This window comes from Microbacterium sp. BWT-B31 (assembly GCF_041379855.1).
In the GTDB taxonomy this organism is placed as follows: domain Bacteria; phylum Actinomycetota; class Actinomycetes; order Actinomycetales; family Microbacteriaceae; genus Microbacterium.
On sequence record NZ_JBFECU010000003.1, the window covers coordinates 226,366 to 283,352 of the forward strand.

Annotated in this window: 50 protein-coding genes (2 of these 50 only partly in view); 21 read left to right on the forward strand and 29 right to left on the reverse strand. The window is 71.6% G+C overall.

Annotation, left to right across the window (positions count from 1 at the left end):
* The 5 genes from AB1K54_RS05370 to AB1K54_RS05390 all read right to left on the reverse strand — a co-directional run.
* On the reverse strand, positions 1-858 hold the 5' portion of the coding sequence (locus AB1K54_RS05370) for an O-acetylhomoserine aminocarboxypropyltransferase/cysteine synthase family protein (RefSeq protein ID WP_371201693.1). The gene continues 450 nt to the left of window position 1, outside the view; only the first 858 of its 1,308 coding nucleotides appear in the window; it begins with the start codon at positions 856-858; its stop codon lies beyond the left edge, outside the window.
* Positions 859-994: 136 nt separating this feature from the next.
* Positions 995-1,609: an N-acetyltransferase family protein gene (locus AB1K54_RS05375; RefSeq protein WP_371201694.1), complete on the reverse strand. Its 615-nt coding sequence runs from the start codon at positions 1,607-1,609 to the stop codon at positions 995-997.
* Between the two features lie 41 nt (positions 1,610-1,650).
* Complete coding sequence (locus tag AB1K54_RS05380) at positions 1,651-2,343, reverse strand: uracil-DNA glycosylase (RefSeq protein WP_371201695.1); 693 nt, start codon at positions 2,341-2,343, stop codon at positions 1,651-1,653.
* Position 2,344: 1 nt separating this feature from the next.
* Complete coding sequence (locus tag AB1K54_RS05385; RefSeq protein ID WP_371201696.1) at positions 2,345-2,857, reverse strand: phosphoribosyltransferase; 513 nt, start codon at positions 2,855-2,857, stop codon at positions 2,345-2,347.
* Entirely contained in the window at positions 2,854-3,636 is a 783-nt protein-coding gene (locus AB1K54_RS05390; RefSeq protein ID WP_371201697.1) for an SDR family oxidoreductase, read from the reverse strand. The genes AB1K54_RS05385 and AB1K54_RS05390 overlap by 4 nt, the downstream gene beginning before the upstream one ends.
* Before the next feature lie 240 nt (positions 3,637-3,876).
* On the opposite strand from AB1K54_RS05390, the gene AB1K54_RS05395 reads away from it, so the two are divergent.
* The 3 genes from AB1K54_RS05395 (at position 3,877) to AB1K54_RS05405 (ending at position 6,903) form a co-directional block, all read left to right on the forward strand.
* Positions 3,877-5,199 (forward strand): bifunctional o-acetylhomoserine/o-acetylserine sulfhydrylase, encoded by a 1,323-nt coding sequence (locus AB1K54_RS05395; RefSeq protein ID WP_371201698.1) that lies wholly within the window; start codon positions 3,877-3,879, stop codon positions 5,197-5,199.
* Between the two features lie 111 nt (positions 5,200-5,310).
* Positions 5,311-5,541: a hypothetical protein gene (locus tag AB1K54_RS05400; RefSeq protein WP_371201699.1), complete on the forward strand. Its 231-nt coding sequence runs from the start codon at positions 5,311-5,313 to the stop codon at positions 5,539-5,541.
* Positions 5,542-5,697: 156 nt separating this feature from the next.
* Positions 5,698-6,903, forward strand: a complete 1,206-nt coding sequence (locus tag AB1K54_RS05405; RefSeq protein ID WP_371201700.1) for a homoserine O-acetyltransferase — start codon at positions 5,698-5,700, stop codon at positions 6,901-6,903.
* A 30-nt stretch (positions 6,904-6,933) separates the two neighbouring features.
* Here the strand turns inward: AB1K54_RS05405 and AB1K54_RS05410 are convergent, their stop codons facing one another.
* Together AB1K54_RS05410 and AB1K54_RS05415 are read right to left on the reverse strand one after the other, a co-directional pair.
* Entirely contained in the window at positions 6,934-7,671 is a 738-nt protein-coding gene (locus AB1K54_RS05410) for an NUDIX domain-containing protein (protein WP_371201701.1), read from the reverse strand.
* Positions 7,672-7,794: 123 nt separating this feature from the next.
* Positions 7,795-9,402 carry an FAD-dependent oxidoreductase gene (locus AB1K54_RS05415; RefSeq protein ID WP_371201794.1) on the reverse strand — a complete coding sequence of 536 codons (1,608 nt, stop codon included), beginning with the start codon at positions 9,400-9,402 and terminating at the stop codon, positions 7,795-7,797.
* Positions 9,403-9,697: 295 nt separating this feature from the next.
* Between AB1K54_RS05415 and AB1K54_RS05420 the strand changes: the two genes are divergently transcribed.
* Positions 9,698-9,973: a metal-sensitive transcriptional regulator gene (locus tag AB1K54_RS05420; protein WP_371201702.1), complete on the forward strand. Its 276-nt coding sequence runs from the start codon at positions 9,698-9,700 to the stop codon at positions 9,971-9,973.
* 103 nt (positions 9,974-10,076) lie between these two features.
* Here the strand turns inward: AB1K54_RS05420 and AB1K54_RS05425 are convergent, their stop codons facing one another.
* The 4 genes from AB1K54_RS05425 to AB1K54_RS05440 all read right to left on the reverse strand — a co-directional run bounded on the left by AB1K54_RS05425 (position 10,077) and on the right by AB1K54_RS05440 (position 13,882).
* Positions 10,077-11,294, reverse strand: a complete 1,218-nt coding sequence (locus tag AB1K54_RS05425) for an MFS transporter (protein WP_371201703.1) — start codon at positions 11,292-11,294, stop codon at positions 10,077-10,079.
* Positions 11,295-11,348: 54 nt separating this feature from the next.
* A complete protein-coding gene (locus AB1K54_RS05430; RefSeq protein WP_371201704.1) occupies positions 11,349-11,675 on the reverse strand; it encodes an MTH1187 family thiamine-binding protein in 327 nt (108 codons plus the stop codon).
* A gap of 10 nt (positions 11,676-11,685) precedes the next feature.
* Complete coding sequence (locus AB1K54_RS05435; RefSeq protein ID WP_371201705.1) at positions 11,686-12,924, reverse strand: hypothetical protein; 1,239 nt, start codon at positions 12,922-12,924, stop codon at positions 11,686-11,688.
* A gap of 103 nt (positions 12,925-13,027) precedes the next feature.
* Positions 13,028-13,882 (reverse strand): NAD(P)H-hydrate dehydratase, encoded by an 855-nt coding sequence (locus AB1K54_RS05440; protein ID WP_371201706.1) that lies wholly within the window; start codon positions 13,880-13,882, stop codon positions 13,028-13,030.
* Positions 13,883-13,912: 30 nt separating this feature from the next.
* On the opposite strand from AB1K54_RS05440, the gene AB1K54_RS05445 reads away from it, so the two are divergent.
* Positions 13,913-14,983 (forward strand): NADH:flavin oxidoreductase/NADH oxidase, encoded by a 1,071-nt coding sequence (locus tag AB1K54_RS05445; protein ID WP_371201707.1) that lies wholly within the window; start codon positions 13,913-13,915, stop codon positions 14,981-14,983.
* A gap of 48 nt (positions 14,984-15,031) precedes the next feature.
* On the opposite strand, the gene AB1K54_RS05450 is transcribed toward AB1K54_RS05445, so the two are convergent.
* Complete coding sequence (locus AB1K54_RS05450; RefSeq protein ID WP_371201708.1) at positions 15,032-16,111, reverse strand: hemolysin family protein; 1,080 nt, start codon at positions 16,109-16,111, stop codon at positions 15,032-15,034.
* Positions 16,108-17,523 (reverse strand): hemolysin family protein, encoded by a 1,416-nt coding sequence (locus AB1K54_RS05455; RefSeq protein WP_371201709.1) that lies wholly within the window; start codon positions 17,521-17,523, stop codon positions 16,108-16,110. Before AB1K54_RS05455 ends, AB1K54_RS05450 begins: the two co-directional genes overlap by 4 nt.
* 364 nt (positions 17,524-17,887) lie before the next feature.
* On the opposite strand from AB1K54_RS05455, the gene AB1K54_RS05460 reads away from it, so the two are divergent.
* Positions 17,888-18,838, forward strand: coding sequence for a hypothetical protein (locus AB1K54_RS05460; RefSeq protein ID WP_371201710.1), 951 nt, complete (start codon positions 17,888-17,890; stop codon positions 18,836-18,838).
* 165 nt (positions 18,839-19,003) lie between these two features.
* Here AB1K54_RS05460 and AB1K54_RS05465 read toward each other — a convergent pair whose 3' ends face one another.
* Positions 19,004-20,473, reverse strand: coding sequence for a GuaB1 family IMP dehydrogenase-related protein (locus AB1K54_RS05465; RefSeq protein WP_371201711.1), 1,470 nt, complete (start codon positions 20,471-20,473; stop codon positions 19,004-19,006).
* Positions 20,474-20,649: 176 nt separating this feature from the next.
* Here AB1K54_RS05465 and AB1K54_RS05470 point away from each other — a divergent pair, with 176 nt between their 5' ends.
* The gene (locus AB1K54_RS05470) at positions 20,650-24,357 is read left to right on the forward strand and encodes a multifunctional oxoglutarate decarboxylase/oxoglutarate dehydrogenase thiamine pyrophosphate-binding subunit/dihydrolipoyllysine-residue succinyltransferase subunit (RefSeq protein WP_371201712.1); all 3,708 of its coding nucleotides are present in this window, start codon (positions 20,650-20,652) and stop codon (positions 24,355-24,357) included.
* A gap of 186 nt (positions 24,358-24,543) precedes the next feature.
* Here AB1K54_RS05470 and AB1K54_RS05475 read toward each other — a convergent pair whose 3' ends face one another.
* Both AB1K54_RS05475 and AB1K54_RS05480 read right to left on the reverse strand, forming a co-directional pair.
* A complete protein-coding gene (locus AB1K54_RS05475) occupies positions 24,544-26,037 on the reverse strand; it encodes an alpha/beta hydrolase (protein ID WP_371201713.1) in 1,494 nt (497 codons plus the stop codon).
* Between the two features lie 200 nt (positions 26,038-26,237).
* On the reverse strand, positions 26,238-27,800 hold the full coding sequence (locus tag AB1K54_RS05480) for an FAD-dependent oxidoreductase (protein ID WP_371201714.1): 1,563 nt from the start codon (positions 27,798-27,800) through the stop codon (positions 26,238-26,240).
* A gap of 101 nt (positions 27,801-27,901) precedes the next feature.
* On the opposite strand from AB1K54_RS05480, the gene AB1K54_RS05485 reads away from it, so the two are divergent.
* Together AB1K54_RS05485 and AB1K54_RS05490 are read left to right on the forward strand one after the other, a co-directional pair.
* Entirely contained in the window at positions 27,902-29,539 is a 1,638-nt protein-coding gene (locus AB1K54_RS05485) for an FAD-binding oxidoreductase (protein ID WP_371201715.1), read from the forward strand.
* A 2-nt stretch (positions 29,540-29,541) separates the two neighbouring features.
* Entirely contained in the window at positions 29,542-30,450 is a 909-nt protein-coding gene (locus tag AB1K54_RS05490; protein WP_371201716.1) for a diacylglycerol kinase, read from the forward strand.
* Positions 30,451-30,471: 21 nt separating this feature from the next.
* Here the strand turns inward: AB1K54_RS05490 and AB1K54_RS05495 are convergent, their stop codons facing one another.
* Both AB1K54_RS05495 and AB1K54_RS05500 read right to left on the reverse strand, forming a co-directional pair.
* Positions 30,472-30,717 carry a zf-HC2 domain-containing protein gene (locus AB1K54_RS05495; RefSeq protein ID WP_371201717.1) on the reverse strand — a complete coding sequence of 82 codons (246 nt, stop codon included), beginning with the start codon at positions 30,715-30,717 and terminating at the stop codon, positions 30,472-30,474.
* Positions 30,714-31,376: a sigma-70 family RNA polymerase sigma factor gene (locus AB1K54_RS05500; RefSeq protein ID WP_371201718.1), complete on the reverse strand. Its 663-nt coding sequence runs from the start codon at positions 31,374-31,376 to the stop codon at positions 30,714-30,716. The genes AB1K54_RS05495 and AB1K54_RS05500 overlap by 4 nt, the downstream gene beginning before the upstream one ends.
* 122 nt (positions 31,377-31,498) lie before the next feature.
* On the opposite strand from AB1K54_RS05500, the gene aroA reads away from it, so the two are divergent.
* Genes aroA through bcp form a run of 3 tightly spaced genes read left to right on the forward strand, consistent with a single transcriptional unit; the run spans position 31,499 to position 34,477 of the window.
* Positions 31,499-32,878: a 3-phosphoshikimate 1-carboxyvinyltransferase gene (gene aroA / locus AB1K54_RS05505; protein ID WP_371201719.1), complete on the forward strand. Its 1,380-nt coding sequence runs from the start codon at positions 31,499-31,501 to the stop codon at positions 32,876-32,878.
* A gap of 32 nt (positions 32,879-32,910) precedes the next feature.
* Entirely contained in the window at positions 32,911-33,954 is a 1,044-nt protein-coding gene (gene rsgA / locus AB1K54_RS05510; RefSeq protein WP_371201720.1) for a ribosome small subunit-dependent GTPase A, read from the forward strand.
* A 52-nt stretch (positions 33,955-34,006) separates the two neighbouring features.
* Positions 34,007-34,477, forward strand: coding sequence for a thioredoxin-dependent thiol peroxidase (bcp, locus tag AB1K54_RS05515; protein ID WP_371201721.1), 471 nt, complete (start codon positions 34,007-34,009; stop codon positions 34,475-34,477).
* 55 nt (positions 34,478-34,532) lie between these two features.
* Here the strand turns inward: bcp and AB1K54_RS05520 are convergent, their stop codons facing one another.
* Positions 34,533-34,934 carry a histidine kinase gene (locus tag AB1K54_RS05520; RefSeq protein WP_371201722.1) on the reverse strand — a complete coding sequence of 134 codons (402 nt, stop codon included), beginning with the start codon at positions 34,932-34,934 and terminating at the stop codon, positions 34,533-34,535.
* Positions 34,935-35,183: 249 nt separating this feature from the next.
* Here AB1K54_RS05520 and AB1K54_RS05525 point away from each other — a divergent pair, with 249 nt between their 5' ends.
* Entirely contained in the window at positions 35,184-35,432 is a 249-nt protein-coding gene (locus tag AB1K54_RS05525; RefSeq protein WP_005048317.1) for a WhiB family transcriptional regulator, read from the forward strand.
* A gap of 125 nt (positions 35,433-35,557) precedes the next feature.
* Here AB1K54_RS05525 and AB1K54_RS05530 read toward each other — a convergent pair whose 3' ends face one another.
* From AB1K54_RS05530 to AB1K54_RS05540, 3 genes are all read right to left on the reverse strand, one after another.
* Positions 35,558-37,051 carry a sensor histidine kinase gene (locus AB1K54_RS05530; RefSeq protein ID WP_371201723.1) on the reverse strand — a complete coding sequence of 498 codons (1,494 nt, stop codon included), beginning with the start codon at positions 37,049-37,051 and terminating at the stop codon, positions 35,558-35,560.
* A gap of 73 nt (positions 37,052-37,124) precedes the next feature.
* Complete coding sequence (locus tag AB1K54_RS05535) at positions 37,125-38,588, reverse strand: CpaE family protein (RefSeq protein WP_371201724.1); 1,464 nt, start codon at positions 38,586-38,588, stop codon at positions 37,125-37,127.
* On the reverse strand, positions 38,588-39,214 hold the full coding sequence (locus AB1K54_RS05540) for an SAF domain-containing protein (protein ID WP_371201725.1): 627 nt from the start codon (positions 39,212-39,214) through the stop codon (positions 38,588-38,590). Before AB1K54_RS05540 ends, AB1K54_RS05535 begins: the two co-directional genes overlap by 1 nt.
* Before the next feature lie 100 nt (positions 39,215-39,314).
* Between AB1K54_RS05540 and AB1K54_RS05545 the strand changes: the two genes are divergently transcribed.
* Positions 39,315-39,596, forward strand: coding sequence for a helix-turn-helix domain-containing protein (locus AB1K54_RS05545; RefSeq protein WP_371201726.1), 282 nt, complete (start codon positions 39,315-39,317; stop codon positions 39,594-39,596).
* Positions 39,597-39,625: 29 nt separating this feature from the next.
* On the opposite strand, the gene AB1K54_RS05550 is transcribed toward AB1K54_RS05545, so the two are convergent.
* Complete coding sequence (locus AB1K54_RS05550; protein ID WP_371201727.1) at positions 39,626-40,234, reverse strand: hypothetical protein; 609 nt, start codon at positions 40,232-40,234, stop codon at positions 39,626-39,628.
* A 145-nt stretch (positions 40,235-40,379) separates the two neighbouring features.
* Between AB1K54_RS05550 and AB1K54_RS05555 the strand changes: the two genes are divergently transcribed.
* Positions 40,380-40,820, forward strand: a complete 441-nt coding sequence (locus tag AB1K54_RS05555; protein WP_371201728.1) for an Rv3235 family protein — start codon at positions 40,380-40,382, stop codon at positions 40,818-40,820.
* A gap of 66 nt (positions 40,821-40,886) precedes the next feature.
* On the opposite strand, the gene AB1K54_RS05560 is transcribed toward AB1K54_RS05555, so the two are convergent.
* Positions 40,887-42,110 (reverse strand): pyridoxal phosphate-dependent aminotransferase, encoded by a 1,224-nt coding sequence (locus AB1K54_RS05560; RefSeq protein ID WP_371201729.1) that lies wholly within the window; start codon positions 42,108-42,110, stop codon positions 40,887-40,889.
* Positions 42,111-42,192: 82 nt separating this feature from the next.
* Positions 42,193-45,012: a preprotein translocase subunit SecA gene (gene secA / locus AB1K54_RS05565; RefSeq protein WP_371201730.1), complete on the reverse strand. Its 2,820-nt coding sequence runs from the start codon at positions 45,010-45,012 to the stop codon at positions 42,193-42,195.
* A 262-nt stretch (positions 45,013-45,274) separates the two neighbouring features.
* Here secA and AB1K54_RS05570 point away from each other — a divergent pair, with 262 nt between their 5' ends.
* The 6 genes from AB1K54_RS05570 (at position 45,275) to AB1K54_RS05595 (ending at position 52,650) form a co-directional block, all read left to right on the forward strand.
* Positions 45,275-46,204, forward strand: a complete 930-nt coding sequence (locus tag AB1K54_RS05570) for an efflux RND transporter periplasmic adaptor subunit (protein WP_371201731.1) — start codon at positions 45,275-45,277, stop codon at positions 46,202-46,204.
* A complete protein-coding gene (locus AB1K54_RS05575; protein WP_371201795.1) occupies positions 46,201-46,947 on the forward strand; it encodes an ABC transporter ATP-binding protein in 747 nt (248 codons plus the stop codon). Before AB1K54_RS05570 ends, AB1K54_RS05575 begins: the two co-directional genes overlap by 4 nt.
* On the forward strand, positions 46,944-48,152 hold the full coding sequence (locus AB1K54_RS05580) for an ABC transporter permease (protein WP_371201732.1): 1,209 nt from the start codon (positions 46,944-46,946) through the stop codon (positions 48,150-48,152). Before AB1K54_RS05575 ends, AB1K54_RS05580 begins: the two co-directional genes overlap by 4 nt.
* 157 nt (positions 48,153-48,309) lie before the next feature.
* On the forward strand, positions 48,310-48,942 hold the full coding sequence (locus AB1K54_RS05585) for a PadR family transcriptional regulator (protein WP_371201733.1): 633 nt from the start codon (positions 48,310-48,312) through the stop codon (positions 48,940-48,942).
* 263 nt (positions 48,943-49,205) lie between these two features.
* Complete coding sequence (locus tag AB1K54_RS05590) at positions 49,206-50,993, forward strand: DEAD/DEAH box helicase (RefSeq protein WP_371201796.1); 1,788 nt, start codon at positions 49,206-49,208, stop codon at positions 50,991-50,993.
* Between the two features lie 304 nt (positions 50,994-51,297).
* Positions 51,298-52,650 (forward strand): hypothetical protein, encoded by a 1,353-nt coding sequence (locus tag AB1K54_RS05595; protein ID WP_371201734.1) that lies wholly within the window; start codon positions 51,298-51,300, stop codon positions 52,648-52,650.
* A 42-nt stretch (positions 52,651-52,692) separates the two neighbouring features.
* On the opposite strand, the gene AB1K54_RS05600 is transcribed toward AB1K54_RS05595, so the two are convergent.
* The 4 genes from AB1K54_RS05600 to AB1K54_RS05615 form a co-directional block, all read right to left on the reverse strand.
* Entirely contained in the window at positions 52,693-53,913 is a 1,221-nt protein-coding gene (locus tag AB1K54_RS05600; protein WP_371201735.1) for an MFS transporter, read from the reverse strand.
* Positions 53,914-53,921: 8 nt separating this feature from the next.
* Positions 53,922-54,575 (reverse strand): ribosome hibernation-promoting factor, HPF/YfiA family, encoded by a 654-nt coding sequence (gene hpf / locus AB1K54_RS05605; RefSeq protein ID WP_371201736.1) that lies wholly within the window; start codon positions 54,573-54,575, stop codon positions 53,922-53,924.
* A gap of 114 nt (positions 54,576-54,689) precedes the next feature.
* The gene (locus AB1K54_RS05610; protein ID WP_371201737.1) at positions 54,690-55,388 is read right to left on the reverse strand and encodes a ComF family protein; all 699 of its coding nucleotides are present in this window, start codon (positions 55,386-55,388) and stop codon (positions 54,690-54,692) included.
* Positions 55,389-55,502: 114 nt separating this feature from the next.
* Positions 55,503-56,987 carry the 3' portion of an LpqB family beta-propeller domain-containing protein gene (locus AB1K54_RS05615; RefSeq protein WP_371201738.1) on the reverse strand. 243 nt of this gene lie beyond the right edge of the window, so the window shows 1,485 of its 1,728 coding nt (coding positions 244-1,728); the start codon falls outside the window, past its right edge; its stop codon occupies positions 55,503-55,505.

Here is a 56,987-nt window from a genome sequence, read left to right on the forward strand (position 1 = left end):
CTGCAGCAGCAGGAACGCCGAGAGCGCGGGCATCGTCGGACCGTAGTTGGCGATCGTCACGGACTTCAGGTGGGCGATGAGAGCCGACGAGCCGAACCGCTCCACGAACGAGGGCGCCCCCGTCGGCGACGGGCGCGTGAGCGCGCCGAAGCTCTCGCCGTGCGCGGCCCAGTCGAACCGGCCGGCGTCGACGATGACGCCCCCGATGACGGCGCCGTGCCCCGCGAGCCACTTCGACGTGGAGTGCACGACGACGTCCGCGCCGTGCTCGATCGGCCGGCTGAGGTAGGGCGTCGCGACGGTGTTGTCGACGATGAGCGGCACGCCGGTCTCGTGCGCGAGACGCGCCAGCCGCGCGAGGTCGACGACGTCGTTCTTGGGGTTCGGGATCGTCTCGGTGTACACCGCGCGCACGTCGCCGCCCGCCAGAGCGTCGCGCCACACCTCATCGGGCGCCGACTCGGGCACATAGGTGAAGCGGATCCCCTGCGCTGCGAGCGAGTCGTCGAACAGCAGCTTGGTGCCCTGATACAGACTGGCGGATGCCACCACCCGCGACCCCGCGGGGGCGAGGCTGAACAGCACCGCCGCGATCGCCGCCTGGCCGCTGCTGGTGAGCACCGCCCCGACGCCGCCCTCGAGGTCAGCCAGGCGCTCCTCGGCCACCGCGTTCGTCGGGTTCAGGTTGCGCGAGTAGAAGTAGCCCGCCTTCGTGCCGGCGAACCGCGACTGGGCGTCGTCGAAGTCGTCGAACGCATACCCGGCGGTCTGGTAGATCGGCGTGATGCGCGCGCCGAAGTCGCTGTCGATGCGGCTGCCGGCGTGGATCTGGCGGGTCTCGAAGTCGTAGCCTGTCACATCACGGGAGTATGCAGGACGCCGCGATCCCGCGATGAACCCGGCGACACGATCGGACGCATGACGCTCCCGGGCCGGGTGCGCGAACGGTGCGGCGCGCGCAACGCGGGGCACGCGGCATCCGTCCGATTCGTCGTCAGCGGCTGAACAGCCCGCGTTTTTTCGACTTGACCGGGCTGAGCGACTTCTGCAGGTAGATCGTGCCGAGCCACCGGCCGAACTTGAACCCGACCCGGCCCATGCGCCCCACCTCGACGAAGCCCAGCTTCTCGTGCAGGGCGACGGATGCCTCGGCCCCCTTGTCGCTGATGACGGCGACCATCTCGCGGATGCCCTGCTGCTCGCACGCGGCGATGAGCGCCTCGAGCAGCGCGCGTCCGAGTCCCTTGCCGGCGGCAGCCTGCCCGAGGTAGATCGAGTTCTCGACGGTGTAGCGGTACGAGGACTTGCCCGACCACGGTGCCACCAGCGCGTACCCGAGCACCTGGCCGGACGGCGATTCGGCCACCAGGAACGGCAGGCCGAGCTTGGTGAGGTGGGCGAGCTTGTGGCGCCACTGCGCGATCGTCCGCTTCTTCTCGTCGAAGGTCACCACCGAGTTGGTGACGTAGTAGTTGTAGATCTCGCGGATGTCGGGAAGATCCGTCTCGCGCACAGGACGGATCGTGTACGAGAACGCCCGCTCGGGCTCGGCGCGCCGAAGGTGGCGCGGCAGGCTGCGCTTGGTCTTGTCGTATTCCTCCTCCAGCACGCGTGACAGCCTACGCGTGCGCGCGGCCACGGCCGAAGGTGTCACTCCGGCAGGCGCCAGTCGACCGGGGCCGCGCCCTGCGCGGCGAGCAGTTCGTTCGCGCGCGAGAACGGCCGTGAGCCGAAGAAGCCGCGCGAGGCCGACAGCGGAGACGGATGCGCCGACTCGATGATGGGCCTCTGCCCCAGCAGCGGGCGCAGGTTCGCAGCATCGCGCCCCCACAGGATCGCGACCATCGGCGCGTCGCGGCCCACGAGCGTGCGGATCGCGTGCTCGGTCACCTTCTCCCACCCCCAGCCGCGGTGCGAGGCGGGCGAACCGGGAGCGACCGTGAGCACCCGGTTCAGCAGCATGACGCCCTGGTCGCTCCATGCCGACAGGTCGCCGTGCGACGCGGGCGGGATGCCGAGGTCGGCGTCGAGCTCCTGATAGATGTTCGACAGGCTCCGCGGGAGCGGCCGCACATGCCGGTCGACGGCGAAGGACAGGCCGATCGGATGCCCCGGCGTGGGGTACGGGTCCTGGCCGACGATCAGCACCTTGACGCCCGCCAGCGGCCGCTGGAACGCGCGCAGCACGCGGTCGCCCGCGGGGAGGTACCGCCTGCCCGCCGCCGTCTCGGCGCGCAGGCGCTCGCCGAGCGCGGCGATGTCGGGGCCCACGGGTGCGAGCGCCGACGCCCACCCGGCGTCGATGAGCCCTGCGTCGGCGAGCTCGGAAAGGGCCATCGCCATGTCAGCCCGCGTCCTCCTCGAGGACCGACCCGCGCAAGGACCACGGGAAGTCGATCCACAGCGCCGTGTCGCGCCACGAGTAGTCGGGCTGCACGATCGTGGTCGGCTTCGTGTAGATCACCGCCGAGCGCACGTCGGCGCCGCGCTCGCGCAGCAGCGCCACCGCGAGGGCGAGCGTGCGCCCGCTGTCGGCGACGTCGTCGACCAGCAGCACGCGGCGCTGGGCGAGGTAGGTCATGTCGAGCTCGGGCGGCAGCACCTCGGGGGCTTCCCGCACGGTGCCGACGCCGGTGTAGAACTCGACGTTGATCGCGCCGCAGTTCTTGACCCCCAGGCCGTACGCGATGGCACCGGCCGGCAGCAGGCCGCCGCGCGCGATCGCCACGACGACCTCGGGCACGAACCCGTCGGCGACGATGTCGCGCGCGAGGTCGCGAGACGCCTCGCCGAACGCGTCCCACGTGAGTCGCTCCCGCTCGGGGTTCGCGTCCTGCGCGGACTCCACCGCGCTCATCCGGCCTCCCGCACCCGCAGCGGACCGCGCGCGAGCAGGTGCTGCGCGGACTGCGCCACCGGGCGCATCGTCACGAGGTCGAGGTTCACGTGCCCGGGGAGGTTCAGCGCGTACGCGATCACGTCGGCGACGTCGTCGGCGGTGAGCGGGGCCTCGACGCCCGCGTAGACCCGGGCTGCGGCATCCGCGTCTCCGCCCAGCCGGTTCAGGGTGAACTCGTCGGTGTGCACCATGCCGGGCGCGATCTCGATGACGCGGATCGGCTCGCCGTTGAGCTCTTGCCGCAGCACGTGCGCGACCATCGCCTCGCCCGCCTTCGCCGCGTTGTAGCCCCCGCCGCCCGGGTAGGGCGTGAAGGCGGCGGTCGAGGTGACGAAGAGCGTGTCGGCATGACCGGATGCCTCAGCCCCCGCCCTCAGCTGCGGCAGCAGCGCCGCCACCAGTCGCTTTGCCGACAGCACGTTGGCCTCGAACATCCACGTCCAGTCCGAGGCATCGCCGTGCTCGATGCGGTCCGCCCCGCGCGCGCCGCCCGCGACGTGCACGAGGGCGTGCAGCGCGCCGGAGTCGGCCAGCCACTGCGCGAGCGCGTCGACGTCGGCGGGCACCGTGAGGTCGGCGGCGAACGCCGCGGCGCCCGTCTCGGCCTCGAGGGCTGCCAGCCGCTCGGCGCGCCGTGCGACCGCCACGACGTCCCAGCCGCCGCGCCGCAGCGCCCGCACCGCCGCCGCGCCGATCCCCGAACTCGCCCCCGTCACCACAGCACGTCTTTCAGCCATGTCTCCACGCTACCGACCCCCGTGGACCCACGCGCACCGAGGCTCCGCGTGGCGCGTCAGCGGCGCGGGGAGAGGGCGCGGGGGCATCGGTCCGTGCGACCGGGGCGCGCGCAGCGGCGCGAACGGGGGCGCGCGGGAGGTTACGTCACATTTCCCGCACCTTGTCGACGGGAGCGCGCCTTTCGTAGTCTCGGACAAGCCCGCGACGCCGCTCGTCGCCCCGAACCCGCAGGAGCCGACATGTCCGCAACCGAGAACTGGCGCTTCGAAACCAAGCAGATCCACTCGGGCGCCCAGCCCGACCCGACGACGAAGTCGCGCGCCACCCCGATCTACCAGACCACCTCGTACGTCTTCGACAGCGCCGACCACGCCGCGAACCTCTTCGCGCTCGCCGAGTTCGGCAACATCTACACGCGCATCCAGAACCCCACGCAGGATGTCGTCGAGCAGCGCATCGCCGCGCTCGAGGGCGGCACCGGGGCCCTGCTCGTGGCGAGCGGCCAGGCGGCCGAGACCTTCGCGGTGCTCAACATCGCGCAGGCGGGCGACCACATCGTCTCGTCGTCGTCGATCTACGGCGGCACCTACAACCTGTTCAAGTACACGCTCGCCAAGCTCGGCATCGAGACGACGTTCGTCGAGAACCAGGACGACCTCGAGGAGTGGCGCAACGCGGTGCGCCCCAACACGAAGCTGTTCTTCGCCGAGACGATCGGCAACCCGAAGATCAACATCCTCGACATCCGCGCCGTCGCCGACGTCGCGCACGAGAACGGCCTGCCGCTGATCGTCGACAACACGATCGCGACGCCCTACCTCATCCGTCCGTTCGAGCACGGCGCCGACATCGTGCTGCACTCGGCCACGAAGTTCCTCGGCGGCCACGGCACCACGATCGGCGGCGTGATCGTCGACGGCGGCAGCTTCCCGTGGTCGCAGCACGTCGACAAGTTCCCCGGTCTCACCGAGCCCGACCCGTCGTACCACGGCGCCAGCTACACCACCGCCGTCGGCGACGGCCTGGCCTACATCATCAAGGCGCGCGTGCAGCTGCTGCGCGACCTGGGCTCTGCGATCGCCCCGATCAGCGCCTGGCTGCTGCTGCAGGGCATCGAGACGCTGTCGCTGCGCATCGAGCGTCACGTGCAGAACGCGCAAGAGATCGCCGAGTGGCTCGAGAGCCACGACGACGTCGCGACGGTCAACTATTCGGGCCTGCCCACCTCACCCTGGTACGCGACCGCCAACCGCTACGCGCCCAAGGGCGTGGGCGCGGTGCTGTCGTTCGAGCTGAAGGGCGGCGTCGAGGCGGGCCGCGAGTTCGTGAACTCGCTGACCCTGTTCAGCCACCTCGCCAACATCGGCGACGTGCGCTCGCTGGTCATCCACCCCGCCTCGACCACGCACTCGCAGCTCACGCCCGAGCAGCAGCTCACGACCGGCGTCACGCCGGGCCTGGTGCGGCTGTCGGTCGGCATCGAGAACATCGACGACCTGAAGGCCGACCTCGAGCAGGCGCTCGGCGCCGCCCGCCGCGTCGCCGAGGCCGCGCGCGCCTGACCCCAGGGTGACAAGGTGGCCGATGCCCCGCCCACGCCTCGCGACGGGTCGGGGCATCCGCCGTCTCAGCCGGTTCTCCCGTTGGCGGCCGCGACGTGAGATCATGCCGCCATGTCGAGCGTCGAACCCTTCATGCCCGCCCACGAGCCGCCCGCGCCGCGTCCGGACACCGAGCGCGACATCGACGGCGACGTCGACGTGATCCTCGAGCCGGAGGATCCCGCGCAGGCGGGCGCTGCGGCGTTCGACCCGGATGCCCCGCCGCCGCCCTTCCACCCGCCGGTGCCCGGCGAGCACCTCACCCGTGACGAGCTGGAGCACGACCTCGACGACGAGGCGTAGCCGTCGCCCGCTGCCTCCTCGTCCGGCGCGACTGCGCCAGTTCCGTGCAGGCGCGCCCCTTTTTGCGCAGCGGTCGCATGGAACTGCCGCGCGACGCGCACGACCGGCTCATGTAACGCGGACGGATCACGCCCCCTGACCGGCGAGAATAGACGAATGGACTGGCAAACCTCCGAAGACACCGTGCCCTCGGCGCCGGTGACGGAGGCCGACGCGCGCCAACTGCTGGGCAGGCCCCCGGCGACCGGCGCGTGGCGCGACGGCGATCCCGCCGGCAACCGCCGCTTCGCCGCGTTCGGCACGTTCCGCACCGAGGGCGGCGGCGAGCTTCCGGGCTATCGCATCGCGTACGAGACCTGGGGCGAGCTCAACGCGGCGCGCGACAACGCCGTGCTGGTGCTGCACGCGCTGACCGGCGACAGCCACGTGCGCGGCGACGCGGGGCCGGGGCATCCCACCGCCGGCTGGTGGGACGACATCGTCGGCCCCGGCGCACCGATCGACACCGACCGGTGGTTCGTGGTCGCGCCGAACATGCTGGGCGGATGCCAGGGCTCGACCGGTCCGGCCAGCATCGCGCCGAACGGGGTGGAGTGGGCCTGGCGGTTCCCGTACCTCACGACCCGCGACCAGGTCAACGCGCAGGTGCGCCTCGCCGACGCGCTCGGCATCGACGCGTGGGCAGGCGTGGTCGGCGGATCGATGGGCGGCATGCACGCGATGGAGTGGGCGATCGGCTTCCCCGAGCGCGTACGGCGGCTCGGGGTGCTGTCGGCGCCTCCGGTCAACACCGCCGACCAGATCGCGCTCAACTCGGTGCAGCTCGAAGCGATCCAGATCGACCCCCGGTTCCAGGGCGGCGACTACTACGACGCCGATGCCGGCGACGGCCCCCATCGCGGGCTCGCGCTCGCGCGGCGCATGGCGCTGCTGAACTACCGCTCCCCCACCGAACTCAACCAGCGCTTCCAGCGGTCGTGGCAGTCGGGCGTGAGCCCGCTCGGGCACGGCGGCCGGTTCGCCGTGGAGTCGTACCTCGACTTCCACGGGAACAAGTTCACGCGCCGCTTCGACGCGAACTCATACCTCACCCTCGTCGAGGCGATGAACTCGCACGACGTCGGCCGTGACCGCGGCGGGGTCGAAGAGGCGCTGGGCCGGGTCACCGCCACAACGCTCGTGCTGGGAATCGACAGCGACCGGCTGTTCCCCGTCGACGGGCAGCACCGCATCGCGCGCGGCATCGGCACGACTCTCGACGGCGACCGCGCGGTGGTGCTTTCCAGCGACTTCGGCCACGACGGCTTCCTCATCGAGACGACGGCGGTGGGAGCGCACCTGCGGCGCCTGTTCGACGCCTGAGCCCGCACGGCGCGCAGGCGACGAGCACCGTCAGAGCGAGCGCTCGTACGTCCAGGGCACGTCACCGGCGGTGAGGCGGTGCCGGGCCGTGCCGGCGGCCCCCGCCTCGTCGTACTCGGCGTCCTCGGCCCACAGCATCACCCGCCCGTGCGGGCCGCGCCGCGCGCGGGACTCGAACAGGCGCACGCCGCCGAGGCGCGAGAGGGCGAGCAGGTCGTCGACGGATGCCTGTCCCGCGAACTCGTGAAGGGTCACCCACGTCGGCGGGTAGAGGATGAGCTCGCCGCGGGCATGGCGCTCCAGCACGTCGGCCGGACGCGTCCACGCGGCCGACACCGCCTCGTCGGCGGCGAGCGCGAGGGTCTCGTCGGCCGGAGCCGGCGCGACGAAGAACCACGTGCGGATGCTCGGACGCGCGCCCGGTGGCGGGGTCCACACGGAGTGGGTCGCCATGCCCGTCGCGTCGACGACGAGCCCGGTCTCCTCGCGGGTCTCGCGCACCCCCGCACGACGTGCGACACGCTCCTCGGGCTCGTCCGCCGCTGCTCTATCCCCCGGATCGAGCTTGCCGCCGGGAAACACCCAGGCGCCCGCGAACGAGCCCCGATCGGGTCGTTCGATCATGAGCACCTCGGGTCCGCCCTCGGCGTCGCGCGCGAGCACGACCGTCGCGGCGATCGCAGGCGCGGCCTCGGGGCCGCCCGGGTCGACCTCGTCGACGGCGGCGGCCCGGAGGGCCCGGTAAGCGGGTGAGGTCGGCTCAGGCATCGCTCTCAGCCTATGACCCGTTGCTGTCTTCGCGGCTCGGGAGCATGCCGGGCCGGCCGCCGGGCGGCAGGTGGTGATCGCCGGACATGGCCGCCCGCGCGACCGGCGGGAGTCGACCGGACGTCACGATGCCCTCCGCGGCTCTTGACGCGCATGGGCGTCGCGCCACGTTTGGTAGCCGCCGTCGAGGTTGCGCACCGCGAAGCCGCGCTGGGCAAGGATGCGGGTGGCGAGGTGGCCGCGCAATCCGACCTGGCAGTTCACCACGAGAGGCGCACGCGGCAGTTCGTCGATGCGCTCGCGCAGCTCGTCCAGCGGCACGTTGACGGCTCCGGGAATGGCGCCCCGTGCGAACTCGTGCGCCGTGCGCACATCGATCAGGGCGGCGCCGGCGGCCAGTTCCTGGTCCAGTTCGTGCCACTGCACCGTCGGGGTCGTGCCGGTGCGGGTGTTCTCCGCGACGTAGCCGAGGAGGTTGACCGCGTCCTTGGCCGATCCGAACTGCGGAGCGTACGCGAGTTCGAGGTGGGCGAGCTCGGCAGCGGGAAGGCCCGCGTGCATGGCGGTGGCGATCACGTCGATGCGCTTGTCCACCCCGTCGCGCCCGACGATCTGGGCTCCGAGGATGCGATCGGACGCGGGGTCTGCGAGCAGCTTCATCGAGAACGCCTCGGCCCCCGGATAGTAGCCCGCGTGCGATCCCGGGTGCACGTGCACGGCGTAGAAGTCGCGACCGGCGGCGCGCAGTCGCCTCTCGCTCCATCCGACCTTCGCGGCGGCGAGGTCGAACACCTTCACGATCCCGGTGCCCAGTGCCGGCGCCGCGGCCGCCGCGCGACCCGCGATGACGTCGGCGACCATCCGGCCATGCCGATTCGCCAGGCCCGCCATGGTGACCAGCGTGGGCTCGCCGCCGACGAGGTCGCTCTTTTCGACGCCGTCGCCGACGGCGAAGATGTCGGGGTCGCTCGTGCGGCAGGTCTCATCGACCCAGATGCCTCCGGTCTCGCCGATGCGCAGTCCGGCCTCGACGGCAAGACCGATCTCGGGGACGACACCGGATGCGTCGACGATGAGCGCTGCGCAGATCGCCGTGCCGTCGCTCAGAATGACCATGCCGTCCTCGATACGGTCGATCTGCACGCCCAGGCGCACCTCGACACCGCGCTCGCGCACGGCGGCCTCGACGGGGGCCGCCATCTCGATGTCCAGCGGGGACAGCAGTTGACCGCCGCGCTGCACGAGCGTGACGCGCGCGCCCCGGGCGACGAGGTTCTCCACGGCCTCCAGGCCCGTGTAGCCGCCGCCGACGACGACGACCGGAACGCCCGCGTCGCTCACTGCGGTGCGGATCCTGTCGGCGTCATCGACGGTGCGCAGGCTGAGGGTGGGGATGCCCGAGACCGGCTCGTCGCGACGCGGGCGCGCACCGAGCGCGAGGATGAGCTTGTCGTAGGCCTCGGTGCTGGCCGCTCCGGTCTCGAGGTCCACGACGTGGACGGACCTGGTCGCCGGGTCGATGCGCACGACCTCGTGGCGCACGCGCACATCCAGGCGGAAGCGACGGTGCAGCGATGCAGGGGTCTGCAGCAGCAGCGAGGAGCGGTCGGCGATGACTCCCCCGACGTAGTACGGCAGACCGCAGTTGGCGTACGAGACCTCGGGGCCGCGCTCGAAGACGGTGATGTCGGCGGTCTCGTCGAGGCGGCGCATCCGGGTGGCCGCCGACATGCCTCCGGCCACACCGCCGACGACGATCACGCGCAGCGACGTGGTCACCGCTGGAACAGCTTCGACAGGCCGCGGCGCGGGCTCGGCTCAGGCTCGTGCCCGGAGCACCACTGCGATGCGGGCACCGTGCGGCGGACCGCCTCGATGTGCTCGCCGCACCCCGCCCAGGTTGTCTTGCCGCAAGTCCGACACTTCACCGCACGACACATCTCTCTGCTCCTTCGTTTCGATATCTCTCGTCTGCCAAAATACCCCTGGGGGTATAGTGAGTGTACTCGACGAGGCAAGGAGCGCCATGACCACGGTGGATGTCCAGACGCAGCGGAAGATCCTGAACCGGCTGCGGCGCGCCCAGGGACAGCTGACGGCCGTGATCGCGGCGGTCGAGCGTGGAAACGACTGCAGGACGGTCGTCACTCAGCTGTCAGCGGTGAGCGCCGCGCTCGACAAGGCGGGGTTCCAGATCATCGCGACCGCGATGAAGGACTGCCTGGTCGAGTCCGCAGATGAGGCCGGCGACGGCGCCGTCTCGTTGGCCGAGCTCGAGAAGCTCTTCCTTTCGCTCGCCTGAGCGGCCCCGCGGCGCGGAGCGGCCCACCAGAGCGCGGACCGGGTCACGCCACCGTCGGGCCACGGCGAGCGGGGGGCTCGAAGCTGCGCACAGCGCCGGCGTATCAGCCGACCACGCGCACCGCGTGACGCTCGGTCGCCAGGCTCACGAGGGCGATCGCCAGGCCGCACAGCGCGAGCCCGACGCCGACCCACGCCGGCGCCACGAACCCGAGCCCGGCGGCGATGACCACGCCGCCCAGGAGCGCTCCGAGGCTGTTGCCGATGTTGAGCGCCGAGTGGTTCAGGGCCGCGGCGATCGACTGGTTGTCCTGCGAGACATCCATGAGCCGCGTCTGGATCGTGGGGCTCAGCACCGACGACACGAACCCGGTGGCGAACACGAAGAACGCGAGCGCCCAGATCCCGTGCGACGTCAGCGCGAGCAGGGTCAGCACGACCGCGAGCGCGGCGAGCCCGCCGACGAGAGTGCGCGTGAGGTTCACGTCGGCGAGATGCCCGCCGACGAGGTTTCCGATGGTCATGCCCACGCCCATCAGCACCAGCACGATCGGCACCGCCCACTCGGGCGACCGGGCGATCTCGGTGACCATCGGGGCGACGTAGCTGTAGACGGCGAAGAAGCCGCCGAAGCCGACCGCGCCGATGCCCAGCGCATACCAGACCTGGCCGATGCGGAACACCTTGAGCTCATCACGGAGCGTCCGGCCGGGGTCTCCCGGATGCTCCGGCACGAACAACCCGATCAGCACCGTCGCGAGGGCGAAGATGCCCGCCACGACCAGGAACGCCGCTCGCCATCCCGCCTGCTGACCGAGGAACGTGCCCAGCGGCACGCCGACGACGTTCGCGACCGTGAGGCCCGTGAGCACGAACGACACCCCCTTCGCGCGCATGCCGGGGCCGAGCACGTCGGCGGCGACGAGCGCGCCGATGCCGAAGTACGCGCCGTGCGGAAGCCCGGCGAGAAAGCGGGATGCCGCGACCAGCTCGAACGTCGGGGCCAGGAAGGTCAGCGCGTTGAAGACCGTCAGCGCGAGCGCGAGGCCGATCAGGACGCGGTGCCGTGGAAACCTGGCGACGGAGCCTGCGATCGTGGGCGCGCCCACGACGACGCCGAGGGCATACAGGCTGATGAGCCAGCCGGCCTGGGCGATGGCGTCCTCGGGGCTTACGGCCCACATGGCAGGCAGGAGCTCCTCGGCGATGTTGGGCAGCAGACCCATCACGACGAACTCGGTCATGCCGATGCCGAAGCTGCCGACGGCGAGCGAGACGAGCGCCCAGGCTGCCGCGCTGCGGGTCTTCGTCGGAGAGTTCACCGCGTCATGCTAGCGGCGACGCGGCGAGCGTGCGATGCGAGTCGACGCCGGGCGTCACCGCTCGTCGCCGAGCGCGCGCTCGAGGCGCTCGACCTTGGCGTCGATCTCGCCGCTGTAGCCGGGACGGATGTCGGCTTTGAGCACGAGCGACACGCGTGAGCCGAAGGGCAGCACGGCCTCGGTCGCGCGGCGGACGACGTCGAAGACCTCGTCCCACTCCCCCTCGATCTCGGTGAACATCGAGGTGGTGCGGTGCGGCAGGCCCGAGTCGCGCACGACCCGCACGGCGGCGGCGACCGCGTCGTGCACGGAGCCGTCGGCGCTTGCCGTTGCCGCAGCGGGTCCGGTGCCGCTGGGTGCGACGGAGAAGGCGACGAGCATGGGGTTCCTCCTAGGGGATCGGTTCAGGCGCCGGCGCGGCCGCGACGGCGCGGCGGGCGCGGTGCGGATGGGTGCGAGTGCGCGCGAGCATCACCATCGTCCACCCGAACAGCACCACCAGCAGCACGTTGCGGGCCGTCAGCACCGCCACGGGGAAAGGCTCGGGGCTCGTGACCCCACCGTACGTCAGCGGGTACACCACCTGCGTCAGCAGCGCCGCCACGAGGGCGAGGGCCGCGGGCGGCCACCAGCGCCGGCGGTCGAGCACGAGCCCGATCGCGAGCGGCGCGATGAGCCATGACAGGTACTGCGGCGAGCCGACCTTGTTGAAGACGATCATCGCCAGCACGAGCGCGAGCGCGAGCGGCGGGAACAGCCCCGCGAAGGTCGCTGCGCGCCACGCCTTGACCGCGCCGACGGCGACCACCGCGATGAGCGCGGCCACCAGCACCGGCGTCATCACCGCGATGACGGCCTCGACGCCGGGTCCGGTCACCTGGAACGTCAGGATCTCATGGTCGTAGTAGACGAACGAGTCCGGATGCCCCGCCACCGCGCGCCACAGATAGAAGGCACTCACCGGGGCCTCGACCTGCAGCCCGCGCCCCGTCTGCTCGGTCACGAACGCCAGCGCATGCGCTCCGCCGCCGAGGACGACGATCGTCAGCAGGACGACGCCGGAGAGCGCCAGGGTCGTCCCGATCACCGCGAGGCGCCGTCGCACGGCCACCACGGCCGCGACGATCAGCGCCGCCGGCCACACCTTGATCCACATCGCGACGGTCAGCAGCGCCGACGCGATCCACGGCCGTCCGACGAGCCACAGGCACCCCGCGAGCGCGATCGGCGTCGTGACGCCCTCGAGCCGGTACATCCCGACAGGACCCAGCATCGCGATGAACACGAGCCAGAACCACGCCGTGACGAAGCGTCCGCTGGAGCGCCCACGGCCGACGAGGATCGCGAAGGCGGCGGCATCCAGCGCCGTCACCAGGAGCGCCCACGCGATCTCGTAGCCGGCGATCCACTGCAGGCCCTTGGCCAGCACCAGCGGCACCAGAGCGAGCTGGGGGTACACCCACGCGACGTCGATGCCCGCCACGCCCCGCCCGGTGAGGGCATCGGTCGACCAGGTGAGGTAGACGAGCTGCACATCGCCCATCGGCTGGTTCGGAAGCACCCACCCGAGGGCTGCGACCCCGACGTGCACGACCGCGAACGCGATCCACAGCACCGCCCGCTTCGACACGTCCCCCATCCTAGGAGGGGCTCCCTCTTGCTGCTGCGGACTCGTCTTCTGAGGGCAGCGGCGGGTTCGCACCCGCGGAAGGCGACTGCGCAACGGGGTCGAATCAGCCCGCGAGCGCCTGCGCGACGACGCCCGGGAGCGCCTCGGCGACGTCGAGCGCCGTGATCGGGCCGCCCGACGGCCCGCGCCCCGCCGCCGCCGCGGTGCCGGCGCGGCCGTGCACCCACGCCCCCGTCGCGGCGAGCGCGGCCAGCTCGTCCGTGCCCAGCGCGCGGTCATCGGCGCCCGCCCCGGATGCCGCCGCGCCCGCGACGACGGCGCCGATCACGCCCGCCAGCACGTCGCCGGTGCCCGCCGTGGCCAGCCACGGCGTGCCGCTGTCGACGATCCTCGCCCAGCCCGACGGGCTCGCCACCACCGTGCGCGCCCCCTTGAGCACGACCACCGCCTCGAGTGCGGCGGCGGTCTCAAGAGCGGATGCCTCGCGCTGGCCGTCATCGGCCGGTGCGAGCCCCAGCGCACGGCGCAGCTGCGCGTGCTCGCGATCGTGCGGGGTCACCACCCGCGGAGCCGTCGCTCGGACTGCGGCCTCCAGCGCCCCCGCGTCGACCACGACGGGCACCGCGCCGGCCAGCAGCGCGCGGAGCGCGGCATCCGTCTCGTGTTCCGCCGCCGGCGCGGGGGTGCCGGACCCGACCACCCACGCCTGCGCCCGCCCCTCGACGGTCACCGTCTCGGGGCGCCGCCGCAGCACGAGCTCGCGCGCGAACGCGGGCCCGAGGTAGCGCACCATTCCCGCGCCCGTGCGCCAGGCCGCCTCGACGCCGAGGACCGCAGCGCCGGGGTACTCGTCGGAACCGGTGCGAAACCCGACGACACCTCGGGAATACTTGTCATCGCGCGCGGTTGGCAAGCGGAGGACCCGCGCCGCGTCGTCCGCCGTCCACGTGCCGATCATGGCCACACCCTATCCCCCAGGACCTGCCCGATGAGCCTTCTGTTCTCGCCCTTGACCGTCCGCGACCTCACCCTGCGCAACCGCCTGTGGGTCGCGCCGATGTGCCAGTACAGCGCGATCGACGGCATCCCCCAGGAGTGGCACCACACCCACCTCGCGCAGTTCTCGTCCGGCGGGGCGGGGCTGGTCGTCGCCGAGGCGACCGCCGTGTCGCCCGAGGGCCGCATCTCGCCCGAAGACACCGGGATCTGGTCCGACGCGCACCGCGACGCATGGGCGCCGATCGTCACCGCGATCCGGGTGCGCGGCGCCGCCGCGGGCATCCAGCTCGCCCACGCCGGGCGCAAGGCCTCGACCTGGTCACCGCTGACCGACCGCCGCGGCTCAGTGCCGCACAACGAGGGCGGGTGGCAGACCGTCGCCCCCTCTGCGCTCGCCTTCGACGGGTACGCCGTGCCCGTCGCTCTCGACGCCGCGGGCCTGGACAAGGTCGTCGCGGACTTCGCCTCGGCCGCGCGACGCGCCGTCGAAGCGGGCTTCGAGGTGCTCGAGGTGCACGCCGCGCACGGATACCTGCTGCACGAGTTCCTGTCGCCGTTGTCGAACCGGCGCGACGACGAGTACGGCGGGTCGCTTCAGAATCGGGCGCGACTGCTGCTGCGAGTGGTCGGCGCGGTGCGGGATGCCGCACCGGCCACCGCCCTGTTCGTGCGCTTCTCTGCCAGCGACTGGGCTGCGGGCGGCTGGACGGTCGAAGAGACCGCGACCGTCGCGGGCTGGGCGAAGGACCGCGGCGCCGACTTCTTCGACATCTCCAGCGGCGGGCTCGTCGCCCACCAGCGCGTCGAAGCCGGCCCCGGGTACCAGGTCGCCTTCGCCGCCCACGTCCGCCGCACCGCAGGCGTTCCCGTCAGCGCCGTCGGCATGATCGACGACGGCGCCCTCGCCGAGTCGGTGCTCGCCGCCGGCGACGCCGACGCGATCATGGCCGGGCGCGAGTGGCTGCGCGACCCGCACTACGCCCTGCGCGCCGCGTCCGAGCTCGGCGCCGCCATCGACTACTGGCCCGCGCAGTACCTGCGCGCCCGCCGCGCGGCCTGAGCCGGCGACGAGACGGCCACTTGGGCCCTCGCGCGGCGTCGTCGCCTGTCAGCGACGGATGCCGCGGCGCGTGGCGTCCTGGATCTCGCCGATCAGCTCCTCGATGACGTCCTCGAGGAACAGCACACCGGTGGTGCGGGCCTCGTCGTCGCGAACCTGGGCGAGGTGCCTGCCCGCGCGGCGCATGAGGGCGAGCGCGTCCTCGAGGTCGGTCGACTCGAGCACCGGCACCATGCGGTGGATGCGCCGAGCCGGAAGCGGCCGGACGGCTCCGGCCGCTTCCGGCGCGGCATCCGGGTCCTGGGCCGGCTCGGCGGCCCGCAGCACGTCCTTCAGGTGCACGTATCCGATCGGCTGGCCCTCGTCGTCGACGATCACGTAGCGCGAGAAGCCGTGCTGGGCGACCGCGCGCTCGATCTGGTCGGGAGTCGTCGCCTCGGGGAGGGTCACCAGGTCGCCGAGCGGAACCGCGACGTCGACCGCCTTCTTGTCGGTGAACTCCAGCGCGGCCGCGACCGTGCCGGAGGCGTCGTCGAGCACTCCCTCGATACGCGATTGGCTCACGATCGTGGCGACCTCCTCGAGCGTGAAGGTCGAGGATGCCTCGCTCTTGGGCTCGACGCGGAACAGGCGCACCGCGTGGTTCGCGATCCAGTTCAGCACGACGATCACCGGGTGGAAGAGCTTCGAGACCCACACGATCGGCGTCGCGAGCATCAGCACCGCACGGTCGGGAACCGAGAACGCGAGGTTCTTCGGCACCATCTCGCCGAACACGACGTGCAGGTACGACACGACCACCAGTGCCACCACGAAGCCGATCACATCGACCGTGGACTCGCTCAGCCCGGTGAGTTCGAGCGGCGCCGCCAGCAGGTGGTGGATCGCCGGCTCCGACACGTTCAGGATCAGCAGCGAGCAGATCGTGATGCCCAGTTGGCTCGTGGCCAGCATGAGCGTCGCGTGCTCCATCGCGTACAGCGCCGTCTTCGCCGCACGCGATCCCTTCTCGGCCATCGGCTCGATCTGAGAGCGCCGCGCCGAGATGACGGCGAACTCCGCGCCCACGAAGAACGCGTTCGCGACCAGCAGCACGAACAGCCACGCGATTCCCGCCCAGTCGCTCATCGCCGCTCACCGCCTTCGTCGCCGCCGGGGGCCGGATCCGCGCCCGAGGCTGCGCGCGCCGCGTCGGCGTCGGCAGGAGCAGGCTCGGGGAGCGTCGCGGCCGTCCCTCCCGCCTCGTGCGGCATCGGGGTGGGCGTGAAGCGCACCCGCTCGACCCGGCGACCGTCCATGCCGACCACGTCGAGCGTGCCGTCCTCGACCTCGACCTTGTCGCCGACCACCGGAATGCGCTCGAGCCGGCTCATGAGGAACCCGCCGACCGTGTCGTAGACGTCGCCCTCGGGAATGCGGATGCCGGTGCGATCGAGCACCTCGTCGGGGCGCAGCTCGGCGGGAAAGACGACCCCGCCGTCGGTGCGGATGATCCCCGCCTGCCGGAGGTCGTGCTCGTCGAGCACCTCGCCGACGATCTCCTCCACGAGGTCCTCGAGCGTGACCACACCCGCGGTGCCGCCGTACTCGTCCACGACGACGGCCATCTGGTAGCCGCGGGCGCGCAGCTCCGACACGAGGGCGTCGAGGTGCACCGACTCGGGCATGCGCAGCGGCTCGGTCGCCAGCGCCATCGCCGGCACCTCGCCGCGCCGCTCGCGCGGCACCGAGACGGCGGCCTTGAGATGAACGATGCCGACGATGTCGTCCATCGAGTCCTCGTACACGGGGAAGCGGCTGTGCCCGGTGCGGCGGGCGAGCTGGATCACGTCGTCGACGGTGTCGGCGACAGACAGGGCGTGGATGCTGGGCCGCGGCGTCATCACGTCGGCGGCGCTCAGGCGCGCGAAGTTGAGGCTGCGGTCCAGCAGGCTCGCGGTGTCCTCCTCGAGCACGCCCGCGCTCGCCGAGCGGCGCACCAGGCTCGAGAGCTCCTCGGCCGTGCGTGCGCCGGACAGCTCCTCCTTCGGCTCGACGCCGAGGGCGCGCAGCACCCCGTTCGCGCTGCCGTTGAGCACGACGACCGCCGGGCGGAACACGGTGGTGAACGCGACCTGGAACGGCATGGCGAACTTCGCCGCCTGCCGCGGCACCGCCAGCGCCAGGTTCTTCGGAATCAGCTCTCCGAGGATCATCGACAGGATCGTGGCGATCGCGACGCCGATGATCGCCGCGAGCGGCACCACGACGCCTGCGGGCCACCGCCACGCCTCGAACACCGGCCGCAGCAGGTTCGAGATCGCCGGCTCCATCGTGTAGCCGGTCAGCAGCGTGGTGAGCGTGATGCCCAGCTGCGCGCTGGAGAGGTGCGTCGAGGTGATCTTCAGCGCGGCGATCGTCATCGACAGCCGTGTCTCGCCGCGCTCGCGGCGGGCTTCGAGGTCGGCGCGGTCGAGGTTCACGAGTGCGAACTCGCTCGCGACGAACAGCCCGGTGCCGATCGTGAGCAGGAGCCCCACGGCCAACATGATGTAGTCCATCACGCATCACCCCCGATCGTGGGGGCGGGGTCGTGGGGCGGGCGTCTGCAACTCGGCGGGTCGTCCATCTCGCGATGAGTCTACGGCAGTGCCGCCGCTTCGCGACGGGTGACGGATGCCGCGGCATCCGCCACCTGCGTGCCCCCGCCACGCCACGCCGCGACTGCGCCTGTTCGGTGCGAGTGCGGCGCATCGATCCGCCGCACTCGCACCGAACAGCAGCAGTCGCCCGGTCGAAGGCGGGCGAGGAGTGGATGCCGCGACCGCGGCATCCACTCCTCCCCAGGTTCTCTCGCGGACCGGTTCTGCACGGATCCCCGTCCGCACGGGTCGAGGCCGGCGGCGCTCCGTCCAGGCTCGACGGATGGACCTGACGACCGACCTCGACGTGATCCGCCGCCGCGAGCGCATCGACCCCATCGACAACCGTCGCCTCCGGCGCGCGCTCGACGACCGGACCTGGACGCGGGTAGCCCCGGGCGCGTTCGTCCTCACGACCCATTGGCGATCGCTCGATCCTCTCGAGCGGCATCGCCTTCGGGTCACCGAGGTCGCGCGACGGCTGCGCGGACCGGTGGTGTTCTCGCACTTCGCTGCGGCCGCTCTGTGGCGCATCGACGTCCTCGGCGCGTGGCCGGAGCTCGTCGACGTGTCGTGTCCGTCCGCGAGCGGCGGCCGCTCGAGCGGCGTCGTGCGTCGACGCACGCGGATCATGGCCGGCGTCGAGACTGTCTCGTGCGGGATGCACGCCGTGACCACGCCGGCGCAGACCGCACTCGACCTCGCCCGGAGCGAGGCCTTCGTGCGCGGGGTGTCGATCGTCGACCAGGCACTGTGGAAGGCCCGGCCGGAGGGCGCGCTCACCGACCTGTTCGAGATCGTCCGGCTCTGGGAGTCGCAGCAGGATCGCCGCGGCGTCGCACGCGCCGAGCGCGCGATCTCGTTCGCCTCTCCGCTGGCCGCGAACGTGCGCGAGTCGCAGGCCCGGGTCGTCGTCGCCGAACTCGGCTTCCCCACCCCGCGTCTTCAGGAGCGCCGCGTGCTCCCCGGTGGAAGGGTGGCGTACGCGGACCTGTGCTTTCCCGAGCAGGATCACTGGTGCGAGATCGACGGCCGTGCGAAGTACCGTGACCCCGTGTTCCTGGACGGCCGCACGCCCGAGCAGGCCGTCATCGACGAGAAGAACCGCGAGAACGAGATACGTCGCGAGGTGCACGCGTTCTCGCGGTGGGAGGCCGCGGACGCCGACCATCCGCGTCGGATCTACGACATCCTCACGCGCGACGGCCTGCCCAGCACTCGGCCCCGCCCGTGATCGAGGCCCCGCACCGCGAGTGCTGCACAAAGGTGCACATGCGGCACATCGATGCGGCGCAGTCGCACGGAAGCACAGCACTCCTGGTCGGTTCGCCGCGGAGCCGGGGCGCACGGGCCGAGCCGGGGCGCACGGGCCGAGCCGCGGCATCCGTCCCGGGAACCGCTACCAGCTGACCGGGAGCGCCTTGCCCTCCTCGTAGCCCGACGCCGACTGCAGGCCGACGCGCGCGCGATCGTGGAACTCGGGCACCGTGGCCGCACCCGCGTAGGTGAAAGAGGAGCGGATGCCGGAGGTGATCATGTCGAGCAGGTCTTCGAGTCCCGGCCGCAGCGGGTCGAGGTAGATCTTCGACGACGAGATGCCCTCGGCGAACAGCTCCTTGCGAGCAAGCTCGTACGGGTCGAGCCGCCCGAAGCGCTCGTGCACCGCCTTGGTGGATGCCATCCCCCACGATTCCTTGTACGCCCGCCCGTCGGCGTCGATCAGCAGCTCGCCGGGAGCTTCGATCGTGCCGGCGAACCACGAGCCGATCATGACGGCCGATGCCCCCGCTGCGAGGGCGAGCGCGACGTCGCGGGGGTAGCGCACGCCGCCGTCGGCCCAGACGGTCGCGCCCATCAGCCGCGCCGCCTCGGCGGTTTCGAGCACCGCCGAGAACTGCGGCCGACCGACCGCCGTCATCATCCGGGTCGTGCACATCGCACCAGGGCCCACACCCACCTTGAGGATCGACGCGCCCGAGACGACGAGGTCGTGCACGCCCTCGGCGGTGACGATGTTGCCGGCTGCCAGCGGGATGCCGAGGTCGAGGTCGGCGATCGTGCGCAGGGCCGAGAGCATGCCCTCCTGGTGCCCGTGCGCGGTGTCGACCACGAGCACGTCGACGTCGGCGGCGGCGAGCGCCCGCGCTTTGGCCGCGACATCGCCGTTGATGCCGACGGCGGCGGCCACGATGAGCCGGCCGGACGCGTCGACAGCGGGCTGGTAGATCGCCGAGCGCAGGGCGCTGCGCGCAGACAGCGTCCCGACGACCACCCCGTGGCGCAGAACGCACACGAGTTCGGCGTCGGCCGCCGTGATGAGGTCGAACGCCTGGCGACCCGTGGTGACGTCCTCCGCGTCGATCGAGGCGGCGCGCCCGCGCGCGAGATCGCCCAGCCGGGCGTCGGCGAGGGCCGTGCCCAGGCGCGTGGCCGGGACGATCCCGAGCACGTCGTCGGCGTGCAGTTCGGCGTACAGGTCGCCGGCCGGCTTGGCGGCCACCACGATGCCGTATCCGGTCGTCGCCGTCAGCAGCCGCGCGGCATCTGCCACCGTCGCCTCCGGCGGGAGCACGAGCGGCGTGTCCCACTGCACGGGCTGGGCTTTGACCCAGCGGATCGCCGCGTCGAGCTCCTGCAGCGGCATGTCCTGCGGCAGCACCCCCAGCCCGCCGCGGCGGGCCAGCGTCGCGGCCAGCCGCGCACCGGTGACCGAGTTCATGTTCGCCGAGACGATCGGGATCGTCGCGGTCGTGCCATCTCGCGGAGAGAGATCCACGTCGAGTCGACTCGCCACCGCTGAGCGTCGTGGGACGAGGAATACATCCGAATACGTCAGGTCGACGTCCGGCCGGTCTCCGTAGAACTCCATGTCCAGCAAGGTTAGCCATTCTTGCCGGTGGGGATAATGTTGCCGAATCGTCTTGGCCCCGCATCCTTCACCCGAAGAACACGGCGGCGACCTGGGTTACGCTTAAGAATCGTGCTCGCGGGCCAACGTCGGTCCCCGCACCTTCCTCTAAATCCCACGAAAGCAGGCGATCGAGCGTGTCGAGCCAAGTGACGGGCGTCGGTGTTTCGAACGAAGGCGAGTTCGGAGCCAACGAATGGCTCGTCGATGAACTCTACGAGCAGTACAAGGCCGACCGGAACTCGGTCGACAAGGCCTGGTGGCCGATCCTCGACGCGTACCACCCGGTCGACACGACCGAGGCGCCCCGAGTGCCGTCCGCCCCGACGGTCCCCGCTTCCGCGGCGGCGCCCGCGGCGGCATCCGAGCCCCGCCCGGTCACCGCGCCTATCCCCGTCATCGGCGCGCAGCCCGTCGCGCGCACGACCGCGCGTCCGGCCGCCCCGCAGCCCATCCCGGCGCAGGCGCCGGCCGTTGCCCCATCGACTGCCGAGGCCACCAGCGAGCAGGACGCCGTCACGGTGCTGCGCGGCATGCCCAAGACCCTCGCCGCGAACATGGACGAATCGCTCGCCGTCCCCACCGCCACGAGCGTGCGCACGGTCCCGGCGAAGCTCATGATCGACAACCGGATCGTGATCAACAACCACATGGCCCGCACGCGCGGCGGCAAGGTGAGCTTCACCCACCTGATCGGATGGGCGCTCATCCAGGCGCTCAAGGACTTCCCGAGCCAGAACGTGTTCTACGCCGAGATCGACGGCAAGCCGTCGGTGGTCGCCCCCGCGCATGTGAACCTCGGCATCGCGATCGACATCCCCAAGCCCGACGGCACCCGTGCCCTTCTCGTGCCGAGCATCAAGCGCGCCGACACCCTGACCTTCACCGAGTACCTCGCCTCGTACGAGGACCTCATCTCCCGCGCGCGCGGCAACAAGCTCACGGCGGCCGACTTCCAGGGCACGACGGTCTCGCTCACCAACCCCGGCGGCATCGGCACGGTCCACTCGGTGCCGCGCCTGATGAAGGGGCAGGGCTGCATCGTCGGCGCCGGCGCGCTCGAGTACCCGGCAGAGTTCCAGGGGGCCAGCGACCGCACGCTCAACGAGCTCGCCATCGGCAAGACGATCACGCTGACCAGCACCTACGACCACCGCGTCATCCAGGGCGCCGGCTCGGGCGAGTTCCTCAAGAAGGTGCATGAGCTGCTCATCGGCCAGCGCCGCTTCTACGAAGACATCTTCGCGGCGCTGCGCATCCCCTACGCGCCGATCCACTGGGCGGCCGACATCAACGTCGACCTGGCCGAGCGCGTCGACAAGCAGGCTCGCGTGCAGGAGCTCATCAACTCGTTCCGCGTGCGCGGGCACCTGATGGCCGACATCGACCCGCTCGAGTACGTGCAGCGCACCCACCCCGACCTCGAGATCGAGACCCACGGCCTCACCTTCTGGGACCTGGACCGCGAGTTCGTGACCGGCGGCTTCGGCGGCAAGCGCGTCATGAAGCTGCGCGACATCCTGGGGGTCCTGCGCGACTCGTACTGCCGCACGATCGGCATCGAGTACATGCACATCCAGGACCCCGGGCAGCGCGCGTGGTTCCAGCGCAACGTCGAGGTCAAGTATCAGAAGCCCGGGCACGACGAGCAGCTGCGCATCCTGTCGAAGCTGAACGAGGCAGAGGCCTTCGAGACGTTCCTGCAGACGAAGTACGTCGGCCAGAAGCGCTTCAGCCTCGAGGGCGGCGAGTCGCTGATCCCGCTGCTCGACGAGATCCTTCAGGAGTCCGCGCGCTCCGGTCTCGACGGAGCCGCGATCGGCATGGCCCACCGCGGCCGCCTCAACGTGCTGACCAACATCGCCGGCAAGACGTACGGCCAGGTCTTCCGCGAGTTCGAGGGGTCGGTCGCGATCGGCTCGAAGAGCGGCTCGGGCGATGTCAAGTATCACCTGGGCACCGAAGGCACGTTCGTGTCGGATGCCGGCACCGAGCTGCCGGTGTACCTCGCTGCGAACCCGTCCCACCTCGAGACCGTCGACGGCGTTCTCGAAGGCATCGTGCGCGCCAAGCAGGACCGCAAGCCCATCGGCACTTTCGCGTGGCTGCCCATCCTGGTGCACGGCGACGCGGCGTTCGCGGGCCAGGGCGTCGTCTTCGAGACGCTCCAGATGTCGCAGCTGCGCGGCTACCGCACCGGCGGCACGGTGCACGTGGTCGTCAACAACCAGGTCGGCTTCACGACGATGCCGCAGGACGGCCGCTCGTCGGTCTACGCGACCGATGTCGCCAAGACGATCCAGGCGCCGATCTTCCACGTCAACGGCGACGACCCCGAGGCCGTGGTGCGGGTGGCCGAGCTCGCGGTCCGCTATCGCGAAGAGTTCCACCGCGACGTGGTGATCGACCTCGTGTGCTACCGCCGTCGCGGGCACAACGAGGGCGACGACCCGTCGATGACGCAGCCGCTGATGACGAACCTCATCGAGGCGAAGCGCTCGGTGCGCCGTCTGTACACCGAGGCCCTCGTCGGCCGCGGCGACATCACCGAGGAGGAGTACGACCAGGCCAAGCGCGACTTCCAGGATCGCCTCGAGATCGCCTTCGCCGAGACCCACGCCGCCGAGACCGGGTCCTCTCCCGTCATCGACGCCGAGATCGTCGAGCCGGCGGCGGTGGGCGAGCCCGAGACGACGGGCGTCTCGCGCGGCGTGATCGAGCTCGTGGGCGACGCGTTCGTCAACAAGCCCGACGGCTTCACGGTGCACCCGAAGCTGCAGCAGCTGCTCGACAAGCGCCTCGACATGAGCCGCAACGGCCAGATCGACTGGGCGTTCGGAGAGCTACTGGCGTTCGGCTCGCTGCTGGTCGAGGGCACGAACGTGCGTCTCGCCGGGCAGGATGCGCGTCGCGGCACGTTCGTGCAGCGTCACGCCGTGCTGCACGACCGCGCGAACGGCCAGGAATGGCTGCCCCTGGCGAACCTGAGCGACAGCCAGGGCCGGTTCTGGGTGTACGACTCCCTGCTCAGCGAGTACGCCGCGATGGGGTTCGAGTACGGCTACTCGGTCGAGCGCGCCGACTCGCTCGTGATGTGGGAGGCCCAGTTCGGCGACTTCGCCAACGGCGCCCAGTCCGTCGTCGACGAGTACATCTCGGCCGCCGACCAGAAGTGGGGTCAGCAGTCGAGCGTCGTGCTGCTGCTGCCGCACGGGTACGAGGGCCAGGGTCCTGACCACTCCTCGGCGCGCATCGAGCGCTACCTGCAGCTGTGCGCGCAGGACAACCTGACCATCGCGCGGCCCTCCACGCCCGCGTCCTACTTCCACCTGCTGCGCCGCCAGGCCTACGCGCGCCCGCGCCGCCCGCTCGTCGTCTTCACGCCGAAGTCGATGCTGCGCCTGCGGGGCGCGACCAGCCCGGTCGACGGCTTCCTCGACGGCCGGTTCGAGCCGGTGCTGGACGACGACCGCGGCGTCGACAAGTCGGCCGTGCGGCGCGTGCTGCTGCACTCGGGCAAGATCCACTGGGATCTGCGCGTCGAGCTCGACAAGAACCCCGATCCGTCGATCGCTCTCGTGCGCGTCGAGCAGTTCTACCCCGCGCCGATCGACGAGCTGAACGCGGTCATCGACAGCTACCCGGGCGCCGAGCTGGTCTGGGTGCAGGACGAGCCCGAGAACCAGGGCGCGTGGCCGTTCATCGCGCTCGAGGTGGTCAAGCACCTGCACGGGCGCACGATCCGCGGTGTCATGCGCGCGGCGGCCGCCTCGACGGCGACCGGCTCGCCCAAGGTGCACGCGGCCGAGCAGGCCGATCTGATCGCACGGGCGCTCGCCCGCTGAGCCAGGCGGGCGAGCCCGCCGCACGACGATGCCGTCCCGCGCCCGCGCGAGGCGGCATCGCCGTGTCTGGCCGGGTGCGCGGGGGCGTCAGCGGCCGGATCCGGATGCCGCGCCGCAGCGTTGCGAGCAGGTCGACGCCCGCTCGCGCGAACGCCGCGAGAACGGCATCCGTCGACGCCCTCGTCGTCAGTCGCTCTGGCAGACCGTTCCGTCGGGCGGCAGATCGCCGTCCAGCAGGAACGCCGTCGTCGCGTCGTCGATGCACGTGGACTTGCCGGTGTACGACGCGCCGTGGCCGTGGCCTTCGAGGGTGAGGAACCGCGTGTTGCCGAGCTCCTTCGCCAGGTTCTTGCCGCTCTCGAACGGAGTGGCATGGTCGCCGGTGATGCCGATGATGAGGATCGTCGTGTTCACCGGTCCCTTGAAGGCCTCGAGGTCGTCGCCGGCGCCGGGCAGCGCGCCGCACGAGACATCGGCGAACGGCGCGATGGTCTCGTCGGTGATCTGTGGACCGCCGAGCAGCTTCGGCATGCCCCTTGAGTCGATCTCTGCGAGCAGGCCGACGATGTCCGGGTCGTCGGGCATCGAGTGGCACGTCACGATCAGGCCGCTGAGGTCGATCGCAGCGCCTCCGCCCGCCATCGCCTTGGCGATGTCGTCGATCTGCTGCTGCTCGCCGGCGAGTGCGCCGCCGATGTTCTCGAGTGCGATGACGCGGCCGGCATCCCGGCCGTACAGCGAATTCGTGGCGTAGCCGATCAGCATCTCACCGTTGACCTGCGTGCCGTCGGTCGCCACGAGCGGTGTCTCGTTCAGGCGCTGGGTCATCGACAGAATGTCGTCCTCAGTCGTGAGCGGGCAGACCTCGACCGGATACAGCGCACCGCACTCCCGAAACAGCGAGGCGAGCTGGTCCGAGATCGCGAACGCTTGGGCGAAGCTGCCCGAGGGAGACGCCCATCTGCTGTCGATCGAACTGTCCAGGACCATGCGTCCGACCCGCTCCGGGAACAGCGTGGCATACGTGGCGCCGAGGATCGTGCCGTACGAGTAGCCGAGGTAGTCGAGCCGGCGCTCGCCCTGCAAGGCGCGCAGCAGATCCATGTCGCGCGCGACCTGCGAGGTTCCCATCGTGCGTGCCAGCGGGCTGTGCTGGGCGCAGACCGCGAGCTGCACCTCGCGGATGGTCGATTCGACGTCGCAGCGAAGCGGCGCGCTTCGGCCGATGCCCCGCGGATCGAACCCGATGAGGTCGTACTGCTCCAGGATCGGGGCGAACGAAGGCGTCCCCATCATGCCCAGGACGTAGTCGATGCCGGAGGCGCCGGGTCCGCCGGGGTTGCCGAACAGCGTCCCGCGCTTCTCGGGACCCGTGGCGGGCACGTGCATCACGGCGAGTTCGATCGTCTCGCGGTTGTCCGGGCTCTCCCAGTCGAGCGGCGCCTCGATCATGGCGCACGTGATGTCGTCGAGGGAGCGGCCCTGCGCCTTGAGGTAGGCGGTGAGGTCCCCGTTCACGCCGAAGTCCTCGCCGCACTGGCCCCAGTCGACCGACTGCGTGTACAGCTGCCCGAACTCGGTGTTCGTGGGCTGCGGCGGATCATCGGGGTCAGCCGTGCACCCGCTGAGCGCCAGAAGGCCGATAGCCAGCACCGCCCCGCCGATACCGATCCGCCTCATGTCTGAACCCCCGGTCCGCGATGTGGGCAGCCCCGCAACCGGCCGCCCGGCGGTGACGCTGTCTTGATGCTAGCGCGCGTCGTGTGGCCCAACCACCCGCCCCGCGAGCACGGCAGCGGCACCACGATCGTCACCGCGGCGGCAGCGCTGCCCGGTCCGTGAGGCGATCGCCTCCGGCACGGACGAGCGCCGAGCCCGGGTCAGAGCGGATCGACGCCCGCGCGCGCGAAGGCGTCGAGCGCGGCATCCGTCGACTCGTCCCTGTCGGCGGCGACCAGCCCGAGTCTGGTGCGGCGGTCGAGCAGGTCCTCGACCGTGAGTGCCCCTTCGGCGACGATCCCCCAGCGCAGTTCCTGCGCGGTGACGCCGCGCGCCGCCGCGGGGCCATCGGCCAGCCGCGCGACGAACGGCGCCTCGGCGCCGTATCGGCGCACCAGTCGCGGCGCGGCGTGGATCGAGTCGAGCCGCTCACGCGGCCACGCGCCGACGAGCGGAAGCGTCGTCGTGCGCGACGCCGGCGCCTCGCCCGCGTCGAACCGCAGGCGCACGGCGGCGTCGATGCCGTCCTGGGCCATGCGGCGGTAGGTCGTGAGCTTGCCGCCGACGACGCTCAGGAGCCCGGTCGAGGACTCGAGGATCGCGTGCCGTCGCGACAGGTCGCTCGTCTGGTCGTGACGCTCGTCGGTGAGCAGCGGTCGCAGCCCTGCGAACGCGCCCGAGAGGTCGCTTCGGCCAAGCGGCACCGCCAGCACGGTGTTGACGACGTCCAGCAGCAGGTCCACCTCGCTGTCGGCGGGCACGGGCACGTCGGGCAGGTCGCCCTCGGCGGGGACGTCGGTGAGCCCGATGTAGGTGCGCCCGTGCGGGGCGGGAACGGTGAACACGAACCGGCTGTTCGAGCCCGGCACGGGCACCGTGAGCGACGCGCGGGAGCCGCCGAAGACGGCGGAGTCCACCACCAGGTGCGTGCCGCGACTGGGCCGCAGGTGCACGTCGGGGTCGAGCCCGCCGGCCCACACGCCGGTGGCGTTCACGACGGCGCGGGCGCGCACGTCGAACTCCTCTCCGCTGACGGCGTCGCGCAGGCGCGCGCCGTCGCCGGTCGCCGCCACGGCTTCGACGCGGGTGAGGACGGATGCCCCGTACCCGGCGGCCGTGCGCGCGACGGCGACGACCAGGCGAGCATCGTCGATGAGCTGTCCGTCCCACCCGCGCATGCCTCCGCGCAGCCCGTCGGCCCGCACGGCGGGCGCGAGGCGGAGCGTCTCGTCGCGGCCGATCGGGCCCGGCGCGTGGAGCACCGCGTCGGGAGTGCCGACCAGGCGGCGCAGACCATCGCCCAGGCCGTATCCGAGACCGACGTATGCCCCGCGCGTCATATGCCCCGGCGCATACAGCGGCACCACCTGCGCCATCGGCCTCGTGAGGTGCGGGGCGATGCGCGTCATCAGCAGGTGGCGTTCCGACGCGCTCTCGCGGGCGATGCCGAACTGGCCCGAGGCGAGGTAGCGCAGGCCGCCGTGCACGAGCTTCGAGCTCCACCGGCTGGTGCCGCTGGCCAGATCGTGGCGCTCGATCAGCACGGTGCGAAGGCCGCGGGATGCGGCATCCAGCGCGAGTCCCGCTCCGGTGATGCCGCCGCCGATCACGAGGATGTCGATGTCGGCATGGTCCGCGAGCGCCGAGAGCTCACGGGCACGGCGACGCGCGTGGAGCGCACTCGACCCGGGCGCGTGCGGCACTGGTCCGACGCCGCCCGTCACTGCGCGCCTCGGCCGCGTGCGCGCGGCCGAGCGTCTCGGCGTCGAGATCGGGCGGAAGTGGGCGCCATGCGACCACGATAGCCACTGACATACTGGTCACCATGGATGCGACGCCGCCCGAGCGCCGGCCCGTCGCTGTTCCGGCGCCGCGCGAACGTTCCGACTGGGACGCCTGGGGAACCCATGCCGCGAAGCTGCCCGCTGCCGCGCGCGCTCTCCTCACGACGCTGATCCCGGGCCGGCCCCACCCGATCCCGCGCATCCCCGGTCCCGTGCTGGTCCCCTCGCGCCTGGACGACGCCGACCTGGCCGCCCTCGCCGCGATCGTCGGCGACGACGGCGCGTCCCGCGACGATGCGGTGCGGATGCTGCACCTGGGCGGCAAGAGCACGCCCGACCTGCTCGCCAGGCGCTCGCACGCGCCGCAGTCCGCTCCGGACGCCGTGATCGCACCCGCAGGCCACGACGAGGTGCTCGCGGTGCTGCGGGTGTGCGACGAGCGCGGCATCGCGGTGGTCCCCTTCGGCGGCGGCACGAGCGTGGTGGGCGGCGTCCAGCCCGACGCGGGCTCCCACCGCGCGGTGATCTCGCTCGACCTCGCGCGCACCGCGGCCCTCCTCGGGCTGGACGAGACCTCGCTTCTGGCGACCTTCGGCGCGGGCACGACCGGCCCGCAGGCCGAGGAGCTCCTCGGCGCGCACGGATACACGCTGGGTCACTTCCCGCAGAGCTTCGAGTACGCCTCCATCGGCGGGTTCGCCGCCACGCGGTCCAGCGGCCAGGCCTCGCGCGGCTACGGCCGGTTCGACGATCTCGTGCACGCGCTGCGCGTCGCCACGCCCACCGGCGACCTCGCCCTCGGGCGCGCACCGGCCAGCGCCGCCGGGCCCGACCTGCGCGAGCTGTTCCTCGGCTCGGAGGGCGCGTTCGGCGTGCTCACCGAGGTGACCGTGCGCATCCGGCCCACCCCCGCCGCGACCGCGTATGGCGCGTGGGCGTTCCCGGACTTCGCCTCGGGCGCGGCCGCGTTCCGCGAGGCGACCCAGCGCGGCATCCGCCCCACCGTCCTGCGGCTGAGCGACGAGACCGAGACGCGCGTGAACGCGGCGCTCGGCGGCCATCTGCTGCGTCTGCGCGGGTGCCTGGCCGTCGCGACGAGCGAGGGCGAGTCCGACGCGGACGCCGCCTTCGTGCTCGACGCGCTCGGGGCGGTGTTGCGCGCACACGGCGCGAAACCGCTCGGTGAGCAGCCCTCCCGCTCGTGGGAGCGCGGGCGCTTCCACTCCCCCGCGCTGCGCGACACGCTGCTCGGGGCCGGCGTGCTCGCCGAGACGCTCGAGACGGCGACGACGTGGGCGGGGCTCCCGGCGCTGAAGCAGGCGGTCGCCGACGCGCTGCGCGACAGCCTGACCCCCGGCGGCACCAGGCCGATCGTGCTGTGCCACATCTCGCATGTGTATCCCGCCGGAGCCTCGCTGTACTTCACGGTCGTCGCCGCGCTCGGCGATGACCCTGCCCGGCAGTGGGCGGGGGCGAAGGATGCCGCCTCCCGCGCCATCAGCCGCACCGGCGCGACCATCACCCACCACCACGCGATCGGCCGCGACCACCGGCCGTACCTCGAGACCGAGATCGGGCCGCTGGGAGTGGCGGTGCTGCGCGCCGTCAAGGCGACGCTCGACCCGAACGGCATCATGAACCCCGGGGCCCTGGTGCCGCCGCCGGACGGCATCGCGTGAACGTGACGCTGCTGACCAACCCCGCCGCGCGCGCCGGAGCGCACACGGGGGCCGCCCCGCAGGCGGCGCTGCACCTGCGCGAGCACGGCATCCGCACGACGATCATCAGCGGCGGAAGCGCGGCCGAGTCCAGCGACCTCGTGCGCGAGGCGATCGCCTCGGGCACCGACGCGGTCGTGGTCGCCGGCGGCGACGGCACCGTGAACCTCGCGATCCAGCAGCTCGCCGGCACCGGCATCCCCCTCGGGATCATCCCTGCCGGAACCGGCAACGACTTCGCCGGCGGCGCCCTGGGTCTCAAGGAGCTCGACATCGCAGCCGCCGCGCAGGCCATCGCCGCGGGCGACCGGCGGACGATCGACCTCGCGCGCGTCACACGGGCGGACGGCTCGACGCAGATGTTCGGGAGCGTGCTGGCCAGCGGCTTCGACTCGCGCGTGAACGACCGCGCGAACGCGATGCGGTGGCCGCGCGGAGGCTCCCGCTACAGCATCGCGATCCTGCTGGAGTTCCTCGCGCTCGCGCGCATCCCGTTCGAGGTCGAGGTCGACCTCGAAGACGGCACGACTGAGCGGATCGCGCGCGACCTGATGATGGCCACGATCGGCAACGGCACGTCCTACGGCGGCGGCATCCCGATCTGCCCCGACGCCGACCCTGCCGACGGGCTCCTGGACGTCGTGCTGGTGCGCGCGCCCTCGCGCCTGCGGCTGCTGCGGCTGCTGCCCCGCGTGTACCAGGGCACGCACACGAGCGTTCCCGAAGTGTCGACGTATCGCGCGAAGGCGATCCGGCTTTCGGCGCCCGAGGTCACCGCCTACGCGGACGGCGACCCCATCGGGTCGCTCCCCCTGTCCGTCGAGGTGGTGCCCAAGGCGCTCACGGTGTTCGCACCGGCCGCCGCGCCCTGAGCCCGGTCGGCCGCACGTGGATCAGCCCGTGGCGACCCCCGCCGCACGAAGCTTCTCGATCACGAGCGTGCGCAACTCGTCGGGAGCCTTCTCCTGGCATGCGCGCGCCACCGCATCGGTCAGGGTGCGCGCCACGTGGGCCTCGTCTGCGCAGCCGGGGCAGTTGGCCAGGTGCTCGGCGATATCGGCGTACTCGGTCTTGCACACCTCGTCGCGCAGGAACTCCTCGAGGTTGCGCAGCGCCTTGTCACAGCCGCAATCGGTCATCTCTTGCTCCTCGTCGCAGCCGCCGGGCCGCGCTTCTCGGTCGCCGCGGCGATGCCGCGCTCTTTCGCATAGTCGGCGAGCAGGTCGCGAAGCAGCCGCCTGCCACGGTGCAGACGGCTCATGACCGTGCCGATCGGGGTCTTCATGATGTCCGCGATCTCTTGATACGCGAATCCCTCGACGTCTGCGAGATACACCGCGAGCCGGAAGTCCTCGGGGATCGACTGCAGGGCGTCCTTGACGACGGATGCCGGCATCCGGTCGATCGCCTCGGCTTCGGCCGAGCGCGTGCTCGTCGCCGTCGTCGACTCGGCCCCGCCGAGCTGCCAGTCCTCGAGGTCGTCGATCGTGCCCTGGTACGGCTCGCGCTGCTTCTTGCGGTACGTGTTGATGTACGTGTTCGTGAGGATGCGGTAGAGCCACGCCTTGAGGTTCGTTCCCTGCGTGAAGGTCTTCCACGAGGCGAACGCCTTCACGAAGGTGTCTTGCACGAGGTCGGCGGCGTCGGCCGGATTGCGGGTCATCCGCATCGCCGCCGCGTACAGCTGGTCCATGAAGGGCAGCGCCTGCTCCTCGAACTGCACGCGAGGGTCCGACGCCTCGGGCTGATCGAGGGCGGCCTCAAGGGAAGGAACCTGTGCGTCTGACGGATCGCTCATCACCGGCCAGCCTAGCCCGGGCGGCACGGAGGACGCCGGGAGCGGCATCCGCCGATCGAGCGTGGTAATCATCCGTGTCCATTCCGCGGGTTCCGAGACGGGGTTCAGTACTCTAGAACGCAATGACTGCTCATGGGTATTCCCCTCGGACGAAGCCGGTCGCCTCCAGATCGTGGAAGGCGCCGGTGGCGGCCGAGCCTCTGCGCGCCGCCCTCACTGTGCCGGGCTCCAAGTCTCTGACCAACCGAGAGCTGATCCTCGCGGCGCTCGCCGACGGACCCAGCCGCCTCACCTCACCCCTGCATTCGGACGACTCCGCGCGCATGGTCGAGGCGCTGCGCGCCCTCGGGGTGTCGATCCAGCCCGAGCGGGGCGCCGGCGAGTTCGGCGACGACCTGGTCGTCACGCCGATCTGGCCGTTCGTGGGCGGAGGCGTCGCCGACAGCGGGCAGGCCGGCACCGTGATGCGCTTCGTCGCCGCTCTCGCGGGCTTCGCTCTGGGCGACGTGACGGTCACGGCGCACGAGAGCGCACTGCACCGGCCGATGGGCACGATGATCAAGGCGCTGCGCGACGTGGGAGTCGACATTGACGACGGCGGTCGGTGGGGCCTGCCGTTCGTGGTCCGCGGCCACGGCCACGTGCGCGGCGGCGAGATCGCGATGGACGCCAGCGCCTCGAGCCAGTTCGTCTCCGGCCTGCTGCTGGCCGCTCCGCGTTTCGACGTGGGCCTGCACCTCATCCACACCGGTTCGCGGCTGCCCAGCATCCCGCACATCGACATGACCGTCGAGGCGCTCGGCCGGCGTGGCGTCCACGTGGAGCGTCCCGCCGCCGGCGAGTGGATCGTTCCCGCGGGCACGCTCCGGGGCAAAGACCTCGCGATCGAGCCGGACCTGTCGAATGCGGCGCCCTTCCTCGCGGCGGCGATGATCGCCGGGGGCTCGGTGTCGGTCAAGGGCTGGCCGGCGCACTCGACGCAGCCGGGCGCGATGCTCGGCGACATCCTGTCGATCATGGGCGCGCGCGTCGTGCGCCGCGGCGGCGCGCTCACCGTCACCGGCGGCGGCAGCATCACCGGGGTGGACCTGGACCTGTCGGCCGCCGGCGAGCTCACGCCGACCATCTTCGCCCTCGCAGCGTTCGCCGACGCACCCACGACCCTCTACGGCATCGGCCACATCCGCGGCCATGAGACGGATCGCATCGCCGCGCTCGTCGGCGAGCTGCGCCGCCTCGGCGGCGAGGCGCACGAACTCGACGACGGCATCCGCATCATCCCGCGCCCCCTGCACGGCGGCGTGTGGCGCGCGCACCACGACCACCGTATGGCGACCACCGGAGCCCTCATCGGCCTCGCAGTCCCCGGGGTCGAGGTCGACGACATCTCGACGACGAACAAGACGATGCCGCAGTTCGCGCAGCTGTGGCGGCGCATGCTCGACGGCGATCCCGACGATGTGTCGACCCGCCCGCACGGGGTGCGCAACCTCGCGTCGTGACATGAGGTGTCTTCGGTGAGGGGCTGCGCACGGTGAGCTGGCTCGGCCCGGACGATGACGACGACGAGCCCGACTTCGACGAGGCGGATGTGCGGGTGCGGCCCAACCCCAAGGCCAACCGGCCCCGCACCAAGCGCCGGCCCGCGCACGCGGACGCCCAGATCGCACGGGTGCTGGGTGTGGACCGAGGGCGCTATACGGTCCTCGTCGACGAGGACCTCCCCGAGGAGCACGCCGTGCTCGCGGTGCGCGCGCGAGAACTGCACCGCACCCCGATCGTCACCGGCGACCTCGCACGCATCGTCGGTGACACGTCCGGCGCCGAGGGCACCCTGGCCCGCATGGTGGGCATCGCGCCGCGCACGTCGCTGCTGCGCCGCTCGGCCGACGACACCGACCAGGTCGAGCGGATCGTGGTCGCCAACGCCGACCAGATGCTGGTGGTCGTCGCCGCGGCCGATCCCGAGCCGCGCGAACGGCTGGTCGACCGCTACCTCGTCGCCGCGCTGGATGCCGGCATCCGGCCCATGCTCGTTGTGACCAAGACCGATCTCGCCGACCCTGCCCGCTTTCTCTCGCACTTCGAGGGGCTCGACCTGCTGGTGTTCACCAGCGCGCGGGACGACATGCCGGTCGAGCGCATCGGCGAGGCGCTCGTGGGCTGCTCGACGGTCTTCGTGGGGCATTCCGGCGTCGGCAAGTCCACACTCGTGAACGCGCTGGTGCCCACCGCGGGGCGCGCGACCGGCCACGTGAACGTCGTCACCGGTCGCGGCCGGCACACCTCCAGTTCGACGGTGTCGCTGCGCTATCGCGGCCCGGCGGGCGCGGGGTGGGTCATCGACACCCCGGGTGTCCGCTCGTTCGGTCTCGGCCACGTCGACCCGGCCAACATCCTCAAGGGCTTCACCGATCTCGACGAGATCGCCAAGGAATGCCCGCGCGGCTGCACCCACCTGCCGGATGCCCCGGACTGCGCGATCGCCGAAGCGGTCGAGGGGGGCCTGCTCGGCCCGACCGGCGCGGCCCGTTTCGACTCGCTGCAGCGGCTGCTGGCGACGTTCGCCGAGAAGTGAACCTCCGCGCGGTCCCCGCCCGCCGATCGCGCGGGGACCGTAGCCTGGAAGGGTGACCGAACTCAGGCTCGAACCCGGCTCCCCCGCTCCCGAATTCACCCTTGTCGACCAGGATGACCGCGAGGTGGCGCTCGCGTCGCTGCGCGCGGGACGCGTGATCCTGTTCTTCTACCCGGCCGCCATGACGCCCGGATGCACGAAAGAGGCATGCGACTTCCGCGACAGCCTCGCACCGCTCCAGGCCGCCGGCTACACCGTGCTCGGAATCTCTCGCGACGACACGGCGAAGCTGCGCCAGTTCCGCGAGCGCGACGCCCTCACCTACGATCTGCTGAGCGACCCCGATCATGCCGTGCACGAGGCATATGGCGCGTGGGGCGAGAAGCTGAACTACGGCAAGCGCGTCGAGGGCGTCATCCGCTCGACCTTCGTGCTCGACGCCGAAGGGCGCATCGAGCACGCGCTGTACAACGTGCGCGCGACGGGCCATGTCGCGCGCCTGCGGTCGCTGCTCGGCGTGTGATGCGCCGGCCGCGGGCGGGTGCGCATCCGGCGGGTGCGGCCGGCGATGAACGCGGTCAGCGGTCGCCGGATGCCCCGTCGCGCGCGGCGCGCCCCGCGTCGCGGGCCGTGAGGATGAGCAGGGCGAGGGTGACGATCGCGGGAACGGCGATCGCGAGTCCTGTGAGCGGGTGCGCGTAGGCGCCCGTCGCCGCGCCGAGTGCGACGGCGAGGATGAGCGCCTGCGTGACGATCCCGCCTGAGCGACCCCACGACCGGCCGCGCCAGATCGCGACCCCGAACGCGCACACCGCGGCCGCGCCGACGGCGCTGAGCACGACGAGCGCCAGCGCGCTGTCGATCGACTCGGTGTCGCCCTGCACGACCGCGACGATCTGCCACCCGAGCAGAGCGAGAAGGGCCAGTCCCTCGAGTGCGACCAGGGCCGCCGCGACACGGGTGACGGGGTTTGTAGGCATGATTGCGGCAATCCTCACGGGGTGGGACGGCATTGTGGGATTCATCCACCGCAATGGGCGAACTCCCAGGCAATGCCACAGAACCAGGGGGGCAAACCCTTGATTCAGGTGAATGGCTATGGGACGATTGACGAAGCAAAGTGCTCCCACAGCGTCGTGGGGCGAGTTCTGCTCGCACTCACAACAGAGTATCGGAACCCGAATCCGGGCTCTGCTCTCGACCACCATTCCGCATCAAGGAGCACCCCTATGGATTGGCGCGACAAGGCCGCCTGCCTCACTGTCGACCCCGAGCTGTTCTTCCCCGTCGGCAACACGGGACCGGCTGTCGACCAGATCGAGAAGGCCAAGTCGGTGTGCGCCCGGTGCACGGTGACCGAGGTCTGCCTGCAGTACGCCCTCGAAACCGGTCAGGACTCGGGCGTGTGGGGCGGTCTGTCCGAAGACGAGCGCCGTGCGCTCAAGCGCCGCGCCGCTCGCGCCCGCCGCGCCTCTTGACGCGATTCGCAGCAATGCCGCGCAACGGCCTTGCTTCGAGGTGGGTAACGGTCGACTAGCCGGCGGAGCCGGCGTATCCAGACCCGCCCAAGCGTGTCGTGGCACCTTCCGCGGCATCCGCTCGGTCAGTTCTTGGGCCGCTCGATATAGCGCATCGGGATCTCGATCGTCACCTCGGTGCCGTTGCCGACCAGCGTGTGCCAGTCGATCGTGCCGCTCAGTTCGCCCTGGATGAGCGTGCGCACGATCTGCGTGCCCAGCCCGCGCCCGACCTGACCCTCGGGCAGGCCCACGCCGTTGTCGCGCACGCGCACCGACAGAACCTCGTCGGTGCGGTCGGCGATGATCTCGACATCGCCCTCCTGGCCGGCGAGGCCGTGCTCGACGGCGTTGGTCACCAGTTCGGTGAGCGCCAGGGCGAGCGGCGTCGCGTACTCACTCGGCAGCGTGCCGAATCGGCCGGTGGAGCGCGTCTTCGCGCGGGTGCTGGGGGCGGATGCCACTTCGGCGACGAGCTTGAGCACGCGGGCGAACACGTCGTCGAAGTCGACGCTCTGGGTCAGCCCCTCCGACAGGGTGTCGTGCACGACGGCGATCGCCGACACGCGCCGCATCGCCTGGGTGAGCGCCTCGCGGGCCTCGTCGGAGTGCGTGCGCCGCGCCTGGATGCGCAGGAGCGACGCCACGGTCTGCAGGTTGTTCTTGACCCGGTGGTGGATCTCGCGGATCGTCGCGTCCTTGGTGATGAGCTCCTGCTCCTGGTGACGCATCTCGGTGACGTCGCGGCAGAGCATGATGGCCCCGATGCGGGTGCCGTGGTCGCGCAGCGGGATCGTCCGCAGCGAGACTGTGACCCCACGGGCCTCGATGTCGGTGCGCCACGGCGCACGCCCGGTCACCACGACGGGCAGGGACTCGTCGAACTGCCGCTTCTCGGGGAGGATGCCCGTCACCACCTCGACGAGGGACTCGCCCTCGAGCTCGTCGTCGAAGCCGAGGCGGTTGAACGCTGACAACGCGTTGGGGCTCGCGAAGGTCGTGATGCCGTCGACGTCGAGCCGGATGAGTCCGTCGGACGCGCGCGGCGCGCCTCGGCGCGGACCGGTCGGGGCCGACAGATCGGGGAAGTCCCCCGCGGCCACCATGCCGAACAGGTCGTCGGCGCAGTCGTTGAACGTGATCTGCTGCCTCGACGGCGTGCGCGTCTCGCCCAGATTGGTGTGGCGGGTGAGCACGCCGATCGCGACGGGCTGCGCGCCTGCGCGCGCGGGCTCGCGCACGATCGGCACCGCGCGCACGCGGGTGGGGGTCTCTTCGAACCAGTCCGGCGACGCCGAGTCGACGATACGCACGGTCGTGAACGCCTCGCGCACCTGCGTGCGCCACTGGGGACGGACGCGATCGCCGACGATGTCGCGGTAGAACAACGTCGCCGCACTGCTCGGCCTGGTGTGGGCGACGGCGACGAACGAGTCGTCCGCCGTGGGGGCCCAGATCACGATGTCGGCGAAGGCGAGGTCCGCCAGCAGCTGACCGTCGCCCGCGAGCCTGTGCAGCCACTCGACATCGGGATCGCTGGATCGTCCTTGCGCGTAGACCAGGTCGCTGAGGGTCGACATTCCTCCAGCCTAGAGCGCTGCGCGAGCCCGCGACTCCCGGCACGACCGCGCCCATCGCGCGAGGTCGCCGCCGTCAGCGCACGGCAGCGGTCCGGTCCTGCAGCGACCCCTCGCGCGGCGCGCCTCGGCGCGGCGGACGCCGACGGGGCGGCGCTGCCAGCGGGGGCACGATCGCCTCGCCGACGAAGCGGCGCAGCGCGAGCGTGAACGGCGACCGCGGCGCGACCTCGGCGATCGGCCGCGCCGCGAGGAGGGCCGCGTCGACGCTGCGCGGGTCGGCCGGCACGAACCACACCGACTCGATGCCGCCGAAGCGGTCGAGCGTGCGGCGCACCTGACCGCGCGCGTCGATGCCGAGCGTGCCCGGGCGCAGGCGGTTGGCGAGCACGACCACGGGCGTCGCGCCGATGGTGGCCCGCAGCTCGGGGTACGCACGAAGAAACCGCGAGACGCCGACCGGGTCTGCCGCGACGGTCGCAACGACGAGGTCGGCCGCGCGCAGGGCGGCGAGCGTGGCCGCGTTGCGACGGGGTCCGCTCAGGTCGCTCACGATCTCTTCGTCCTGCTCGAGGGATGCCGCGACATCGACGACCGTGTGATCGGCCCACACCCGGCATGCCGCCAACGCCCCCGTGACACGCGAATCGCTCAGCTCGGGCCATCGCGAGGGGCGGTTGATGCCGGTGAGGACATCGACGCCGGAGGTGCCGATCGGCAGCGAGATGCGGGTCAGCTCCCGCGCGTCCAGTCCGCCGACCTCGACCTGCCGGCATGCCGCGGCGAAACCCGGACCTTCGTCGGCAAGCCCGAGGGTGAGGGCGATCGAGGGCGCGTGCGCGTCGGCGTCGACGAGCCCGACGTGTCTGCCGCCGCGCGCCAGTTCGACGGCGAGCTCGATGGCGATCGTGGATCGGCCGGGGGCCCCGGCCGTGCCCCAGACGGCGATCGTCCGGGGCCCGGCAGGCACATCGGGCGCGACCGGATGCGGCGCGGCGGCCCGCGCGGCCGGGCTGGCCTCGGCGACCGGGTCGGCGACGGCCGGGTCTGCGCGGGGCGCGCCCGGCGGCGCCTGCCGCGCGTCGGCCGCCGACGCACCGGCCGCGAGGACCGTCGGCGCCCTGAGCGTCTCGGCGAGACGCCAGGGCTCGACGTCGACCGGCAGTGCGGGCGGCAGCCCGAAGGCGGCGGCGATCCGCTCGTCGCCCGAGGCCGCGCTCAGCGGCGCGATCCGCACGCCGTGCCGGTCGCACAGGGCGACGACATCCGCCGTGAGGGTCTGTCGAGCGGCCTCCAGGACGACCACCTCGATCTGACCGAGGAGCGCGCCCATCGCCGCGGCATCGGGGAAGCCGGGGCTGTGCGGCTGCTCGGCGTCGGGAGCGGCATCCGCCTGCGCGTAGCCGTACGCGGCGGGCTCCCGCGAGACCGCTGCGAGCGAGGCTGCGGCCACGACGCCGATCACCTCGATGCCTTCGCGAGCCAGCCCGGACGCGAACCGCTCCTGCCAGGGCGCGTCGACGGCGACGAGCACCCTCATCACTGCGCCGCCGTGGTGGGAACGACCGACAGCGCCGAGTCGTCCGACATCGCCGCCAGGATCCCGGCGACGTCGGCGCGCGCAACGACGAGTTCGAGCGCGACCGAGGTGCCCGTCACCATGCCCTCGTCCCGCGTCACCGACACGACCGCCGCGTCGGCGACCAGCACGCGCGGGGTGTCGTACCTGCCGTGCTCGATGAGCGGAGCCTCCCAGACCTCGACGACGCTTCCGGTGCGCACGGAGGCTGGCACGTCGACAGCGCTGCGCACGACGACGTTCGTGGTGCTCGCCTTCGCCGCGTCGCCGATCGCGCTGCGGGGAACGAGCTCGCCCGAGCCGATCGTGCGTGTCGCTACGACGCCGGCCTCGAGGGCGGTGGGCTCGAGGTAGCTCGCGCCGACCTGACCCAGCGCGACGTCGACCACGCGCACGTCGTCGCCGGACAGCGGCTGCCCCGGCACGATGGTGTGCGCGGCCGCGAGGACCGGCACCGTCTGCCGGGCCGACGTCACGACGAACCAGACGCCCGCGATCGACGCGATCACCAGCACCACCCCGATGAGGAACCTGGCATCGGCCCAGAAGACGCGGGGGCGGGGGCGAACGGTGTCGAGTGCGGTCATGCCCTCCATCGTCACCCATCGGGTGCGACGGGCCCCGCGGTTATCCACAGCCTGGAGCCGCCCTGGCATGCGCACGCCTGCGCGCGCCATAATTGAGGTCATGCCCGTCACGCCGCAGCCGAACCTGCGCCTGCTCGCACCCGCGCAGGCCGCAGAGATCCTCGGCGTCACCGTCGACGAGGTGGTCGCGCTCGTGCAGTCCGCCCAGTTGCGCGGTGTGCGCGTCGGCGTGCCCGCGACCCTGCGCATCGCCGAGCACAGCATCACGGAGTATCTCGACGAGCAGGCCGAGCTCGAGCGTCTGAGCGCCCTGTGGAACGAGTCGAACGAGGCGAGCTTCCCCGAACTGTGGGGCACCGGCATCGTCCGTCACGCCGACTGAGCATGCGCTGCGCACCGCCCTCGGCCGGATCACACGTACGGGGTCGTCGCGGCGTCGAGTGCGATCCACGAGATCGCCGAGAACGGCACCAGGCGGTGCCCTGTCACCTCGGACGCGCGCCGGGGCGCCCCGGGCTCGTGGAGGGCGAGATCGAGATGGTCGGCGCCCGCGCGGTCGATGGTGCCCGTCAGCACCCGGCCGGCGCGAAGGTGCAGTGCGACGGCGCTGCGTCGCCGGACCAGGTCGCGCAGCACGAACCCCAGCGTGAGACGGTCCGACAGCGACGACCTCGATGTCACGGGCCGCGCCGTTCGCAGCACCTCCGCGTGAGCCAGGGCGATCGAGACGATCCCGTCGATCGGGACCAGCACCGCGCCGGCGCGCCCGCCGACCGGGTCGAGCGCGATCCAGTCCGCCCCGACACCGGTGACCTCGGCGGAGAGCACCGACCCGTCGAAGAGCTCGAACGCCGGCGGCGAGTCGATGCGCTCACGGCCCGCGAGCGCGATCAGGCGGTCGCGCAGGGGGACACGCGAGAGCCGCAGTCGCTCCGCCTCGGTGTCGAGCGCCGCGCGCTCGGCCTCCCATTCGGACGCGAACTGCGCCTCGAGATCGTCGAAGAATCCGTCCCAGCGCATCCCGCGAGAGTAGGGCACGATGCGTGTCAGAGGGCTCAGGTTATCCACAGATGACGAACCTGAGTTTTCGCTGAGGGTTCGCTCATGTTCTACTGATACCGCAACATCCAAGCCATTCCCCCCCTTGTCAAGAGAGGTCCACGCTATGGCTTCGACGCCCGGCGCCACCGCGCGCGCACTCTCGAGGTTCGAGGACGCGTACGAACTGACGCGGCTGTTCGCCCCACAGCGCACACCGAACGTCGAGCTTCCCGATCCGGCACCGCTGCTGCGGAACCTGACACTCGGCGTGCTCGAGGTCTTCGCCGGGGTACGCGACGTCGACCAGCTCGCGCGCTGGCTGAACGAGGACTCGTACCGCAAGCTCGTCACGCGTGCGAACCTCGCGGCCCGCGCTCGCAGCGCCCGCGGTGTTCCTGCGAGCCGGCCCGTGCACGCGATCCTCTCAGTGCGGCACTCCTCCCCCGTCGACGGCGTGACCGAGGGCGTCGTGATCGTCGCCGGCCCCGCCCGCACCCGCGCCGTCGCGATGCGGCTCGAGGGCACCGACGGGCGCTGGCGCGCGACCTCGCTGGCCCTCCTGTGACCTCCCCGGGCGGCGCCTGAGCCACGACGGCCGCCCCCGCGGGATGCCGCGCCCCGGCCCCGCCCCCTATTGGCGGTAGGACGACAGGAAGTTGCCCAGCCGCTCGATGGCCTCGGTGAGCACGCGCGCCTCGGGGAGGGTCACGATGCGCACGTGATCGGGCGTCGGCCAGTTGAACCCCGTGCCCTGCACGAGCAGCACATGCTCGGCGACGAGGAAGTCGTAGACGAACTTGGCGTCGTCGCGGATCTCATAGACCTCGGGGTCGAACTGGGGGAACGCGTAGAGCGCGCCCTGCGGCCGATGGCACGAGACGCCCGGGATCGACTCGAGGGTCTGCCACGCGGCATCCCGCTGCTCGTGCAGCCGACCCGTCGGCGCGATGAGCATGTCGATCGACTGCACCCCCGACAGGGCTGCCTGCACGGCGTGCTGCGCCGGCACGTTCGGACACAGTCTCGTCGAGGCCAGCAGCTGGATGCCCTCGAGGAAACCCGCCGCGTGCTTCTTCGGGCCGGTGATCACGAGCCAGCCGGAGCGATACCCGGCGACGCGGTAGGTCTTGGAGAGACCGTTGAAGGTCAGGCACAGCAGGTCGGGCGCGAGGGTCGCGAGCGGGATGTGCTGGGCGTCGTCGTACAGGATGCGGTCGTAGATCTCGTCCGACAGCAGCAGCAGCGAGTTCTCGCGCGCGATCTCGACGATGCCCTCGAGCACTTCGCGGGAGTACACCGCGCCGGTGGGGTTGTTCGGATTGATCACCACGATCGCCTTGGTGCGCGGCGACACCTTCGCGCGGATGTCGTCGAGGTCGGGCTGCCAGCCGTTCTCGCTGTCGCATCGGTAGTGCACGGGCGTGCCGTCGGCGAGGCTCGTCATCGCGGTCCACAGCGGGTAGTCCGGCGCCGGGATGAGCACCTCGTCGCCCTCGTCGAGGAGGGCCTGCATCGTCATGGTGATGAGCTCGGACACGCCGTTGCCGAGGTAGACGTCGTCCGGATCGAACTGCGGGAAGCCGGGGGTCTCTTCGTAGCGTGAGACGACCGCGCGGCGGGCGGACATGATGCCGCGGCTGTCGCTGTAGCCATGCGCCTGCGGGATCGCCTCGATCATGTCGCGCACGATCTGGAACGGCGCCTCGAAGCCGAACACCGCCGGGTTGCCGGTGTTGAGCTTGAGGATCGTGTGTCCCTCGGCCTCGAGTCGGTCGGCCTCGGCCAGTGCTGCCCCGCGGATCTCGTAGAGGACATCCTTGAGCTTGCTGGACTGATCGAGGGTTCTGAGACTCATCCCCTCAGAATATCCGCGCCCGGCGCGAGCCAATGGCCGGCCCGTGGCCCGGTCGTCCCGCCGAGGCGCCCGGGCGCGCCGCTCAGCCCTTGCGCTCGGCGGCGCGGCGCTGGGCGCGGTTCTGGGGGGCCTGGTCGGCGGCCGGTGCGGCATCCGTGCGCTGTCCGAACGCGCCGCGAGGCGCTTCGGCAGCCGGTGCGGCGGGCTGACCGGCGGCGGCTGCGGCAGCGGCCTGACGCAGCCGGGTAGTGGCCGCCTGCTGCACCTGGCCGCGGTCGTTGCGCACCTCGACCTCGCCGGCGTCGTTGGCCGCCGAGTACTGCAGACGCTGACCCTCGACCGGCGGCGCCGCGAGCCCCTTGGCCTCGACCTGCATGGCCTGCTCGCCTTCGCCGGCGCGCCGCACCTCGACCTCGAGGTTGTAGAGATAGCCGACCGACTCCTCTTTGATCTGGCCCATCATCGACTGGAACATCTGGTACCCCTCGCGCTGGTACTCGATGAGCGGATCGCGCTGGGCCATCGCACGCAGGCCGATGCCGTCCTTCAGATAGTCCATCTCGTAGAGGTGGTCGCGCCAGCGGCGATCGAGCACCTGCAGCACGACGCGACGCTCGAGCTCGCGGGTGGCGGCCTCGCCGAGGCCCCCTTCGCGCGCCTTGTAGGCGATGGCGGCGTCCGAGAGGATCTCTCGCTTGAGGCCCTCGGCGGTGATGCCGCCCTTGCGGCCCGCGGCCTCGGCGACGACCTCGTCGATGGTGACACCGACCGGGTAGAGCGTCTTCAGCTCGGTCCACAGCGCGTCGAAGTCCCAGTTCTCACTGTGACCCGACCCGGTGTGGTCGTCGATGACGGCGGTGATCGCGTCTTCGATGAAGTGGTTCACGCGGCCGGCGATGTCGTCGCCTTCGAGGATGTGACGGCGGTCGGAGTAGATCGCCTCGCGCTGGCGGTTGAGCACGTCGTCGTACTTGAGGACGTTCTTGCGGATCTCGGCGTTTCGCGCCTCGACCTGCGACTGCGCGCTCTTGATGGCGCGCGTGACCATGCCCGACTCGATCGCGACGTCGTCGGGGAAGTTGGTGCGCGCGAGGATCGCCTCGGCGGCGCCCGACTGGAACAGGCGCATGAGGTCATCGGTCAGCGACAGGTAGAACCGGCTCTCGCCGGGATCTCCCTGACGGCCCGACCGGCCGCGCAGCTGGTTGTCGATGCGGCGCGACTCGTGCCGCTCGGTGCCCAGCACGTAGAGCCCGCCGGCTGCGACGACCTTGGCCGCCTCGGCCTCGACGGTGTCTTTCGTGGCCCGGTAGACCGAATCCCACTCGGCCTCGTACTCTTCGGGCGTCTCGACCGGGTCGAGGCCCTTGGCCTTCATCTCCTGCACGGCGAGGAACTCGGCGTTTCCGCCGAGCATGATGTCGGTGCCGCGGCCGGCCATGTTGGTGGCGACGGTCACCGCGCCCAGGCGCCCGGCGCGGGCGACGATCTCAGCCTCGCGCGCATGGTTTTTCGCGTTCAGGACCTCGTGCTTGATGCCCTTCTTCGCGAGCAGGCGGGAGAGGTACTCGCTCTTCTCGACGCTCACGGTGCCCACGAGCACCGGCTGGCCGGATGCGTGGCGCTCGGCGATGTCCTCGACGACTTGGGCGAACTTGGCCCGCTCGTTCTTGTAGACGAGGTCGGACTGATCCTTGCGGATCATCGGCTTGTTCGTCGGGATCGGGACCACGCCCAGCTTGTAGGTCGACATGAACTCGGCGGCCTCGGTCTCGGCCGTGCCGGTCATGCCCGAGAGCGTCTCGTAGAGGCGGAAGTAGTTCTGCAGCGTCACGGTCGCCAGAGTCTGGTTCTCGGCCTTGACCGGGACGGCTTCCTTCGCCTCGATCGCCTGATGCACGCCCTCGTTGTAGCGTCGGCCGACCAGGATGCGGCCGGTGTGCTCGTCGACGATCATGACCTCGTCGTTCATCACGACGTAGTCGGTGTCGCGCTTGAACAGGGCCAGGGCCTTGATCGAGTTGTTCAGGAACGAGATGAGCGGGGTGTTCGCCGACTCGTAGAGGTTGTCGATGCCGAGGTAGTCCTCGACCTTCTGGATGCCGGGCTCGAGCACGCCGACGGTGCGCTTCTTCTCGTCGACCTCGTAGTCGACGCCCACCTCGAGGGTCTTGGCGATGCGCGCGAACTCGACGAACCAGCGGTTGGCCTCGCCCGAGGACGGGCCCGAGATGATGAGCGGCGTGCGGGCCTCGTCGATGAGGATCGAGTCGACCTCGTCGACGATCGCGAAGAAGTGACCGCGCTGCACGAGGTCTTCGCGGCGCCACGCCATGTTGTCGCGCAGGTAGTCGAAGCCGAACTCGTTGTTCGTGCCGTAGGTGATGTCGGCGTTGTACTGCTCGCGACGGACCTCGGGCGTCTGCCCGGCGACGATCGTGCCGGTCGTCATGCCGAGGGCGCGATAGATGCGGCCCATCAGGTCGGCCTGGTAGGACGCGAGGAAGTCGTTGACCGTGACGACGTGCACGCCCTTGCCGGCGATCGCGTTGAGATACGCCGGAAGGGTGGCCACGAGCGTCTTGCCCTCACCGGTCTTCATCTCGGCGATGTTGCCGAGGTGCAGGGCCGCACCGCCCATGATCTGCACGTCGTAGTGCCGCTGACCGAGGGTGCGCTTGGCCGCTTCCCGGACGGCGGCGAACGCCTCGGGCATGAGCTTCTCGAGAGACTCGCCCGCCTGATAACGCGCTCGCAGCTCGGCGGTCTCGCCGCGCAGCTCGTCGTCCGTGAGGTGAGCGTAGTCCTCTTCGAGGGCGTTGACGGCCGTCACGACCTGCTGAAGACGACGGAGGATGCGTCCTTCGCCGGCGCGGAGCAGTTTCTCGAGAGGATTGGCCACGGAACGTTCTCCATCTGTCGGGATGTGCGGCGACGGCCGCTCCCGCCCACGCGTCGTGCGCGCCGCGGGCATGCACGAGGCCCTGGCGGGCATATCTGCCTATGTTATCCGCCCGTGACCTTGGTGTGTGCTGGGTACGCGCCTATCATCCGGGGGATCCCGGATCCGACCCCGAATCGTCCCTGATCGTTCTCACCGCCCAGTGCCGAAGCGGTTAGGTTCGAAGGGATGCCGTGCGTCGACGCGCGGCGGAAAGGACGTCATGGTCGTCTGGCGCAGATGGATCTTCCCGATCCTCATGGTCCTGGTGTTCGGCGCGATCGCCGCCGCCCTGGTGAAGATCGCGTTCTTCCCTGATCCGGCCGAGGCCTCGGTGCAGCCGTCCGCCGGGATCGCCGACACGGTCGTGCCGGTCACGCGCGGCGAGGTGGTGAACGCGCTGAGCCTTCCGGGCACGATCGCGCGTGACGAGGCGGTCACGGTGAGGTCCGAGATCGACGGAACCGTGACGGCGGTGCATGTCGGCCAGGGTCAGCCGGTCGCCGGAGGGCAGGTGCTGTTCACCATCAAGCAGTCCTACCCGGAGAAGAACATCGACGTCGTCGCGCCGGAGGCCGGCGACATCGCGACGCTTTCGGTGGTGAAGGGCCAGGCCACGTCGATCGGCGGCGAGCTGGTGACGATCACCCCGGCCAGGTACCACGTGTTGAGCACGGTCGAGCCGGTGCAGCTCTACCGGCTCGTCGGCGCCCCGAGCGAGGCATCCGTCACCATCCAGGGCGGGCCCGCGCCCTTCACGTGCACCGGACTCAATGTTCAGGTGGCGCAGGATGCCACGACCAGCGTGCGCTGCGCGGTGCCGACCGACCAGATGGTCTTCGCCGGTCTGCAGGCCACGCTCGGCATCAGCATCGGGACGGTCTCGGATGTGCTCGTCGTGCCGACCACCGCCGTCAAGGGCGGGGCGGTCACCGGGATCGTCTGGGTCGACGCAGGCGACGGCTCGCAGCCGGAGGAGCGCACCGTCGCACTCGGTGCGAGCGACGGCAGCGTCGTCGAGGTGACCGAGGGGCTCGAGGAGGGCGAGAGCATCCGCCAGTTCGTTCCCGGCCTGGCGGCGGTGACCGAGCCGGTGTGCTACGACGACGGAATGGGCGGCCAGTTCTGCGAAGAGCCGGGGTGGAACTGGTGACCCTCGTCGCTCTCGAGGCGGTCACCAAGCACGTCACGCTCCCCGACGACTCGCGGCTGGACATCCTGCGCGGCATCGACCTCGAGATCGGCGCGGGCGACCACGTCTCGATCGTCGGCCGCAGCGGCTCGGGCAAGTCGACGCTGCTGAACATCCTCGGGATGCTGGATTCGCCGTCGAGCGGTTCCGTGTCGTTCCGCGGCGCGGCCGCGGGCAGGATGGGCCAGGCCCGGCTCGACCGGCTGCGCGGACGCAACGTCGGATTCGTCTTCCAGCAGTTCAACCTCCTCGCGGGGCGTTCGGCGCTCGAGAACGTCGCGATGCCGCTCAGCTACGCCTCGGGTCGCGCGTTCTGGACCCGCAAGCGCGTCGCCGCCGAGATGCTCGACCGCGTCGGCCTCTCGCACCGCCTCGAGTCCCCGCCGGAGCAGCTGTCCGGCGGAGAGCAGCAGCGCGTCGCGATCGCGCGCGCGCTCGTGCGGCGCCCCGCGCTGATCCTCGCCGACGAGCCGACCGGCGCACTCGACGTCGAGACCGGCGGCGCGGTCATGACGCTGCTCGACGACGTGGCGGCCGAGGCCGAGGCGGCGCTGGTCACCATCACGCACGACGTGCACGTCGCCGCCCGCGCGAGGCGCCACTACCGCCTCGAAGCCGGCGTGCTCGCCCCCGTCGAGCTCGACCTGGCGTTCCGCGAGACGGCGCTGGGCGTGGTCGCCGAGGCGCCGGCGGGCGTGTCGTGAGCAGCATCGTCGGGGCGCTCGGCGACGCGTGGTCCGAGCTTCGCCATCACCGGCTGCGGGTGCTGCTGAGCCTCATCGGGATCGCGGTGTCGGTGGGGGCGATCACCGCCGTCATCGCGCTCGGCGAGTACCAGCGCCAGCAGATGGCCGAGCAGTCCGACCGCTTCGGCGGTCGTCAGGCGACCATCTCGGTCACGGCGTTCGCGGCCGACGGGTCGCCGATGGATCCCGCCGCGTTCGACGAACGCGTCGACCGGGTGTCGGAGCGATTCGGCTTCTCGCATCGCACGCGGGTCGTGATCGGCTCCTCCGTCGAGGTGCAGACGCCCGATCAGGTGCGGACGGTGGGGCTGCGGCTGGTGGATCCCGCGTACTCGGTGATCCACCGCGCGCCGCTTCTCGAGGGCCGCTGGTTCCGCGCGGGAGACGAGCAGCTGCTCGCCCCGCCGGTCGTGGTCACCGAGTCGCTGTGGGACGCGTTCGGCCGCCCCGCCCTCGGCACGTTCGCCCTTCATCTTCAGGGCGAGGTGGACGGTTCGTATTCCGTGATCGGCGTCACCCCGCGGCAGTATCCCGGCGACGAGGAGAAGCTGCTGACCGCGCTGTTCGACGGCTACGCGTCCCGCGTCGACACGCTGCCGGTCGCCACGCAGATGACGTGGGAGATGTGGGTGACAAGCGACCAGGTCGCCGAGATCGGCCCGGCACTGGCCACCGATCTGCGCGCGGGCCTGGACGACAGTATCGAGGTGTCGGTCACCCGCAGCGACTGGGGCTCGCGACCCGAGATGGCCGCTCAGATGGCGATGTTCGAGCTGATCACCGGCGGGATCGCGGGCCTCGTGCTGCTGCTGGGCGGCCTCGGGCTCGTGAACATCCAGCTCGTCGCGATGCGTCAGCGCATCCGCGAGATCGGCGTGCGGCGCAGCTTCGGCGCCACCGGCAGCCGCGTCTTCTTCTCGGTTCTGCTCGAGAGCGTGGTCGCGACGGCGGTGGCGGGGGTGGTCGGCATCGCCCTGGCGATCGCGATCATGAAGGCGCCGTTCGTCGAACAGCTCTTCCAGGGACTGCAGGACGTGCCGCCCTTCCCCCTGCGCGCTGCTGTCATCGGCCTCGTCGCGGCCGTCGCGATCGGGGCGCTCGCGGGGTTCATCCCGGCGATCGTGGCGGTGCGGGCTCGGGTGATCGACGCGCTGCGGTTCTGAACGCGGCTGCGGCGACGGATGCCTCAGCCCGCGCTCTGCGTGGGCTGAGGCATCCGTCTTCGGTCTCTCTTTTCGCCTGTCGGGAGGAACTTGACTCGCTTCCCCGTATGCATATACTCAGTAACTAGTTACTCGGTATGCATCAACGGAGCGTGCGATGTCGGTGAGACAGAGCCTTTTGGCGATCCTCGATCAGGGGCCGTGCTACGGCTATCAGCTGCGCGCGGAGTTCGACCGCCGCACCGGGTCGACCTGGCCGCTCAACGTCGGGCAGATCTACAACACCCTCGACCGCCTCGAGCGCGACGGCCTCGTCACCAAGGGCGACACCGACCAGCAGGGGCACGTCTACTGGCACATCACGGATGCCGGCTCCGCCGAGGTCCGCGAGTGGCTGGCGTCTGCGGTGCGGCGCGGGAACGGCACGCGCGACGAACTCGCGATCAAGCTCGCCGTCGCCGCGACGCTGCCGGGAGTCGATGTGACAGAGCTCATCCAGACCCAGCGCCTGGCGTCGCTCGCACAGCTGCAGGAGCTCAACCGTGCGAAGTACGCCGGATCGTCGCCTGAGGGCGCCGAAGAGCTCGCGCGGTCGCTCGTGGTCGACTCGATGATCTTCCAGGCGGAGGCCGAGGTGCGCTGGCTCGACCACTCCGAGCAGCGCCTCGCGCGGCATCCGGATCACACGCTGACGCTCGAGCTGTCCACCCACAAGCCCCGGCGCGGGCGGCCGGCCAAGACCGCGCACCCGGCCGCTGCGGCCCTCGAAGCGCCGGAGTCCGCGCGCTGACCGGCGGTGTGCGATGAGCGCGGTGCCGGCCTCCTGAGTCTCGACGCGCATGGCTGCTCGGAGCGGACTCAGAGGCCCGAATGCGCCGAGACTTCAGGAGTTGCGCACGGGAGCCCCCCGCTGACGAGGTGAGGCTGCGCCGACATCGCCGCAGTCGCAGGGGCCGCGGCATCCTGCCCGCTCCCAGGCGCTCCCCGCTACCCTGAAGTGTGTCCCCTGACGATTCCCCGATCGAGGCCGAGGCTCCCGCAGAGCCCGCCGCGATGACGTTCGCCGACCTCGGATTGGGCGACGCCGTGCTCAAGGCGCTGCGCGAGGTGGGATACGAGACCCCCTCGGCGATCCAGGCCGCGACGATCCCGACCCTGCTGGCGGGTCGTGACGTGGTCGGAATGGCCCAGACCGGCACGGGCAAGACCGCCGCCTTCGCGCTGCCGATCATCGACCGCCTCGACGTGTCTCAGAAGACCCCGCAGGCGCTCGTGCTCGCCCCCACGCGCGAGCTCGCCCTGCAGGTGTGCGAGGCGTTCGAGAAGTACGCGGGGCACCTCAAGGGCGTGCACGTGCTTCCCGTCTACGGCGGCCAGGGCTACGGGGTGCAGCTGTCGGCGCTGCGCCGCGGCGTGCACATCGTCGTCGGCACGCCAGGCCGCATCATCGACCACCTCGAAAAGGGCACCCTCGACCTGTCGGAGCTCAAGTACCTCGTGCTCGACGAGGCCGACGAGATGCTCAAGATGGGCTTCGCCGAAGACGTCGAGACGATCCTCGCCGAAACCCCCGACACCAAGCAGGTCGCCCTGTTCTCGGCGACGATGCCGGCGACCATCCGCCGCATCTCGCAGCAGTACCTGAACGACCCCGAAGAGATCACCGTCAAAGCCAAGACGCAGACCTCGGCGAACATCTCGCAGCGCTACCTCGTGGTGCAGTGGCAGCAGAAGATGGACGCTCTCACGCGCTTCCTCGAGGTCGAGAACTTCGACGGCATGATCGTGTTCGGCCGCACCAAGTCCGTCACCGAAGAGATCGCCGAGAAGCTGCGCGCCCGCGGCTACTCCTCCGCCGCGATCAACGGCGACATCGCGCAGCCTCAGCGTGAGAAGACCGTGAACCAGCTGAAGTCGGGCAAGCTCGACATCCTGGTGGCGACGGATGTCGCCGCCCGCGGCCTCGACGTCGAGCGCATCTCGCACGTGGTGAACTTCGACATCCCCACCGACGCGGAGTCGTATGTGCACCGCATCGGCCGCACCGGACGCGCCGGACGCACCGGAGACGCGATCAGCTTCGTGACGCCCCGCGAGCGCGGGCTGGTGCGGATGATCGAACGCGCCACGCGGCAGGAGCTCACCGAGGTGCCGCTGCCGAGCGTGGACGAGGTCAACGTCACCCGTCTCGCCCGCTTCGACGACCGCATCACCGCCGCCCTGGCCGAGACCGAGCGCATCGAGAGCTTCCGCGACATCGTCGCGCACTACGTGCGCAACCACGACGTACCCGAGGCCGACGTCGCCGCCGCGCTCGCGGTGGTCGCGCAGGGCGACCAGCGGCTGCTGCTCGAGCCCGACCCCGAGCCCGCCCGGCGCCCGGAGCGGCGCGATTCCGGCGACCGCGGGGCATCCCGATTCGACCGCGACGACCGCGGGGAGCGGCCGGATCGGCCCGACCGCGCTGCGCGCCGCCCGCGCGAAGGCATGGCGACCTATCGCATCGCCGTCGGCCGGCGCCAGCGCGTCGAGCCGCGGCAGATCGTCGGCGCCCTCGCGAACGAGGGAGGGCTGCGCCGCGACGACTTCGGGGCGATCCAGATCCGCCCCGACTTCTCGCTCGTGGAGCTTCCCGCAGACCTCTCCCCCGAGACGCTGGAGCGCCTGTCGACCACGCGCATCTCGGGGCAGCTCATCGACCTGCGCCCCGACGCCGGCGGCCCGAGCCGTCGGCACGACGGCGGGACCGACCGCGGATTCCGCCGCGACGATCGGCGTGGGAACGACCGGCGGCCGGACGACCGGCCGCGCAAGCCGCGTCACGGCTCGTCGGACCGCTGACGGCGGGGCGAGGCATCCGTCATCTGCGGCGCGGTCCGAGAACAGGAGACTTCACCCAGCGCAGGACGCTCGGCGCGGGATCGTCCTGCACCCGGTGACATCACCTGATCCGGTGACGGCGGGACGAGGCATCCGTCATCTGCGGCGCGGTCCGAGAACAGGAGACTTCACCCAGCGCAGGACGCTCGGCGCAGGATCGTCCTGCACCCGGTGACATCACCTGATCCGGTGACGGCGACGCCCAGCGCACACCACCGCCTCCCGGCGCTCAGGCCGTGCCCAGAAACCTCAATAGGATCGGTGTATGGCGGGATTCTGGGGCGCACGCAAGCGCGAAGACAAAGCGGCCCTCGATGCGCAAGATGCGGATATCGCCCGCCGGGCGCAGGCCTCGCTGATCGCGACCGACGAGCGCATCCGGGTGACGACCGACGAGCTGGCCTTCGCCGAGGCCGAGCTCGGCCCCGGGCCGACCAAAGACCTGCGCGAGGCGCTCGAGGCGGTGCGCACGCACCTGGGCGAGGCGTTCCACCTGCACCAGCTCAACCACGACGAGATCCCCGACACCGCCGAAGAGCTGCGCACCCGCAACGCGCGCATCGCGCAGCTGTGCGAGTGGGCCGAGGCGCTCCTCGATGACCGCACGGCCGCGCTCGCCGAGCCGATCGCGCGGGCGCGGCGGGCTCCCGAGATCATCCAGAGCGTGCGAGCGGATGCCGCGGCCCTGCGCGCACGCCTTCCCGAGGCCCGCGCGACCGTCGTGCGCCTGGCGGCGCGCTACGCGCCCGCGGCGCTCTCGCAGGTCGAGGCGAACCCCGCTGAGGCCGAACAGCTGCTGTCGTTCGCCGAGCACGGCGCGGGCGTCGCCGAACGCCGTCGCGAAGCGGGTCAGCGCGAGCAGGCCAACCTCGCGCTGGAGGCCGCGACCGAGGCGGTGCGCCGCGCGGCGACCCTCATCGACGCCGTCGAGACCTTCGAGATCGAGGCACTGCGGGCAGAGTCCACGCTCGGCGCCATCATCGAGGACTCCCGGCAAGACGTCGCGGTCGCGCTCAAAGAGCCGGCGACCCCCGCCGTGACCGACGCGATCGCGGCCCTGCAGGCGGCGCTGGCGGCGCTCCCCGTCGCGGGCGTGAACACCGACCCGTTCACGCACCTGTCGCGACTGCGCGAGGCGAACGCCGGGCTCGATGCGGCGATCGCGGCCGCGCGCGAGCGTGCGGCGCGTCCGATCCCGCCGCTCGAGCACGTGCGACACGCGATCGATGACGCCGACCGGCAGCTCGCGGTGGCCCGCGACGTCATCGCGGGCCACCGCGGCTGGATCGGCGCCGACGCGCGCACGCGCCTGGCCGAGGCCGAGCGGCTGCGTGTCGACCTGGACACGTTCCTCGGCACGTCGGCCTCCACCGTCACCGCGATCAACGAGGACCACCGCGAGGAGGCGCTCGCGAAGGCCCGCCGCGTGGCGTTCCTCGCCGGCGAGGCCCTCCAGCTCGCCCAGCGCGACATCGACGCGTCGCGCCCGCAGGCGCCGGACCCGTGGGGCGGGCAGCCCGGCTGGGGCGGGGGCCGCCGCGGCGGCGGCAACGACCTCATGGGCGGCATCCTCGGGGGGCTCGTGATCGGGAGCATCCTGGACGGCATCTTCGACTGATCGCAACGACCCTCAGCGACTCGGAGGGGCGGCGCGATGGGCTCAAGGTGCGTCGTGCGGCACGGCGAGGCCGCTGCGCGGCCGGGCGCCGGTCATGCGCAGCGCGATGACGCTGACGGCGCCGCCCGCGGCGCACAGCGCCACCACGAGCCACGCCATCGGCGCGAACGCGGTGACGCCGACGCCGGCGATGAGCGACGCGAACACCGGCGGCCCGATCGTCGAGCCGAGGTTTCCGAGCTGCGTGAGCACGCCGTTCGCCCGCGAGGTCACCACCGGGTCGGTCGACAGCGCCGGGATCAGTCCGAACGCGGCGCCCTGCACGAGCCCGGAGAAGAACATCAGCGCGAGCGGTGCGACAAGCAGCGCACCCTCGGCCGCGACAGCCGCCCACACGCCCAGCACGAGCACCGCGACACCGGCGTAGCCTGCGATGAGCACCACGGGCGGGGTCACGGTGTACTGGCCGACGAAGCCGGCGACGATCGTGCCGACGATGCTCACCAGCGGCATCCACACCAGCAGCACCCCCGCGATCGCCGGGTCGGCGAACAGCGGCACGAAGGCCACGAGCGGCACGTACATCATCGTGTGGAACACGAACACCACTCCGGGCAGGAACGCGCGGGGCGAGCGGTAGGCGAGCGCGTGCGCGCGGAAGAACCCGTCGCCGCGCACCTGTGCCTGCGGGCCGTCTCCGGCCACTCGCGGCAGCAGCAGCACGACGGCGATCAGCAGCACCGCGAACACGAGCGCGTGGCCGAGGAACACGCCCGCGACGCCCCAGCGGGCCTCGACCGCGGGGGCGGCCCATCCGGTGATCGCGAACGCGAGCCCGAAGAACGCGCCCCACAGGCTCATCGCGAGTGACACGTGCCGCCGCGTGCTGAGCAGGATGATCAGCACGGGGCAGGACACGACCAGCCCCAGGTGCGCGACCCCTTCGAGCAGTCGCAGCGCGAGGAACACCGGCACGGGCGGCAGGAACGACTCCGCCAGCGACAGCAGGCCCCCGATCGCGAGACACGCGAGGATGACGCGGCGAAACCCGATCCGCGCCGCCGCGACGCTCGCGGTGAGGCCGAGCAGCATGCCGACGATCGCGGGCGCCGAGATGAACAGCGCCGCGATCGGCTCGGGCGCCCCGAACGCCTCGGTGACCTCCACGAAGATCGTCGAGACCTTGGCGAACTGCATCGCCGCGGCGATTCCCACCGCGACGAGCAGCCCGATCGGCAGCCAGCGCGTGCGCCCGGCCTCCACCGGGTCGGTTACGAGGCTGCGCGCTGCGGCGCGGCAGGCGTCGTCAGCGAGATGACGCCGTAGTCCCAGCCTTTGCGGCGGTACACGACGCTCGGGTGGTCGCTGCGCGCGTCGATGAAGAGGAAGAAGTCGTGGCCGACCAGCTCCATGCGGTCAACGGCCTCCTCGACGGTGAGCCACTCAGGCTCGAAGTTCTTGGTGCGGATGACCACGGGCGTGTAGTCCTGCTCCTCCTCGGCGCCCGTGATGACGGGGATCTCGCCCGTCGCGACGGCGTGCAGGACGTCGGCCGAGACCGGCTCGACGTCGATGCCCTGCAGCGTCCCGCCGGCGAACTTCGCGCCGCGCGGGTGCTGGCGGGCGTCGACCCGCTTCTCCTTCGCCCGGCGCAACTGCTCGCAGAGCCGGTCGACGGCCTGGTCGAGTGCGACGAACTTGTCGGCGTCGGTGGCCTCGGCCCGCACCAGGGGGCCCTTGCCGGTGACCGTGAGCTCGACGGTGTCGTCCTCCATGCGGCCGTTGTGGTAAGCGCGATGCGTGACCTTGACATCCACGCGCAGGGCGCGCGGCGCGAGGTTCTCGATGCGGAGGGTCTTGTCCTCGACAACGGTGCGGAATCGATCCGTGATGCCCACACCCACGCCGACGATGCTGGTTTCCATCCTTGACCTCCTTGTTCCGGTCCTCCCGGCCAAGGGCGGACCTTCAGTCGCCTTGTCCCTTCCACGCTAGCCCTCCCGGGCCCAGGTGTCACCTGTGGAAACGCGATGTGACGACTATGTGTCCAGACCACATCGGAAGCGCCGCGCCGTCACCGCGATCGTGATGGCGCCCACGACGTGCGCACCGGCGGCGCGCAGCGCCCGCACGCCCTCATCGAGGGTCGCTCCGGTGGTGAGCACGTCGTCGAGCACGAGCACGCGAAGCGGCGCGACCTGCTCGCCATGGCGCCCCCGCACACGCCGGGGCGCTGCGGCCCGCATGCTGTGCGCGACGTTCGCGCGCCGCGCCGCGACGTCGAGCCCCCGCTGATCGGCGGTGCGGCGCACCGGCGCGAGCAGCCGTTCGGTGCGCAGCCCCGCGCGCCGCGCCACGAGCTCGGCCACCCGGAATCCGCGCCGGCGGTACGCCGCGCGCGAGCTCGGCACGGGCACGATCGCGTCGACCTCCCCCGCCCAGGCGGCCGCGGCCGCGCGCAGCGCCGGGGCGAGCTCCCGCGCGAGCGCGGTGCGGCCGTCCTCTTTGAGGGACCGGATGACGCGCGCGGTGGCACCGTCGAACGCGAGACCGCTCACCACCCGCAGTCCGGACGGAAGGGTCGTGCGCCGCGGCGCGGGCTCGAGCTCCCGCCGGCACGCGCCGCACAGCTCCGCGTCGGGCTCGCCGCACGCCGCGCACTGCACGGGAAGGACGATCGCGAGGGCGTCGGCGAGGGCGGCGCGCACGTGGGGCCAGGAGCGGGTTGCGGTGTCCATCGTCCGAGTCTGGGGCCGGCGCGCGCCCGCGCGGTGTGCGCGCACGAGATCTGCGGATGCCTCACCCGGCGCACGCGCCTGGGGAGGAGGCATCCGCTCCCGGGCCCTCAGCCCTCAGTTGGGACGCCCCTGCTGGGTCGCGAGCACCAGCACATCGGCGAGGGACTGCGTCCAGCCGGCACCGCGGCGCGTGTACACCAGTCCGTCGCTCGTGTGCAGGCGCACGGTCGACGGCGTGTTCACCCCCGCGATCGAGGCCACCCCGGCGGGAGCATCCGTCGTGGCCTGCGCGCCGCCCACGGTCTGCTCGGTGAGGGTCGGGCCGCCCGGTCCGGCGGCGAGCACACCCACCGTCGCGTCGTCGAGCCACGCCAGCGACGTCCCCGGGCCGGGGAGCGTGCCGAGCAGTTCCGACACACCCAGCCGCTCGGGCACTCCATCGGCATTGCGAACGACGCCCGCGACCCAGATCTCGCCGCGGCCGCCGGCGTTGACCGACGCGGCCAGGCGCGTGCCGTCTCGCGACAGCGACATCGCCTGCACCTGTGTCGCACCCGCGAACGCGTCGGCGATCGCGACCACCGAGTCGTCCGGGCCGACCGCCTGCACCTGCGACGGGTCGCCCGCCGGGACGCTCCAGATGTACCCGAACGGGTCGACCGTCGGCGCGACCAGCCCCTGCCGTGTGTCGGTCGGCACGACACCGCGCACCGGATCGAGGCGTGCGACCGAGCCGTCCGGCAGTAGCGCGGCCGCCGTATCGCGATCGGCGCTGACCTGGATCGCGATCGGCTGGGCCGCCACGACCACCGGTGAGAGGTCCTCCAGCGGCGCCAGTTCGCCGCCGGTCACGAGTCCGAAGCCGTCCTCGGTGAGCACGAGGGCCTGTGAGACCACCCCCGTCGACCGGAAGGCAGCCGCGTCCGGCACCAGAGTGCGGTCGGCGACCGAGAGCTGCACCGACGTGATGTTGGCCGTGCGCAGGCTCTCGTCGAGCTGGGTCTGGATGCGGCCGAGCGTCTCGGGGTCCAGGGCCTGCGCCTCGCTGGAAAGCCCCACGCTCGCGACCCCCGACGACACCGGTACCGCAGCCGGGTCGAGAAACACCCCCTCGGGAGCAGCGGTCCGCACCGAGGCCGCCAGCCACGGGCTCGGCGATCCGTCGAGCAGCGCCCCCGCGATGCGCGTGGGCGCGTTGCCCGAGGGGAACCAGCGCAGGTCGGGCACGAGGTAGGTCCACGTGGGATCGAAATACATGATCGAGTAGCGGTGGAACACCCGCGGGAAGACGTTGCGCGCGAGCACGACGCCGTCCGGCGCCTCGGTGATGCGCCACTCGCCGTCGTCCTGCTGGCCGAGACGGAACGACAGGCGGGTGGTGGTCTCGTCGTCCGGCGAGTAGGCGCCGGTGTCGTCGACGGTGCCCACCCGCACCAGGTCGGCGGTGACCTGGCTCTCTGTCGGCGACACCAGCACCCGCTCGCCGAGATCGACCGTGACGCTGGCATCCGGGTTCCACGTGTTGCGGATCGATGGCGCGAGGAACTCCCGCGCGCGCTCCCAGTCCCCCGCGGCGCCGGTGCCGGCGCGCAGGAACCC

Excerpts from the sequence above, each read along its gene's own strand:
- AB1K54_RS05380 (WP_371201695.1), bottom strand. The coding sequence starts at position 2,343 with ATGGCGATGGCCCTTTCCGAGCTCGCCGACGCAGGGCTCATCGACGCC.
- AB1K54_RS05385 (WP_371201696.1), bottom strand. The coding sequence starts at position 2,857 with ATGAGCGCGGTGGAGTCCGCGCAGGACGCGAACCCCGAGCGGGAGCGA.
- AB1K54_RS05390 (WP_371201697.1), bottom strand. The coding sequence starts at position 3,636 with ATGGCTGAAAGACGTGCTGTGGTGACGGGGGCGAGTTCGGGGATCGGC.
- AB1K54_RS05395 (WP_371201698.1), top strand. The coding sequence starts at position 3,877 with ATGTCCGCAACCGAGAACTGGCGCTTCGAAACCAAGCAGATCCACTCG.
- AB1K54_RS05400 (WP_371201699.1), top strand. The coding sequence starts at position 5,311 with ATGTCGAGCGTCGAACCCTTCATGCCCGCCCACGAGCCGCCCGCGCCG.
- AB1K54_RS05405 (WP_371201700.1), top strand. The coding sequence starts at position 5,698 with ATGGACTGGCAAACCTCCGAAGACACCGTGCCCTCGGCGCCGGTGACG.
- AB1K54_RS05410 (WP_371201701.1), bottom strand. The coding sequence starts at position 7,671 with ATGCCTGAGCCGACCTCACCCGCTTACCGGGCCCTCCGGGCCGCCGCC.
- AB1K54_RS05415 (WP_371201794.1), bottom strand. The coding sequence starts at position 9,402 with ATGTCGGCGGCCACCCGGATGCGCCGCCTCGACGAGACCGCCGACATC.
- AB1K54_RS05420 (WP_371201702.1), top strand. The coding sequence starts at position 9,698 with ATGACCACGGTGGATGTCCAGACGCAGCGGAAGATCCTGAACCGGCTG.
- AB1K54_RS05430 (WP_371201704.1), bottom strand. The coding sequence starts at position 11,675 with ATGCTCGTCGCCTTCTCCGTCGCACCCAGCGGCACCGGACCCGCTGCG.
- AB1K54_RS05440 (WP_371201706.1), bottom strand. The coding sequence starts at position 13,882 with ATGATCGGCACGTGGACGGCGGACGACGCGGCGCGGGTCCTCCGCTTG.
- AB1K54_RS05445 (WP_371201707.1), top strand. The coding sequence starts at position 13,913 with ATGAGCCTTCTGTTCTCGCCCTTGACCGTCCGCGACCTCACCCTGCGC.
- AB1K54_RS05450 (WP_371201708.1), bottom strand. The coding sequence starts at position 16,111 with ATGAGCGACTGGGCGGGAATCGCGTGGCTGTTCGTGCTGCTGGTCGCG.
- AB1K54_RS05455 (WP_371201709.1), bottom strand. The coding sequence starts at position 17,523 with ATGGACTACATCATGTTGGCCGTGGGGCTCCTGCTCACGATCGGCACC.
- AB1K54_RS05460 (WP_371201710.1), top strand. The coding sequence starts at position 17,888 with ATGGACCTGACGACCGACCTCGACGTGATCCGCCGCCGCGAGCGCATC.
- AB1K54_RS05465 (WP_371201711.1), bottom strand. The coding sequence starts at position 20,473 with ATGGAGTTCTACGGAGACCGGCCGGACGTCGACCTGACGTATTCGGAT.
- AB1K54_RS05475 (WP_371201713.1), bottom strand. The coding sequence starts at position 26,037 with ATGAGGCGGATCGGTATCGGCGGGGCGGTGCTGGCTATCGGCCTTCTG.
- AB1K54_RS05485 (WP_371201715.1), top strand. The coding sequence starts at position 27,902 with ATGGATGCGACGCCGCCCGAGCGCCGGCCCGTCGCTGTTCCGGCGCCG.
- AB1K54_RS05495 (WP_371201717.1), bottom strand. The coding sequence starts at position 30,717 with ATGACCGATTGCGGCTGTGACAAGGCGCTGCGCAACCTCGAGGAGTTC.
- AB1K54_RS05500 (WP_371201718.1), bottom strand. The coding sequence starts at position 31,376 with ATGAGCGATCCGTCAGACGCACAGGTTCCTTCCCTTGAGGCCGCCCTC.
- aroA (WP_371201719.1), top strand. The coding sequence starts at position 31,499 with ATGACTGCTCATGGGTATTCCCCTCGGACGAAGCCGGTCGCCTCCAGA.
- AB1K54_RS05520 (WP_371201722.1), bottom strand. The coding sequence starts at position 34,934 with ATGCCTACAAACCCCGTCACCCGTGTCGCGGCGGCCCTGGTCGCACTC.
- AB1K54_RS05525 (WP_005048317.1), top strand. The coding sequence starts at position 35,184 with ATGGATTGGCGCGACAAGGCCGCCTGCCTCACTGTCGACCCCGAGCTG.
- AB1K54_RS05530 (WP_371201723.1), bottom strand. The coding sequence starts at position 37,051 with ATGTCGACCCTCAGCGACCTGGTCTACGCGCAAGGACGATCCAGCGAT.
- AB1K54_RS05535 (WP_371201724.1), bottom strand. The coding sequence starts at position 38,588 with ATGAGGGTGCTCGTCGCCGTCGACGCGCCCTGGCAGGAGCGGTTCGCG.
- AB1K54_RS05540 (WP_371201725.1), bottom strand. The coding sequence starts at position 39,214 with ATGACCGCACTCGACACCGTTCGCCCCCGCCCCCGCGTCTTCTGGGCC.
- AB1K54_RS05545 (WP_371201726.1), top strand. The coding sequence starts at position 39,315 with ATGCCCGTCACGCCGCAGCCGAACCTGCGCCTGCTCGCACCCGCGCAG.
- AB1K54_RS05550 (WP_371201727.1), bottom strand. The coding sequence starts at position 40,234 with ATGCGCTGGGACGGATTCTTCGACGATCTCGAGGCGCAGTTCGCGTCC.
- AB1K54_RS05555 (WP_371201728.1), top strand. The coding sequence starts at position 40,380 with ATGGCTTCGACGCCCGGCGCCACCGCGCGCGCACTCTCGAGGTTCGAG.
- AB1K54_RS05560 (WP_371201729.1), bottom strand. The coding sequence starts at position 42,110 with ATGAGTCTCAGAACCCTCGATCAGTCCAGCAAGCTCAAGGATGTCCTC.
- AB1K54_RS05570 (WP_371201731.1), top strand. The coding sequence starts at position 45,275 with ATGGTCGTCTGGCGCAGATGGATCTTCCCGATCCTCATGGTCCTGGTG.
- AB1K54_RS05585 (WP_371201733.1), top strand. The coding sequence starts at position 48,310 with ATGTCGGTGAGACAGAGCCTTTTGGCGATCCTCGATCAGGGGCCGTGC.
- AB1K54_RS05590 (WP_371201796.1), top strand. The coding sequence starts at position 49,206 with ATGACGTTCGCCGACCTCGGATTGGGCGACGCCGTGCTCAAGGCGCTG.
- AB1K54_RS05595 (WP_371201734.1), top strand. The coding sequence starts at position 51,298 with ATGGCGGGATTCTGGGGCGCACGCAAGCGCGAAGACAAAGCGGCCCTC.
- hpf (WP_371201736.1), bottom strand. The coding sequence starts at position 54,575 with ATGGAAACCAGCATCGTCGGCGTGGGTGTGGGCATCACGGATCGATTC.
- AB1K54_RS05610 (WP_371201737.1), bottom strand. The coding sequence starts at position 55,388 with ATGGACACCGCAACCCGCTCCTGGCCCCACGTGCGCGCCGCCCTCGCC.